The following is a 53,159-nucleotide window of genomic DNA, read 5'->3' as shown; positions in this document are numbered from 1 at the left end:
CTGTATGTACCCCGCACTCGCTACCCCTCCCCCTACCACCACCGATACCCCTATCACCAACGCACCTATCAAACCTCTTCCTTTCATCCGCTACCTCCTAATACAAGTTAAGCTATAGCTACAAAATATAAAATACAACTACTTACTAACATGTGGACAAGTACCAGATTTAGTACAAACTATCTCAAGCGGCACACCACAAGTCTCACAATCGCCAGATTTCTCAATTTGAGGTGCATACCTTCCTTTCATAGTCGTGAAACCTTTACCTGGCTCTGGATCTTCTTTACCACATTTAGAACATTTAAATAAAGCCCTTGACCAAACCTTTTTACTGGTAATATCATCACCGCATTCATCACAAGCACCAGGAGCAGGTAAACACACACCATATTTCTTACAATTGGTATTAACGCAACTGTATGCAATTTTTTGGCATGCCCAACATGTTGGTAGATCAGTATGTGTCTTATCTCCTTCAGCACGGTGCTTTGCAAAATCCCAAATATACCCTATTTCGGAACACTCATTAAACTCCCGAACATCTTTACACGCATCACACCAATATGCTTCTAAGATCTGTCTTTTATCACAGGGTTTATCCCATGCGGCAAAAACAGATTGAGTTATAGAAACAAATATACATAACATACCAGTTGCAAAATAAAGGCCTTTCTTAACCATAATTCATCCCCTTTCATAAATAACACTATCAAAAGATAAATGGACAATCACTTGAAGCGTAGCATAATCTATACCAAACAAAAATATATAAGCTGACACTACATAAACTACCCATTTTGAATATATTAGAGCGATATGTTATCTTATACTATATACTTTCTTACCCTGAGAATATGGCTGTAATCATCCAATATATTAGGGTTGATTTCTCATATTCAGTATCTAATAAAGTTCTTATTTGGAATTCTACAGTCTCAAAGAGCAGTTACCAAAATGGTTGTTATCAACCATTACTAATTTGACAAACCATACTTTTGTAATCTATACCGGAATGTTCCTCTTGTTAACCCTAATAGTTTAGCAGCTTTTGTCTTATTATTTTTACTCTTTTCAAGTGCCTGCGTTACTAATTGTTTTTCTAAAGCATCCAGAGATAAACCATGAGGAGGAATATCAAATTGAACCGTGGTATTATCTGATGTTTGGAACTTATCTTTTGCAGGGAAATATGACCCCCTAATAAGAGATGTTGGTAGATGTTCAGGCATGATTACATTACTTTTACAGAGAATCACCGCTCTTTCAATAGCATTTTGCAATTCCCTAATATTACCTTCCCATTTATGCTGAATAAGGAGTTTTTCTACTTCTTTACTTAGAGAAATTGGCGCTTTCCCCATTTTTATTGAAAAACGTCTCAAAAAGTGTTTGCTTAATGGAATAATATCTTCGGTTCTTTCTCTTAATGGTAATAGGGTAATTGGAAAGACGCTTATTCGATAATATAAATCCTCTCGAAATTTACCGAGCCGCACCAAATCCTCCAAGTTTTTATTGGTAGCGCAAATAATCCGAATATCAACTTTAATTGTTTCGGTGCCGCCAAGACGTTCTAATTCTTTAGACTCAATAATGCGTAATACTTTTGCCTGGATGGCTGCACTCATTTCCGATATTTCGTCCAAAAAGAAAGTGCCACCGGCAGCTAACTCAAAACGCCCCTTTTTAGTCTTTTCAGCGCTGGTGAATGCACCCTTCTCATATCCGAACAATTCACTCTCAAGTAAATTTTCAGGTATCGCAGCGCAATTCAGCGTAATGAGAGGTCCTCCGGCTCTGTTACTATTGTAATGAATTGCACGTGCAATTAACTCTTTTCCTGTGCCACTTTCTCCGGTAATTAATACTGTTGAATCAGTCTTGGATACTTCTCCAACCAGTCTCAAAGCATCAGTAACTGCTGGGGAATTACCAATAATATTTGAGAAATTATATTGAGACTCGAGTGCTTGACGTAAGTTTTTATTCTCAATAGCTAAACTACTCATACGTAAGGCCCTCTTTACCGCGAGCTTAAGTATCTCATTCTCAAAAGGAGTTGTAAGATAATCAAATACTCCTTCTTTCATTACATCAATTACTGATTCTACGGAACCGTATGCGGATAAAACGATGATAGGAAGGTCAGGTGTTTTGCTTTTAATTGCTCTTAAAAACTCAAGCCTTCCCACTTCTTGTACTTTCAGATCTGTAATTAATAGATGAAAACGCTCTTTATCTAAATAAGCCATGGTTGTTACATAATCACTTGAAGTAACAACTTTTACATCTCTCATTTCATCAAAGACCATGGCAAGCACTCTTCTCATACGCTCTTCGTCATCTGCAATTAAAATTCTGTAAGTCATAATTACACCCTTATAAAAGCACTTGACGTACTTTAAAAACTTATTTTAGACTTAACAGCTATAGCTTGCTATTCATACGAACTTTATGGATGTATTACTAAATCTGTAATCATAAAGCCCAAACAAGAAGCGCTGAGAACATAAGGCCTGTCACGATAAGTCCGGTAATCAAAACGGGAACTGCAAAAAGCCTGGTTAGAAAACTTACGAAAAGAGATGACGGAGCAACCTTTAAGTTCTCTAATTGCTGCTGTTTTTCAAGTCTGTTAAACTGGTTTAAACGTTCATGTTTAAATTCTTCTTCAGTTATTTTCCCGGTAAAAATAGATTCATCAACTGGCATTTTTTCAGGAAGCAAGTGAGTATGGAAAAAGTGAATAGTAAAAATAAATCCAGCAGCGAGGATAGCCTCGTATCTATGAATAATCAACGCTATACTGGGAAGGTCTATAATACTTGCAACAGAAACAGGGATAATTTTTGTGAATTGCACCGGGAACCAGAGAATTAACCCAGTAACAGCCATCACAAGCGTACCCCACATAAGCGACAGATATTCAAATTTCTCCCAGTATATCCATCTATCAAAATTCGGGCGCTTGCCAAGTCCGAGAAACCACTTTACATCTCCAATAATATCGAAGATATCTCTTGGCTGTATAAGCAAGGAGTTTGGCCCCCAAAAGAAACCTTTTTTCTTTTGGACAGAAACGTTATAAAAAAGATAGATAAAATGGATAAATGCTGCAAAAAATGTAACCAAAGCACAAATCCTATGGATGAATCCCGCTGTTGGGTATCCACCTAATAGCTCATATAGCCATCTTGCCCAATCATAGCCTCTAAACGCCAGAGGCATTCCTGTCAAAACAAGGCCAAAGAAACTAATAATAATTAAAAAATGGCAAAATCTATGTAAAAGACCAAATCGTAAATAATTAATGTTGCTCTTCATCATGCCCCTTTCTCTTGCATTCGTCCCGAACAGTTGCAAACCAAGTCAGTAAGGAATGGAGTCCGAAAGAAGAAAATGTAAACGCCAATATCCCTACGTACATCACAAACACCACACATAAAATTGTTTGTGGATTCATAAGAACTTTTTTAAAATTTTCCGGATCATTACGTGCGTTCTTTAATGCTACTATCAGTTTCGTATAATAATGTATATTTTTTATTTGAGGGTGCTCCACATGTTTGACAAAACTCGCATTTGCATTCGCATGACATTTTCCACATGTCTCTAAAATTCTATCTTTTCCAACTTTAGATTCCGGATCAGATGAATTTAATATGGTGTGTTTACCATGGCAATCAAAACATACTGGCACATCTGTTGTTGTATGTCCAAGAGCCGTAACTTGGCCATGCGCATTATTCCTATAGCTGTCAAAATATTCTTCATGGCATGAGCCGCATGATTCAATGGTTAATTTTCTATGAAGTGGATCGGTGCCTCTTGGCACATCTCTTGGCGACTTCTCGCCCAATGGTGAATAATGGTAAGATAAACCAGCATGGCAATCCTTACAAGTTGGTACATCTTTATTCTTTTGTTTCATCAATTTTACGTGACTACTTTGCAGGTATTCATCAGCCGGATCGTCATGGCAGAAGGTAATACAATCAACCGGTTTCAGATTTGGTTTGTGCCCTTCGGACAAATCTACCCCATCCAAATCCTGATGACAATCAATACAAAAGAAATCCTCGCCGCCATGTGCAGATGCCTTAAAAGTGGGTTCATCAATCAACATTGGAACCACCTTAATCTCACCCGTAATTGGGTCTATTTTTGCCTTTTCGGCTACTTTTAATTTTTCCGGCTTCGTATGACATTCAATACAAGGGCCATTATCGCCTGCAAAAAGTATTGCAGGCGATAAGGCAAAACAAAATGGGATTGTCATGAGAACCGACAATCTAAACACTCTTAAACTTGAGAAAAATTCTTTCTTCAAGTTTTTTTTTGGATAATAACCCATCTTACGGACTCCTCCCCAAGCTATTAACAGTATTTATCAACTTACGTATCTTATCGATCTAAGATAATTTAAAGTTGAAGATTGATCCATAACCCTCAATCTAAAATTTTAGTCCTTCTTTTTTACTTGTTTTAACGGTGTATTTAAAATCTCATCCTTTGGTAGTATAGCAGCCCATTTCTTTTTATCTTCCGGAGAAAGCTTTTTGATTGCTATATCAATTTCATCCTCGTCACGGTGATCATCTTTCTTAAAATAATCTTTATAATCCATCACCTTATCGGTTTTTGGACATTTATCCTTAGCATCCTTGCTCTCCCAGTGACATTTTAAACACTGCTCTTTCACGGTTGCAGGTCCATTAATCCCGGCAACAATTAAACCAGCATCATATTGTACTTTTCGAGCCATAAAGGGGTCTTTCTTCAATAACTCTTTAAATGCATCTTTACCTTTTCCCAAATAGTTCTCTTTTACTTTTTTATACTCTGAACCGGCGCCATGACAGGCTTCGCATTGAACATTCGGTAAATATTTTTTACCTGCCTCCGCAATCTTCTCTCCAAAGGCAGTTGCATGGCATTTTAAACACTCCGGATTTTCAGCATCGGGGGTTCCCTTTAACCTTTTTTCCCATGTATTTGAATGTAATCTTTCTTTATATTCTTCTCCTTCAAAGCAACCTTTACTCATATGACATTTACAGCCACTATTGCTAACATATTCTGCCCCTACAGATAAAGCAGGTAGTGAAAAAGCTAACGAGCACAAAGAAACTACAACACCCCCAAAAAAAGTTATCCTCTTACTACTTAACATTAAACTCTCCTTTCCCATATCAACGTAATAAATAACAAATACAAAACTTCACCTTCAACTTCTCAACTACAAAGAATCTCGCTCATTTATATTACTGCAACCTATCATATCGCACTATAGATAAATCAAAAACTTATTTGAATATAACGTTTTTATTGTTTAATTTATTGCGGTTAAATTATTAGGATATATTATAATTTCAGAAGAGGCTAAAACATTATCTAAAAGGCGATAAATGTTTATTTGAGATCATTTTAAAATAAGTTTGTATGGGTTAAAAAACCATCTTAACTGTTGATTTCAGAAAATGTATTGTAGCGTAATTGTAAGAAACATAACTTAGCATGCTTTTTTTATAGTGTCAAGCAAAAATTGTTTTAATAAATAGCTGAAGAATTCATCAAAGATTTATTTTTTTCATACTTAAATTACCTGAAAACGCTATATCAGGAGAAAAAAGCAAAGGCGTTGGTAAAGACACAAAATTAGGAAATTTCCAGGATACTTAGGAGGAATACTTTTGGGAATGCTTCATTGAAATGTTTATTCATGAGGAATTGAAATAAAAACTGGAACATTAGCCTTTTGACAGAAAATTCTCTACAAAGTTTGTATTGATATTTCCCGTTGCAAATTGTGGGTGGTTCATTAACTCTAAATTTAATGGAATGGTTGTCTTAATACCTTCAATAACGTATTCACTCAATGCCCTTCTCATACAAGCAATTGCCTCCTCTCTTGTCTTTTGATGGACGATCAACTTTGATATTAAAGAATCATAATACGGAGGGATTTCATACCCGGAGTGTACATGAGAGTCCACCCTTACTCCACGTCCGCCTGGGGGATTATATTTAGTAATTTTACCAGGTTGGGGTCTAAATCCATTGTAAGGATCTTCTGCATAAATGCGGCACTCGATTGAAACCCCCTGGTTCCGGATCTTCCTTTGTTTTATATTAAATCGCTCACCATGGGCAACCCTTATTTGCTGTTTAACCAAATCGATACCGGTAACCATCTCGGTAACAGGGTGTTCTACTTGTAAACGTGTATTCACTTCTATAAAATAAAAATTACCTTCATTATTATCTACTAAAAATTCAACCGTACCTGCATTTTTATAGTGTACGGCTCTTGCTATCTTAATTGCAGCTTTGCATATTTCCTCACGTAAACGTTCAGAAATTGCAGGAGAGGGGGATTCTTCCACAATCTTCTGATGTCTACGTTGTAAGGTACAGTCCCTTTCACCCAGATGAATAATATTACCGTAGTTATCGCCAAATATTTGTACTTCTACATGGCGTGTATTTTCTATGTATTTTTCTATATAAATAGATGGGTCTTTAAAAGCAGCTTCTGCTTCCCGTTGCGCAACTCCTAAAGAATTGACAAGGCTTATATCATTATGCGCAACACGCATTCCACGTCCACCTCCACCAGCAGAGGCTTTAATAATTACAGGATAGCCAATCTTATGCGCAACATCGAGAGCTTGTTGTTGGCTTTTTATAACCGACTCACTCCCCGGAACGACAGGAACTTTATTAGCAATAGCGAGTTTCCTGGCCTCGGTCTTATTCCCGAGCTTCTTTAACATTTCAGATTTAGGACCTATAAATACGATATTAGAAGATTCACATACCTCAGCAAAATGACTCACTTCTGATAAAAAACCATATCCTGGATGAATAGCCTCGATATCAGTTATCTCTGCTGCACTAATTATGCTTGGAATATTCAGATAACTCAAATCTGCTTCGGGAGGACCGACGCACACGGTAATATCCGCTTGTTTCAAGTACATTGCATGTTCATCAGCCTTAGAACATATAGCAACGGTTTCGATACCCATTTCGCGACATGCCCGAATAATTCGCAAGGCAATTTCACCCCGATTTGCAATCATTATTCTAGAAAACATATATCTTCGTATCTTTCATTAATTATCCATTGCAATTTACTATTGTAACAATTATGCCGTTCTTGTTGAGGGTTTAACGCGGAATAGAGGTTGGCCAAATTCCACGGCTTCTCCATCGTTTGCATAAACATCAACAATCTCACCAACTGTTTCTGCTTTTACCTCGTTCATTATTTTCATCGCTTCAATAATACAAACAACGGTTTCTTCGTTTACCGTATCTCCAACATTAATACAAGGATCTGCACCGGGAGAACTCGAGCGGTAAAAAGTTCCTACCATAGGAGAAATAATATCTACAAAATTCTCGCTTTCCTTTGATAATACATACGATGAATGTTCTTGTTCTATTTTTGCAGGGTGTATTGGAGACGCAGTTACTGACGAGATTGCAGGAACATACCCCCCTTCTCTTTTCTTTATCCTTATTTTGGTTACATCTTCTTGTATTTCAATTTCAGACAATTCATTCTCATTCATGATTGAAATTAATTGCTTTACCTTGTCTATAATGCTCATTCTTTATTCCTTTGTGGAGTTTGCTTTTTAATTATGAAACAGGAAAGCCCACAATTAATCTATAAATTATGTAAAAGGGTATAATCCCTTATTATGTATTGGTTGTAAAAATGAAAAGAAAAAAGATTGGAACGTAATGATGGGTTATACTGGTTAGTTTAATACATAAATTTGTGATTTTCGCAATACTATTCTGATGATCCTCATTTCTTGTTTACCGATAAACATCTGTTATTTTTTTAGGTAAATGGCTCAAAATATTACAACTATCTGCAGTTACTAAAACTATATCTTCTATACGAACACCTCCCCACTCCGGGATATAAATACCAGGTTCTACGGTAAACACCATACCCTCCTCTAATATTTCTTTACTTCTTTTATTAATAACAGGGCCTTCATGAACCTCAAGCCCAATGCCATGCCCTAATCCATGACCAAAACACTTCCCAAATCCTTTTTTTTCTATATAGCTCCTCGCTATGCTATCTATATCCTTTGCTATTCTGCCTGGTTTTACCTTATCAATTGCAAAACATTGTGCATCCAGCACAATCTGGTATATCTCCCTTAATTTTTGGGATATTTTATCTGTAAACGTAACCCTTGTCAAGTCTGAATTATAAAACTGAAAACGAGCGCCCCAATCTGTTAAAACACTATCATTATCTTGTATCTGCCTGTCTGTTGTATGAGCATGTGGCTTTGATGCGTGTGAGCCAGCAGCACAAATTATTTCAAAAGAACTTCTCTCACCGCCTTGATTCCTTATTTCAAACTCTAAAACATCTGCTAAATTCTTTTCTGAGAAACCTGCTCTTATTTTCTTTCTGATATTATTATATGCCTTTTCTGCAATATCGATAGCCTGCTGTATCTTTTTAATTTCTTCCCGTGTTTTCCGTTTTCGATATTTTTCAACAATTCCTTGTACCGGCAGAACATGAATCCCTTTTACCGTATCTTTAATCTCATAATATTGATTTACTGTAAGGTGTAAGGATTCAATATATAATTTTTTTATATGAAGCTGCTTTAGCTTACCACAAATTGTACGTATTAAGGAAACTTTTCTTTCAATAATATTAATCCAGGGAATATCTTGCTGAGCCTGTTCAACATACCTAAAATCTGTAAACAAATAATTATTATCCGGTGTAATCAAAAGGATACTTTCGGAACCGGTAAAATTCGTGAGATAATGGATGTTTATTTCATTCGTAATTAAAAAACCATCTACCCCATCCCTTGTTAATTTCCCTTTCAATTCATTCAAATTTTCCATATATGCAGCAATCCCAACAAAGATGAATCAGATGGAGATTATCTTTTTTGTTTTTTTATTCTTTCTATGAGCATCTCTACAAATAGCTTAAATTGTTTATCACTATCAATTTGTTCTTTTACCTTTTTTATAGCAAACATAACCGTAGAATGTTTCTTGCTATTAAAATAATTCCCAATTTGCTGATATGACCAATTCAGGAGTATCTTTATCAAATACATACATACCTGTCGCGGAAAAGAAATAGATTTCATTTTTTTATTCGAATGGAGTTCACTTCGTGATATGTTGAAATAGGTGAGAATTTCTTCCTCTATTTCATTCACTTTAATAACCTTTCCTTCATTATAGAAAAACTCACCTAAAACCTCGTTCGCTAATTGCAGGTCTATTTTTTTCTCATTAAATTTTGCATGTGCAGATAGTGTTGTCAGTGCGCTTTCAACTTCTCTCACATTATCATCAAATTTCTCCGCAATAAATTCCAAAACATCTTCTGAAAAATGTACGTCAAATTTTGCAGCTTTTGACCTTAAGATTAAAAGTCTCATGGCATATTCGGGTTTATCTATTTTTGTGATCATGCCGGACATAAATCGACTTGCAAGGTTCTCTTTCAACTGTGCAATCATTTTCGGGTGGGCATCACTTGCAAATATAATTTTCTTGGATAATTCATATAATGCGTTAAAAGTATGGAGAAACTCCTCTTGCACCCCTTGTTTATTAGAAAGAAAATGAACGTCATCTATGAGGAACATATCAACATTTCTAAATTTTTGCCGAAACGCTTCCATCTTTCCTTTTTGTAACGAATAAATGAATTCATTCGTCCACTTCTCTGCCGTCATATATACAGCATTTATATTTTGTTCCTCTTTTACACGGTTCCAAACCCCTTGGAGTATATGAGTTTTTCCAACGCCAACAGGACCATGGATAAAAAGAGGATTAAAAGCAGGATGTTTATCATTTACCATTTCCAGGGATGCAGTATAAGCAAGCCTGTTATTCGGGCCAACGATAAAATCCTCTAACTTCAGAACCCTATTTACTTGTAAAGGTTTCTTGTTTATTTCCGTTTTCTTATCAGGCAAAGAGATATTTGTTGTGGATAAGCCATTTTCTCTTTCATCGCTTTTTAGGATAGAGAATTTAATATTCAGGTCCTTATTATTTATTAGCTTTCCAATACCTTCTCTCAACACACTTGAAAAATTCTCTTGCAGCCACACTTGAGTAAAGACATTCGGTACTACAATATTTGCATAATCATGGTCTAAAGACTCAAGTCTCGTATTCTTAAACCACAGGTTAAATCGCAATGGTCCTACCTTTTCCCGAATATTTTGAAGAACATCATCCCAGATTTTTATATAAGATTCTACCATTACTACCCCTTCATTGAGTTGATAAGAAATTTGTTCTTGAAATGGATTAAAATTACACTTGAAGAGTGGCGATATTAGCAGAAGGAGTTACACGTGTCAAAAAAAAAAGAAATCCTTATTTGTAAAATGTTTTTGGCACATCATCATAATGTACGTAACACTCGAATGAATAATGTAATTAAAAAGATGAAAAGTCTTCAAGCGAATGATAAATAATTTTCAAAAAAATTTATTTATTAAGTAGTGTTTTTCCCTATAAAAAAGTATAACTTTTGTAATCTTATATTAAATTGAAACTTAGATACATTTAGCCTTGCTACGCCCTCCCTATCCTGCACAAATTCATTTATATAATAGAAATCTTTTCAGCCCAAATTTATTAATAGTAACGAATAGAATTGTGGATAACTTGTTGATTATTAGTTGATTAATGAAAGCAGCTATAAATGTAACATGTTCTATTCATTATATATATAATCATGTTCATTTATTCTTTATTCATTATTTTACAATGTTGATAACATACCTGCTAAATGTATCATCAAATATCTTTGTTTTCATAAAACAGAGGTGATAAAGGAGGAATTTGATTAATTTAAATTCTCGAATAAGTATATTTAATTCAGATAGGTGATAAATGGTGCTGTTATCTGGTACGGAGATGAAGATTTTCCCTCATCTTCTTTCTATAAGGCAAAGAAATAAGGCGATGGGTGTAAAATTAATGAAATTAAATACGTGTGAAGCAACGAAAAGTTTATTCGCTAATTCACAAAAAAATTCTAAAATTGAACTGTTTAACGATGAGTATAGCTTATGTATACGTAAAGCGGTACACATTAACTTACTATACAACAACTATAGCTTCTTGAGAAGGGTTTATTTTTTGATATGTTTTTTCAAATCATTGATATAATCAGGCAGATGTTTGTAAAGGTATTTTTTCTTTCTTGGTTTTTTTTCTGAGAGAGCATAGCTGGCAAGAATCGGCATAGCTATCGTAGCATCGCTATAAACTACCACATGATTTTTCACCTCTTCACTTCGTATTTTACCCCATGAAATAGCCTCTGACGGTGTTGCCCCGGAGAGCCCGCCCCATTGTGGCGCATCCGTAGTAATCTGAATGAAGTAGTCATGCCCTCCTTTATTAATATCCAGTATCTGCGCTAAGGTAGGTTGCGTTTGCATATAGAAATTTTTCGGAGAACCGCCGCCAATACTAATTACCCCGTTTTTTTTACTATTAAAGATAATGGCTGTGGATTGAAGAACATCCAGGTCCGTATCTATAATAATACCTTTCCCCATAAGTTTAAGATAAGATAAATTCATCCCAATTGAAGAATCACCTGGAGAAGAAACGAATATGGGCACATGGTGTTTCGCTGCCTGTGCAACAAAACTCATCTGAGGCGATGGTGTATCAGAAAGAACCGACTTACCGAGGAGGTAATGAAAATCTGCGGTAGAAATAGGCTCGACTACAGAGATTTTGTTTGTCACATCCTGGATATACTTATCTGTCTTAAGAAGAAGCTCATCGGTAATAAAGATATCATAAATACGCTCGATACCTGCTTCGTAAAGTTCAGTATCATTAACCCTAAAATCTCCCTGATGTATCGGCAGATTTAATGCGAAATGAAGATCGTGATAGAGATTCGCCCCCGTGGAAATAATGAAGTCTACAAAACCATTCTCAATAAGGGTTATAAGTATCCCTCCCATGCCTGTTGGTGACATGGCACCGGAGAGAGTTAAACCGACCGTGGCATTCTCATCAATCATATGACAATACAACTTACATGCTTCTGCCAGCCTTCCTGCATTGAATGCCCCTGAACGGCTATATTCATCAACAAGATCCTTAATCCTCATACCCTTCTTTAAAACTTGTGGAAATATCCGAGGCCTACACAGATATTTATGTTGTAGTTGACACGGTTTAGATTGTTTAGATTTTTTAGCCATAGGTATCTTTTCCATTCAAAGTTATTCTTCAGCGCTTATTATCCATCAAATTTTAATTATCGCAGGAAAGAAAAAAAGCAAGGTGAAAGTATATGAAACAATGATACTTCAGTCAATTGAAAAAAGATTTTTCTCGTAATTTTAAAAGATATGGTTATAAAAGCTTATAGAAAATATTTTACCTCACACATAACATCTTCAACGGTTACCGCTTCCAGGCAGGTCTGTAAAAAACAGTTTCTTCTTGTGTCAGGAAAACACGGACTACAATCTGATTTTTTATGAAGAATCTTTACCCATTCTCCCCGTGGCCCCCATACATTGGGGTCAGTAGATCCAAAGATAGCTATTGTATGAACACCAACAGCAGCCGCTAAATGCGTGATGCCTGAATCGTTCCCGATAAAAACATTACACTGTTTTATTATAGCAGCCAAGTTGGGCAAAGGAAGCTGATCGACACGGATAAAATCCTTTACTTTTACTCTTAACTTTTCAACAATTTCACAATCTGCAGGACCTGAAACAACAAGAATCTGTACATTCATTTCCTTTCTCATCCAAAGTATTAATTCGGCAAACCGCTCTAACGGCCAGCATTTTTGCCGGCTCCCACTGCCAGGATGAATGGCAATTAATTTCTTGTTTGAATCATCAATTTTATTCCTTATAAAGTCATTACCAAAAAGTATATCCTTCTCATGTAAAAATATTTTAGGAATTTTACCCGAATCGGGTATCCCTAATACATCCAGAAATTTGATGAAATAATCTGTTATATGGATAGACTCGCCAGAGGGAGGAAAGGGGTCATAATGAACAATAGCTCGCGCGCCAATAGATTCAAGATTTTTCGTTAAAACCTGTTCCTTATCAAAAACAAAAGGAATGATCATATCCATACAGCCAAACCTCTTCATTAGATGCTCAGATAGTTGAGCATTTTTCGTAAAGAGCGTAGCAATATCCGCATGGTCAAATCTACTAACAGTATCCGCATAGAAACGTTCTTTTACAATCTCCAGAAAAGCTGGATAACCCATAATTTCAATATGAGCGCCAGAGAAATAATTACGAATGGCTTCAAGTGCGGGTAAGGAAACAATGAGATCGCCAAGGGCGCTGGGACGAACGATTAGAATATGTCCTTGTAATGATTCTTTTAAATTTGAGCAGAATGCCGGTAAATAAACGCTGGCGGGTTTATAACGAAGATGTGTTTCTTCCACAAAATAATTTTACTCTATTAATCATAAACTTGAGCATAAATTATTCATTGCCTTTTTTCTTTTTAATCATATCAGAAACCTTCTCAAAGAACTTCGGATCTCCGTCAGCTTCAGCCCGCTTTTTTGCTTCTGCCTGAATCTTTTTAACATCAAGAATATCACCCATGCATTCCTCTGCCGATTTACACCATTCAACACAGGTAGGAACTTTATCCTTGAAAATAGTCGTACCGCATTTATGACATTCTGCCTTTTCTTCATCACTCCACATCTCCACAATAACCCCACAGTTATGGCATTTGCGTTCAATTGGTGTGGGTGTTGCATTTCGTATGCTGCCAGGGCATTTTGCCTTACCCATATTACAATCTCCTTAAGTTACTCGTTAAATTATTTCATTCCTTATGAAAAAAGCACTCATAAAATTCTAAGCAAATTTACTTTCCGGGTCAAGCGTTTTCTCAACACGAATTATTGGTTAAAAAAATTGTTTTGAGTAAAACTTTTTTAGGCAGGATAAATAAGATTTGCGTACCCGATTCACACATTCTTGCGCCTTTTTTTAAGCAAATATCCAGCAAAAATAGTTATCCCAAACACAATACATACACCAATAACAGCCGCGTATCGTTCAATATCGAATTTGTTTTTTAGACCTGGCGCTCTATAATCCGGCATAGGCTCATGCGGCTGAGATTTAACATCATTTCTTTTAAGAAAACCTACGGTATTCTCAGAAACTTTCTCAAGTCCATCTGGCATATCAGAGGTAAATGGCACAACAAGAAATACTAATCCTATAATGAAAGATAACCCAAACACTATAAACATTGCCATATTTTTTTTATCTAACAACTTCATAAAATATATAGTCCTTGTTTTTGTATCCAGAAACCCGCCAGGAATATGCATGTAGCCGCCTTTTGTTTGCCATTTTAAAATTATATAACATATTAGCAGGAGCACAATAATTTTTTATTATTTAATAATTAAGAATCCAAATTATAAGAAGATTGTTCAGCAACTATCAGGTAATACTGTAAATAATTTTTCAGGTATTTTTCGATATGCATATGATATAGTATATTTATGAAAACAGAAGTAATACAATTCCTTTCAATTATACCGTTTGGCTTAATCCAAAAAAAGGTTTTAAATTTCCTGCAATTTAGGTTAGCTAACATAGTTGGTTCTCAAGTAAGAATATTTAACGCACAACCCATACCACAATATGCGTTCGACCCAAAAAGGAACCAGTACCATTCTACAAGAATTCTGGAAAGCCTGAAACAAATAAAAGCAAGAGGGGAATTGATTCTTGGTATCGTGGACGTAGACTTATACGCGCCGGAATTAAACTTTGTTTTCGGCGAAGCTAACATATTAGACAGTGTCTGTATCATATCGATAATGAGACTTCGCCAGGAATATTATGGTTTGCCTAAAAATAATAAGCTCTTTCTGGAACGTATCCTAAAAGAAGCAATTCACGAGATTGGTCATACTTACGGCTTAGCTCATTGTGATAACCCAAAGTGCATCATGCATTTCTCAAATTCTCTCAAAGATACCGATACAAAGGAACCTGGCTTCTGCTTCAGATGTAATATGAAAATCAAGTAAAATTATACAATATTCATGTATACTTACCCAACAACGCAGATACAGAGAAAATACTCTGGTTATTTTAAAAACTACAAAAACAAAGAATTCCCTCCAGTTAAAGAAAATAGATTTTGACTCAAAGGTTTTTTCTTGGAATAATTTAAACATATAAAATATAATCAAAAAGAAGTGAATTTTCATACTATAAAAACGATAAAGAGTAAATTTGATGAATGATAACAATAAACAAAAAGAGCAAGAGGAAATAGAAATCCGTAAGGTACTGAATAACTATGCAACTCATAGTCCTTACAGATTAAATCCAGACACGAAAATTGTGGATAGGGTAGTAAAAGGATTAGCAATGCGTAAAATGAAATATGGGTATGCATATTGTCCTTGCCGATTAGTTATGGGAGACGCAGAAAAAGATAAAAAAATCATTTGTCCGTGCGTTTATCATGTTGAAGAAATTGCGCGTGACGAAGAATGTCATTGCAATCTTTTTGTAAGCGCAAGGTATCAAATAAAAGATACTTGATGTATAAAGAAAGAAAAGGCCTTTAATTTGCTGTAATAAACAGAAACCATATTGGAACAAACGATTGTTCACTTTATATTACTCATTTATGTATGCTATCTTCGTTATTTTGTGTTAAATAATACGAAAAGACCCAGACCAGAAAGGAGAATCGTTATGTCTGAAGACGTAGTTGTGCTTACCGATGCAAATTTTGAGGCAGAAGTGTTGAAGTCAAATATCCCTGTATTAGTGGATTTTTGGGCAGCGTGGTGTGGCCCATGCAGACAATTAGCTCCTGTAATAGATGAATTAGCAAAAGAATATAAAGGGAAGGCTAAAGTCGGAAAATTTGATACGGAAGAAAACAATAGCATCCCTGCTAAATTTGGGATCACAGCAATACCTACCATTATCGTGTTTAAAGATGGAAATACGGTGAATAAGATGGTAGGGGTAAAATCGAAGAAAGACTTAAAAGCAGCTCTGGATGCGCAATTAACATAATTGCAATCATTCGCCCTAACAATTACTAAAGTCGCAAAGATAAAAGCAGAGATAAATCGGAATAACCCATCTTACAAAGGATAAGGATAAAGATTATATCCTCTCAATTATAAACACTGTTAGCTGGAGTATTCCTTTACGTTCTCTGCATCTTTGCGATTAACTATGACCCCAAGAGATCCCGAAGCTTAGCTGCTATATCACTACTCTTCATCAATGTCTCGCCAATTAAAACAGCATTAACTCCATTCTTGAATAATTTTATTATTTCAGCGCGCGATGTAATGCCACTCTCGCTCACAACAATCTTTTCGCTGGAAATCATAGATCGTAGTTGAAAGGTAATCTCCAGGTCAGTCGTAAATGTCGCAAGATTTCGGTTATTTATACCAATAATATCAGCATTCGTTTGTAAGACCTTTTTTAATTCTGGTTCTGAATGCACTTCTACCAGGCAATCCATGCTGAGTTCTTTCGCCAGTTCTAAAAAATGCTGAATTTTTTCTCGAGAAAGAAGTGCGGCAATAAGCAGTATGGCATCCGCTCCTGCAGATCGAGCTTCGTAAATTTGGTATGGATCAATAATGAAATCCTTTCTGAGAATTGGTAAATTTGTGGTTTCTTTTACTCCGGTTAAATATGATAAGCTTCCCTGAAAAAACCTTTCATCGGTAAGTACGGAAATAGCTGCAGCGCCATGGACCTCATACATATGAGCAATTTCTATTGGATTAAAATTTTCTCTGATAATACCTAAAGACGGAGAAGCCTTTTTAATTTCCGCGATAATACAAATATTGGCATCAGATTTTAGGGCAGCACCAAATGGTCTTGTCCTTTGCCCTTTTCTACTATTCTCTTTTAAAACTTCGATGGGGATACGCTTTTTGTTTTCAGCGACTTCATATAATTTATATTTGTAAATCTCATCTAAAATTGTCATGATTGTTTTCGCCTCATTAAAAGACTTATAAAACGGTTATTTCTATCAGGAAATGCATCTGTTGCAATAAGCATTTGCAGAGAGGAAACAGATTGAACGAGGCGAAAAGAAACCCATGAGCATAATACTAATCGCATGATAAGATACACCGTATGGTATATAAAAAGTTTGAGAAGGAAGCTGCATGATAAAGTCACAAATAATGCTACTGCTGCATAGAGACAATATTTATACCGGTAACGGATACCGTATCCAAGGCCCATCATGAGTAACCCAATTACAATGGAGCCAAACCCATATCCCCGTAAAGCAAGGCCTTGACTAATAGTCAGTGCCAAAATGCTGAGGATAATGCCCAATATACCCAGGAATATCACCAGATTTGCCACTTTTCCTACACGTTGTGCGTGATTCATAAGATATTTTTCATTTGTTTTAAATTTTACCCAATAGAATAAGAATACCGATAATAATAAAAGCGATAGCTGCTCCCACTTTAATAAAATTAAGAGGCACAAATTTCGTTATAACTGAACCTACAGCAACACCAATAACCGTAACCAGAGCAAACGCAAGCATAGTACCAATAAAAACAAGCACAGGTTTATTTGTCTTACTGGTCATAAGGATAGAAGCAAGCTGTGTCTTATCCCCCAGCTCAGCTAAAAATATGGTAATAAAGGTGCTTGCAATAATCTTCCAATCCATATCAGTATATCTCCTTTATATTATATTGCTTTATTTTTACATTTGAATCTAAAAATTAAAATAAAACTCTTATCAGAATGCTGCTGCTAAAGAATCAACTTCAATGTCGTTAAATTTTCAAAATAAAAAGACCTCCTGCACTTTCTTAAGTGCAGAAGGTCTTCGGTAAAGAATTATTTCATAAGAACGCTTAGTGATGTTCTTCTTCTACGATAAACTCTACAGCATCCTCATAGGACTGCCTTCGGTAACCGAATAATGATACAACGGTTCCCGCAGCAAGTCCCGTAATCCACGCAATAATAAAGGTAATAATCACAGCCTTTATCTGTAACCCGGGAATTACGTTTTTAGCAATGAAGATAGCAGCCAATCCCCCCAACACACCAGGCATACCGTGAAGATTATGAACGCCGCAGGTATCAATACCTTTTATGATCCTTTGCACACGTGGCTGAATAAGCGCAAAACCAATCACACTTAAAATGCCGGCAATAAAACCTAATATCAGAGATGATTTGGGAGTAGTATGAGCACAAGAAGAACCGATAGCCACGCCACCGGCAAGAGCTGCATTAGCCATATCTTCAATAGCGATCTTTTTTCTGATCATTGTGCTTGCAATATAGGTAGATACGGTTGCGCCACACAATGAAAGGATTGTGTTCACTGCAGCAAGAGGCATCTTCGATATTTCGGCAGGCGCAGCACAAAAAGACGGCCAGAATATCCAGAGGACCATACTCCCTAACATCGAAAATTGATTACTGATTTTATCAGATTCAATTTTCTTGTTGAAATCTTCTCTGGTAGTCATCCTTACAATTACACCTAACCCGAAATAAGCACCAAATTGGTGAATAACAATCGAACCGCCCGTATCAATCAACAACCCCTTTGGTATAAGCCCCATACCATTGTCTAACATAATCCATTCATTCAACATATAGGATGGAACAAACATGAATGCCATAATCATATATTGAGACATCTTTAACCTACCCAGGAAAGCGCCAGTGGCAATCAATATACTCGCCGCACAGAACTCAGCAAGGATAAGCCGGTCCATTTTCAATTCAGCTGGTTCTCCAAAAATTCCTTGTGTCTTCAAAAACATATAGTAAGGAATTACGATGCTTACCGCAATGTAAGTGGCTGTAACAGCGCCATAACCATATCTCTTAACAAAAACCATTAAAAAACCGAAACCAACCATTAACATCGCCATAACATGTATAGCTTTACCATATTTTGTTAATTCAAGAAAATCCTCAAGAACTGAAGCCATTCCTTCACCACCTGCACCGATTTTGAAAAAATCAAAATCGGCATCGACGGTAGTATTTAATTGAGCATTAAAACCAACAAGCCCAACCTTGGGGTGCTCTAATTTTGCACCTGATACAACATCCACTGTAGTCCAGGAGTTTCCATCGCCACTAAATGAACCAGTAACATTTTCTCCTGATTTTGTTAATTTCAGGTATAGTGTGGTTAATGTTGTTGGCACAGATTTACTACCGGACATCCTTGATAGTTCTCTGCTCATTTCCACATTGTCAACATCATCCATCTGGCGGGTGAGCATAACATAGTTGTCATCGCTCTCATACATAATCACTCCAGCCTGCTGGAATTTTTGTTTTGGATTATAGGTAACCTTGGTAACGACCTCAAAATCGCCAAGAGGCGCTCCTCTTAGAAGCTTTATTTTATTGTTCACATTAATTTGCCACAGGTTTTCTGACTTGGTAGTAATCCTTAGATACCCGGGATGAACCAATAAATTCCAATCACTTTGATTTTCACGAATTATAAGCCACGAAGGATCCAGCGCCTGACTCTCAAATTCATCCTCATATAACTCGGCTGCACAGCTTGCTTTCTGTATTCCTAACAAAGGGATGCAGAAAAGAATTATACATACAACACTATATAACTTAAAAATAGCTCTTATTGCCATCCGGTTGCCCTCCTTTCCAAATTAATTATAAAATTCCAATACAATGCTTACACACTCTCAAAATAGGTATTTTCAGACTTGAACATAATTTTAATTTAGAGAATTATTAAATCTCTTATTCATGAAAATGGATGATTTCCGCCAGCTAATTGTAACTATTTTTACCCTTGCATACATAACATTTATAGAAATTGCCTTTCTAATTATATATATTCCGCTCATATATAAATAATAATTTAAACTGCAGTTTCAGTCACTTTATCTTGATATTCCCGGAGATATATATATTTCATTTGATAATAAATATCAAGCGAAAACTATTACAATAAAGCTATATTTCCCTTCCCAAGATATAGAATAAAGAATTTAAAGATATTTAGCAGAGCGAAATATATGCCAGAAAGAGCCTGGTTGGGTTGACTATTGTATTAAATCGGTCAAGAATACATTAATGGTAGGTATGGAAGTTATGAGGGCAGTATATCCAAATTTATTGGTAAAAAACTCCCATTTTCATAAATAGGGCTGGGTGGTATTCAGAGTAATATGATACCGCACTATTGACTTTATCCGTATTCATCTGTGGTTAATTTTATGGATAAAACCTGACGGCATAGAGTTTACTTTCCTAGCAATTGTGATTTTTTAAACTCATAATCCTCTTCAGATATGAGACCTTGCTCTTTTAATTCATTTAGCTCCGATAGTTTTTCGTTTTGAATTTCGTCTTGAATAGGAGAAATATCATGAGGAGTATCTTTTTGTGTACTGGTAAGTTCCTTAAGCTTGTATTCGTAGTCGTCTTTTGTTATAAGTCCTTCATGGTAGAGATCATTAAGTTCTTTAACTTTTTCCTCATTGCTAGTATTTTTGGATGGTATTGATATCTTCTTTTCCTCATCTACGCTGACAATTTCTTTTCTTTTATTCTTGTAATCTTCTTCTGTAATGAGTCCTTCTTCATACAATTCTTTAAGCTCTTTGATCTTTTCGTCTCTACTAACACTTTCTTCTGGTTTTGAGATTGTTTTCTCTTCATTTGCAGCAATTTCATTTCTCTTATGCTCGTAATCACCCTCTGTAATCAAACCCTCCTGCATCATCTCATCCAATGTTTGTAATTTATCCTCAGAGGACTCCCCTGGCTCATCTTCTTCATGCATGATTGGTTCGTTCTGCGTTGGCTCATTTTCATTTGATAAATCCGGGTCATTCTTTGTATAGGGATCTTCATCAGAAAAATCATCCTGTGGGATTACCTGATCTTCCGCATTTTCTGAAATAAGCTCATCGTCCTCCAACGGTATTTGATTTCTTGCAGAGCCTTTGAGTTGTGGCAGCTCACCGATATCCTTACCTTTCACAATTGCATCTTTCTTTTCCTCGTATTCCTCCTCAGAAAGAGTCCCCTCTTCTTTCAGTTTAAGTAACTGTGTAAGTTTTTCATGCAAGTCCTTAATATTTACAATGGGTTCTTCTGCAAGTGTGGCGTCTTGTGATCTCTTTTTCTCTTCCGATACAGGGTGTTGTAAAGGAGGAACTGATTTATCACTATCCATGTCCCATTCTTCATGTACTGGTTTATGTAAATTATTTTCTGCCAGATTTTCAGATGTAACTTTAGCTGGTTGAATTTCTTCCTCGTTTGGCTCATTTACAGAAGATATCTTATCTTCTTCAACAACTCTCTCTGGTTTTTTTGCAACGATTCTTTTTTCTGTCTTTGCGCCCCTATCAGCTTTTTTCTTTCTTTTAATCTTTTTCTCATCCCTTCCATCAAATGGGGGAGAAAAAATAGATACAGCTACAAATAATTCATCACCGGTATTAAGAAATTTATGAACAGTTTTACTGGGAATTTGTAAGATAGAGCCTGGTTTTATGAGATATCGGGAACCATCGAGTGTGGCAATACCACTTCCTTTTTTTACATAGATAACCTCATCGTGTCGCTTATGATAATGAGGATACAACTCCCCGTTCTTACGGACTTGAATAAGGTGCATGCTCGAATTTTTATTTTCACCCACACTGGTAATTTTTATCTCTTCGTCTTCTTCGAGCGGATTTTTATCGGCAATCTCTTCTATATTTTTAACAGTGACTGCATAGACTTCAGGAAATTTTGTAGGATGCTTTAAAGATTCTACAAAATTAGCGGGATAATACTTTACCGTTGTACACCCAGTGATAGATAATGCTACGGGAATAAGGGCGGTTAGAAAGAGGGTTTTTTTATCACTCATTATTTATTTAGTCTTATAGTTAGTGACCCTTTTCAAGACCCTTCTTTGAAGGGTCTAAATAAGGAGCATCACTTTATTTGCTGGAGTACTACATACATTAATAGGTTTGTAATTAGGAAGATTTTTAAAATATCAATTTAACACAAACAATTAAAACAAAATGGAGAAACTATTTCAAGTACGTATTTAAAATGCTTCCATCTTTACCGAAATTCCTATGCGAGTATAAATAGAGCTTGAAAGTTCATTGATTTCTTGTATTATTCAATGAAGAGACTCTTACTGCCAGCAATCGACCTACGTGGCAATTTTATTTAGTTATCCGGCTTTTAAACACCCTGATATTGCCTTCCAGGCATCTTATAGATATTCCTAGAATATTTTATAGCAAAATTAGGATAATAATATGGAACAGCATTTAGAAGATTTACAGGAAAGATTTGTTAAAACTGCAAATAAGATTCAGATTGGCAATGAATACTATATCAGAGCGTCTGCCGTTGCAGTAAACCTCGAAAAGTTGGTTTTAAAGAAGAATGAGACATTTCTGGTTTGTGATAATAGAACAGATCTTCCGGGACGTGTCTCAGGGGAGATGGGTTTTTATTTTGAAGGAACTCGCTTTTTAAACGAGCTTGACGTCCGAATAGCCGGAGAATATCCGATTTTACTTAAGTCTTTTGCCAACGAAGACCTCATGGCAGATCTTACCAATTCCGATATCTGCCAGGATGGAGTAGTCCTTATTCCCAGAGACTCTATCATTATAAACCGAAAAGTCTCTGTAGAAAATGCACTCCTTGTGTCAGAGTTTACTCTAAAAAATTTCCATATTGCGCCTATCCGCTTCTCAATAGAGGTATCATTCGGAGGAGACTTTATGGATATCTTTGAGGTTCGTGGAGCAATGCGCCCATCCAGAGGTAAGCTCTTTCCACCAGAATGGCAAGATGGGGAGCTCTTTTTGAGTTACCAGGGTTTGGACAATATCGACCGGACGACTTCTATCACTTTGGACCCAAAGCCTGATGAGATTGAGGGAAGAGAGGTAAGATACTGGATTGAATTGAATCCCAGAGAAGAGAAGAAAATACGTCTTACCGTAAAAGCAAAAGCGGAAGAAGAAAAAAAATCTTTTGTACTGCTCATGCCGTCTTTTAAAAATACAACACACAATAATTTTGATCAATGGGTACAATCTGGCTGCTCCATTACATCGAGCAACGAGCTTTTTAATAAATGGATTAACCGTTCATTGCGGGATATTTATATATTGAATACTCATACACCATGGGGACTCATGCCCTATGCAGGTATTCCATGGTACGTAGCCCCGTTTGGACGGGACAGTTGTATTACTGCTCTGGAACTCCTTCCGTTCAGACCCGAGCTGGCAGAAGGCACCTTAAACTTCCTGGCTCATTATCAGGGAAAAACCTTTAATACCTTTAAAGATGAACAACCGGGAAAAATACTCCATGAACTGCGAAGGGGAGAAATGGCAAATTTACAGGAAATCCCTTTTGTCCCTTATTACGGCACTATTGATGCTTCTCCTTTGTTTCTTATTTTACTCTATCAATATGCCACATGGTCAGGAAATTTATCCAAGGTTAAAAAATGGTGGCCAAAGGCACTAAAGACCTTAGATTGGATAGATCAATATGGAGATATCGACGGAGATGGATATTTAGAATACTATAAAGAATCCCCGAAGGGTTTAATAAACCAGGGGTGGAAGGATTCATGGGACTCTGTCTTTCACAAAAATGGAGGGCTTGCTCAGGCGCCTATAGCCTTAGCGGAGGTGCAGGGTTACACTTACATGGCTAAATTGGGAATGTCTTCTCTTGCTGAACTGTTTTCTGACTTTGACTTAGCAAAAAGACTTCAAAACGAAGCAAAGAAATTGAAAGAAAAATTCCACAATGACTTCTGGATGGAGGAAGAAAAATTTTTTGGCATTGCTACAGATAAAAAGAAAGAACTTTGCCGGATCATTTCTTCAAATCCAGGCCATTGCTTATGGGCCGGCCTTATCGATAGCAAAATAGCGGAACAGGTTGCACAAAGGCTTTTCCGTGACGATATGTTCAGCGGTTGGGGAATCAGAACTGTGGCTGAGAAAGAGGCCCGATTTAATCCTATGAGCTATCATAACGGTTCTGTTTGGCCTCATGATAATGCATTGATTCTTTCCGGCTTAAAGAAATATGGTTTGAACAGCTATGTAGACAAACTCGCAACAGCTTTATCTGATGTTTCTACATTCTTTTCAGATTGCAGACTCCCTGAACTCTTTTGCGGCTTCAGAAGAACATCCACTCACGGCCCTACCCCCTATCCCACATCTTGTTCTCCGCAAGCCTGGTCCACCGGTGTTGTTTTTGAGGTATTAAAGGCTTTTATTGGTCTCGAAGGGGATGCCATAAATAACAGGGTTTATTTTATTCGTCCTCAACTGCCGGAGTGGTTAAACTGGATTGAGATAACTAATCTGAAGATTAGCGGCAAATATCTTGATTTTTATGTAATCCGTGGACCATATACGACTACCATAGAAATCCAGAGGAAAAGTGAAGATCTGGAGGTAGTTATTAAAGGATAACCCTTTATTGCTGTACCTCAAAATCAAATAAAGGATGCTACAAGGCTTTTTGCCGTTCATCATTCGAGTTCAAAACTTTGAGATTAAGATGGGTTTCGCATCGTTCTAACCAATATACATTTCTTTCCTACTCGCCCTATGAGAATGCATTGTCCTCTATTTATACGCTTGTTTTTCAAAAGTAATCCCTTTCTGTATTTCCTGATTATTTTGGCCTTATTCCTGATACCTGCTTTTCCTCCTAAAGAATCACACAGGGTAAATCTTTGAGGTGTCTTCATAGATTTGGCATGATCCTTGCATTCTTACCATATTGCTAACTTACGTAATTTAAGCAGTCAGCAAAGAATGATGATAGACAGTTATTAACTACGTGATATAGCTTTTTGTAAGACATAAGAATGAAATACAGAACATCCCTATGCAAATTTATCTTTCTATAAAAATAGTTTCCAGATTTCAAATTTATTTACAGAAGGATAAAAGGGCTATTTTTAATATTAATTTATATACGGTAAACAATCGATATTCATGTTTATTAAGTAGCTTTTAAGCTAATTGTACTGCGGGGAAACAGACCTTTTACTCTTCCACAAATTCAGGTCGGTATGATAAACCGTTCATTCTTCTAGATTACAAAAGCATATCTCATTCCTTTTTCTCTTGAAAGAATACATAGCGTTAGTAAGAGAAATAATCTTACTATTACTCCGGTTAAGTATACCCACGGAGTATTTTTGCTCTTCAAAATAATCTAAAAACTGAAAGAGTAAGTATAACTAAGAAAGAATTTCCTTGATTCAGCAGGTAATTCGAAAGGAGATCGATTTATGAGAATTGCCCAAGTTGCTCCATTAATAGAGCGGGTCCCACCGGAAATGTACGGTGGAACTGAAAGGGTTGTTTATTATCTTACAGAAGAGTTGGTTAAGAGGGGACATGAGGTAACCCTGTTTGCCAGCGGAGATTCCATTACATCCGCTAAATTGATTCCAATGCATGGGAAGGCTTTACGGTTTGATCCGGATATTGAGAATTGCTATCCTTATCATATGCTCGAATTAGGAATGGTGTATGATAAAGCCAGAGAATTTGATTTGATCCATTCTCACATGGACTTTATGACATTCCCCTTCACTACCCTGGTTTCTACACCTACCATCCATACCCTCCATGGGCGGCTTGATATTCATGATATTCAAAAGATTTACAAACATTACCGGAATTGTAATTTTATTTCTATCAGCAATGCACAGAGGAAATTTATTCCTGATTTGAATTGGATAGACACTATCTATCATGGGTATCCTCTTGAGAAATTCCCTTTCAACCAGAAACCTGAGGATTATTTAGTTTTTGTAGGAAGAATATCTCCGGAGAAAGGCCCTATTGAGGCAATTCAAGTCGCGAAAAGAGTACAGATGAAATTAATTATTGTCGCAAAAGTAGATTCTGTTGACAGAGATTATTACGAAGAAAAGGTTAAACCGCTCATAACTCCTCCGCTTATTGAATATATTGGAGAAAAGACAGAAGAGGAACGCAACGAGGTTATGAAAAAGGCAAAGGCCCTTATCTTTCCCCTTGATTGGCCTGAACCTTTTGGGTTAGTCATTATTGAATCATTAGCATGCGGAACTCCTGTAATTACGAGAAATCGGGGCTCAATTCCAGAGCTTATGATTCATGGGAAAACTGGCTTTATTTGTGAAACCTGGGAAGAAATGGCCGATGCTGTTCAAAATCTCAAGGATATTGACAGGAGGGCATGCAGACGGCATATAGAGGATAATTTCTCTATTTCTCATATGGTAAGCAGGTATGAGAAAGCTTATGAGCAAATAACGAGTAATAATCGGCCCAAAATCTTGCCCTTGCGGCTTGGCCGAGGATCAGTAAAGTCTCAGGTAACCTCATAAAATTTAATTTCACACTTTACTCTTATTTCATCAGGCAACGTGACATGTCACAGTTTCGTGACGGCACACTTTTGTGATATGTCACGATCTTCCCGTTTCTATTTTCAGGTTTCTCCTTTTTTCTCCTGACATACTATTATTTTTTGTTATGAAAAATATAATTAGGATAATTTTTTCTCTCATGGTACATTTTTTGATACACAATCTTAAGATTAAAGTTGAAACGATTCTTACAATTAAAATTATTTACATCCTGGTTTTCATTCAAAATTATTTTATCTGATAGCAATTTTAAGTAGGAGATAAGGCATTATAATAATGGGAAAATACATTGCTTGCCGGGTAATGCAAGTATCGGTTTAGATAGTTCAGATTTTCTCCCTTCTTGTATAGTTAGTTGTCCGCATTATTACAACGCTGTGCTTCCTATCTTTTTGTAAAAGTCTTAAACATCTCCTTTATCAATAGTAAGAAACTTTCTTTCGCATAATGATTACCTGTGGGATTTAAGATACATAGATTGAGAAAGATTCTTGCCGGTTAGAGAAATATATTTCCAGGAGGCTCAATATGAAAACATCCTTCATAGAAACAGAACCTACAATAACATCAGGCGTGACAGACTCTTTTTGGGTTTCAAACACATCTCCCATGGTGTTTTCTCCACTCTCAAGAGATATTACCGTTGATGTTGCTATCATTGGCGGGGGTATTGCAGGAATGTCTGTCGCATATTTTTTATCCCGACAAGGAAAGAAGGTTGCCGTAATTGATGATGGTGTGATTGGCAGCGGTGAATCAGGACGTACTACTGCACATCTTACCTATGCCCTTGATGAACGCTATTATGAGCTTGAAAATCTCCATGGAAGAGATGGAGCGAAGCTTATTGCTGAAAGCCATAATGCCGCAATAGATCATATTGAGTCTATTGTAAGAAAAGAAAATATTTCATGCGATTTTGAAAGGGTAGACGGCTATTTGTTCCGCTCCGGAGAGGATTCTGAGGAAGAACCCTTGAATAAAGAGCTTGATACCTTAAGCCGTATTGGCAGGAAGGAAGTTAGACTTGTAAAGGAATCGCCAGCACCATTTCATACAGGAATATGCCTTCACTTTCCCCTTCAGGGACAATTCCATCCCTTAAAATATCTTTCCGGCCTTGCTCAGGCAATTATACAAAGAGGGGGGAAAATCTTTACCGGGACTCATGCAAAAGATTTCAATGCATCAGGTATAACCACCGATACCAATTATACGATAAACGCACATGATATTGTCGTAACTACTAACACACCGGTGAATGATCGTCTCCAAATGCATACAAAGCAAGCGCCGTATCGGACATATGTAATTGGCGCCAGAATACCGAAAGATTCTGTGACAAAAGCACTTTACTGGGATACCGGCAAAAATATGGGAGGAGTTGCAAACCCTTACCATTATGTGAGGATACAGCCAGTAGATGAAACGAATGATCTCTTGATTGTCGGTGGAGAAGACCATAAGGTAGGACAAGCATACAATAATGCGTACGAGAAAATTGAACAATGGACTAAAGAGCGGTTCCCAATGATAAAGAACATTCCTTACCGGTGGTCCGGACATATCATTGAGCCAATGGACAGTACCGGCTTTATTGGCCGCAATCCTCTGGATAAAACTGTTTACATTGCAACGGGTTTTTCTGGCAATGGTATGACACATGGCACTATCGCCGGCATACTCATTAGTGATCTTATTCTTGAAAAGAAAAATCCATGGGCAGACATCTATGATCCGGCCCGTAAATCATTTTTTGCTGTGAAAGAATACTTTGAAGAAAACCTTAATGTTGTGAAACAATACACGGAATGGTTAAAAAAAGGCGATATATCGTCTACCGATGAACTTGCATCCGGACAGGGTGCGGTAATGCGAAAGAAACTATCTAAAGTAGCTGTTTATCGGGATGAGCAGGGAATAGTACACGAGTTCTCCGCAGTTTGCCCACATCTGGGTTGTATTATACGGTGGAATCCGAAAGAAAAGACGTTTGATTGTCCTTGTCATGGCTCACGATTTACCAATTACGGTAAGGTTATTACCGGTCCTTCAAATCGTGACCTTAATAAACTCGTATAAACGTGCATTGATTGGATATTCTCTCTATGGTTCGTCTTGGTAAATCACTCCCAAAAAAGATTGCTGTTTTTCGCGCGCTTCAGTTAGGAGATTTATTATGCGCTGTACCTGCCTTCCGGGCATTAAGAAGAGCTCTTCCAAATTCAAAAATTACCCTGATTGGTCTTCCATGGGCAAAGTCTTTTGTGGACCGTTTCCCCAATTACTTTGATGATTTTTTAGAGTTTCCCGGTTATCCTGGTTTATCCGAGATCGTTCCTCAAGTAAAAAGGATTCCAGCTTTTTTCATGACCGCGCAGGAAAGGCGCTTCGACTTAGCCATTCAGATGCATGGGAGTGGTATCTTTGCAAATCCGATTACCGTCCTGCTTGGTGCAAACGTAAATGCCGGATTTTTTCTTTACCGGGAGTATTGTCCTGATACAGACCGTTTCATGCCCTATCCTACCGGTGAACATGAAATTTGGCGATATTTGCGATTGATAGAGTTTCTTGGAATTCCACTCCAGGGAGATCATTTGGAATTTCCCTTATTTCAGAAAGACGAAAGAGATTTTTCATCACTGGATGAGACTGCACACTTACAAGCTCATGAGTATATTTGTATCCATCCCGGTGCACGCCTACCTTCAAGACGATGGCTTATTGAGCGGTTTGCCGGAGTAGCAGATGCATTGGCAACAAGCGGATTGAAGATAGTATTAACGGGATCTGCGGATGAAATTCAACTGAACGAGACCGTAGGGGCAAACATGAAAGCGCCTTTTATAAATTTAGCAGGACAGACGAACCTTGGTGCACTCGCAATCCTTTTGAAAAAAGCGCGGTTACTTATTTGCAATGATACCGGAGTTTCTCATATTGCTGCAGCGCTCCGTGTACCAAGTATTGTTATTGTGGCAGGCTCCGATCCTTCACGATGGGCGCCGCTTGATTATCAACGTCATCGAATCGTATATCATCACATTGATTGCAGACCTTGTTTTGTATCAACCTGCCCCGTTGGATATCCATGTGCAAATGGGGTGAGCGCCGAAACGGTTATTTCTCAGGCAAAAAAATTACTTCAGCAGAATCTCCATGTAAAAAAAGAAGGAGTGTTGAATGCGCCCGTTACGGATATTAATTTGGCATGTACACGGTAGTTATCTTTATTATTTAACCCAGGCATTTCATCATACGTTTTATCTTCCTTCAAAACCTGACCGTTCTCAAGGTTATGTCGGGCGCTGGGGGCACATACCCTGGTCAGATAATGTTCATGATATCCCCGTGGAGAATATTCACTCACTCGATCTGGATTGTATTGTTTTCCAATCTCCAGAACACTATTTCCAGGATCAATATGAGATTCTCTCGGAAGAACAGAGGAAGCTTCCACAAATTTATTTGGAACACGATCCACCCCGGGAACACCCCACAGATACCTCACATCCTATCGACAACCCGAATATTCTTTTAGTCCATGTTACTTCTTTTAATAATTTAATGTGGAACAACAACCGAACCCCAACGTGCGTGATCGAGCATGGAGTAATCATTCCGGAGAATATATCCTATAGAGGAGAAATTGAACGCGGTTTGGTCGTGGTTAATCATTTACAAAAACGAGGCCGCCGATTGGGTCACGATATATTTAAGAGTGTTCGGAAAAAGATTCCCTTAGATTTAGTTGGCATGGAAGCAGAGAAAGTGCCTGGCGGATTAGGAGAAGTACGCCATGATTTATTGCCAGCTTTTGAATCCCGTTACCGGTTTTTTTTTCATCCGATTCGTTATACGAGTTTCGGCTTGGCAGTATGTGAGGCCATGATGATTGGTATGCCAATCGTTGGATTAGCTACAACAGAAATGGCTGCCGTTATCAAGAATGATGTTTCTGGTTATATCGATACGAATATTCATACCTTGATTGATCGAATGAAAGAGCTATTACATGATCCTTCAAAAGCACGTCATCTCGGGAAAATGGCCCGTCAATATGCAGAAGAACATTTTAATATCCATCGATTTATTCATGATTGGGATAAGGCTTTTCAACGAGTTACCGGATTTTCTTCCCGGTAATTACTCAATGTTGATTTAATTTTTGGAAATCGGGAAATAGAAATTTTATGATAAATACCGTGAAACGCATTGCTATTATTAGTGAACATGCCTCTCCCATTGCCTTATTCGGCGGTGTGGATAGTGGCGGACAAAATGTTTATGTTGGACAACTCGCAAAAAATCTTGCATTGCTCGGCTATGAAGTTGATGTCTTTACACGTCGCGATAATAATCGCTTTCCCAAAATCTTTCCCTGGATAAAAGGAGTACGGATTATTCACGTCCCGGCCGGCCCTTCCGAGTTCATACCAAAAGAGGATTTATTTCCTTACATGACTCAATTTACTGAGTACACAGCCCGGTTTTTAAAAAATAATAAAAAATATGATATCATTCATGCAAATTTTTGGATGTCTGGTTTTGTAGCTATGAATCTGAAGCGTTCCCTGGGAATTCCTTTTGTCATTACATTCCATGCGCTGGGTCATGTTCGTCGCCTGCATCAGCGCGAAGCAGACAAATTTCCTGAGATTCGCTCTATGATTGAGGATAGTATTATGAAAGAGGCTGATCACATTATTGCTGAATGCCCGCAAGACAAAGAGGATATGATTCATTTTTATACTCATGCAAAACCAGAAAAAATTACCATTATTCCTTGTGGTTTTGACCCTTCTGAACTTTGGCCTATGAAAAAAAATTCCGCGCGTACCGCTCTTTGGTTTAAATCTGATGAAAAATTGATCCTTCATCTCGGCCGTATGGTCCCCCGGAAAGGAGTTGACAACGTTATTTATGGTTTTGCGCTATGTATAAAAAATTATCATATTAATGCCCGGCTTATTATCGGCGGAGGTGAAACTTCAATCCCTGAATTATTTATTCTGTCTCCGGAAATCTCCCGCCTCCAACGTATCGCATCTGAAGAAGGGATTTCAGATAAAATTTATTTTACCGGCCAGTTGAGCCGGAGTGAACTTAAATATTATTACAGCGCTGCAGATATGTTTGTGACAACACCCTGGTATGAGCCATTTGGAATTACACCGATTGAAGCAATGGCATGTGGTACTACGGTTATCGGTTCCAATGTTGGGGGAATTAAATATACGGTGGTAGATGGAGAAACAGGCTTTTTAGTTTCTACTCATTGTCCGAAAGAACTTTCTGAGCGCATGGCCTATTTATACAAACGTCCTGCAGTAAGAAATATATTCCAAAAACAGGCAATCAAACGTGCGAATGATTTTTTTACCTGGGAAAGGGTCGTTGCTGATATTGCAACTCTTTATAAAAAAGTCTTACATACCCGTTCTGTGAGATTGGAAGAAGAAGTTTTTTCCCTGGGAGACCGAAAACTTTTCCTTTGACATACATCCGTATTGATCCATTCAAAAGATATTCACAAAAAGAAAACAGGCTAAAGAACAAAGGTAGTTTTCATGAAAATAAAAAGTAAAGAAGGGTCAGACCCATCGTTAGCCGTAAAAATTAGCGAAAGTCTTCACTATTGCTGGATAGAAGGAATTACTACATCCATCACGATGGGGATTTTAGATTATTATCTCGTTCCGTATGCCCTTTTTTTAGGGGCTACTACCCAGCAGGTAGGTTTTCTTGCTGCAACTCCTCCCCTGTTTTCCTCCATTGCCCTCCTATTTGCAGTAAAGGCTGTTCATCTGGCAGGCAATAGCCGGTTACGATTATTACTTTCCGGAATAGGAATTCAATGTATCATTTTAATGCTCATCTCGACACTCTCTTTGTTTCATCTCGCAGGAAGACCGGTAATTCTTATCTCTTTAATTTCTATTTTTGGGGTATTGGGCACGATCATTGGACCCGCATGGGGAAGCCTTGTAAGCGATTATCTTCCACCAAATCAGCGTGGACTTTATTTTGGAGACAGGTCGCGCGCAATTGGAGTTGCGGGAGTTTTAGGCCTATGCCTGTGGGGCGCTGTGCTTGCCCTCATGAAGAAAATATCTATCTCAACAGGATTTTTTCTTGTTTTCCTGGGGGCAACGCTTTTTCGTTTTGTATCCCTTTACTATATGTCCAAAATGATTGATTTGCCGCTTCATAAATCAACAGAGAGCGATTTCACTTTTACAAAATTTCTTTTCCGTTTCAAAGAAAGTAATTTTGTAAAATTCATCTTTTACGTTGCGAGTATTAGTTTTTCTGTACAACTTGCAACCCCCTATTTTAATATTTACCTGCTCCGGGAACTTCATTTTAATTACCTCACCTACATGATGATACATCTTGGTAGTGTAATAGCCGGTCTTATTGCATTTCCTATTTGGGGAAGGCATGCAGATCTTGTAGGTAATGCGAGAATTTTAAAAATTACCAGTTTTATCATTCCTGTAGTTCCTGTCTTATGGCTTTTTTCTGCAAATCCATTTTATTTAGGTGTTGTTAATGCACTTGCTGGTTTTGTATGGAGTGGCTTTAATTTATGCACAACAAATTTTATCTATGATGCAGTAAGCGCTCAAAAGCGGTTGAGGTGTCTGGGATACTTCAATTTAATTAATGGAGGCGCCATTTTTGCCGGGGCTTCACTGGGTGGTTTCCTGGCTGAACGGGTTTCACCTCTTTGGGGTTCCCGGTTATTAACAATATTTTTGATTTCTGCGATTCTTCGTTTCCTTGCGGATTTTTTTCTCTCAAGGCATTTTACTGAAGTTCGTGCATCTACAAAAAAGGTATCCAGTACCGAACTTTTCTTTAGTGTCGTTGGTGTAAGACCATTGGAAGGAATAAATACCGAATTCGAAATCTTTCCCTCATTCCGGCAACTCGTGAAACTGCGAAAAAAATCAAAAAAAACAAAGAAAACACGGAAAACGATGAAAAAGCAGAAACAATCTCATTGATTGGCACTTAAAAATTGCGGTTGGACACAGATGAACACGGATAAACACGGATTTTTTAGCAGGAGAGAAGCATGATTAATTACCTATTGGATGAGGTAAAATATCTCCATCATTATTTTTATCTGTACTTATCTGTGTCCCATTGAAGAATTTAGATAACATAAATTATGAGACATGCAATAAGCAGGGAAAAGGATTACGGCTATCTTTTGTGCCGTAATCCATTCCCTTTTGAATCAATAAAACTTAATAAACTTTACGGTATGGTATTTGTGCAGGTGTTAACAACTGTCCAGGTATAGGAAGTTCCATTTTTCGTTAGATTACCAATATGCCAGTATCTATTCGTTCCGCAGCTTACGGGCGGACTGTACAACGTTCCAATGGAGGTTGCACCGTTATAGATCTGGGCAGACATTTGCGAGCCAGTCCATGATGGACTAAAGTATGTCGAATAAGGATACTTATCGACAAATACCTTATAAACTCCGTTCGATGCCGAGTTCCCAATGACAATCGTTTCCAGAGGCTCCAAATCCTCAAAAGAATCACGAGGCCATCCAACAAACGGTGAAGTCATGAAATCGCCCGGGTTACCCCAATAGACATACGATCCATTTGGCAATCTCACCCAAAGATCAAATTCCCAACCGTTGCAGCCATCGATACAACCCGTAGTATCCACTATAGGCTGCACGGTCGACCAGTCAATGGTAATGGTAGCATTCCCGGTTGTCCTTGATTTGGGGAGGGCATCTGTGTATGGTCCTGCTACCGAAGCAATAGTAATATTGTTCCTTACCGCTGCATTTACATATCCGGCCTTATCTCCTCTCAGTATTCTGCTCGTGCCTGTTCCAAGCCCTGTCATCTCATAGGAACCACCACTGTTCGTTAAATCAAGCGCCAGCGGTGTAACTCCTGAGAATAATCTGGCATTTGCGGGAGCAAGAGGCGAACTAGGCGCCTTGCCGGTAACCGGGTCAAGTATCCTTCCCACGATAGCTCTCTCAGTAGTACCGAGTAACGCCTGACGCACATCGACCCTTCGGGTTCTAACGGGAAAACCCTTGCCTATCAATTTTCCGTTTGTTACAAGCCGCGCAACTAAGCCATCCCGCGTAAGGGCTGGCAACTGTCCCCACACAAGGGCGGCTGCCCCGGCCACTACCGGTGATGCCATAGAAGTACCTGACATAGGCGCATATCCTGCCGCAGGAGTCGTCGATAATATTTCCCATCCAGGCGCCGCAATATTATATTGGCCTGGGGTCGCAGATGGGCTGAAGTTTGAAAACCATGCCCTGGCATCGTTCTCTTCCGTAGCCATAACCCGAAGGGCAGTATTCACATCACCTCCAGGATATGAAGGGGTGGTAGTGTTAGAATTACCGGCAGCCGCTACAAGCACCTTTCCTGCATTTTTGATAGCAAGCACCTCAGCAGCAACGAGCGCGCTGGCAGGACCTCCAAGGCTCATATTTATCACTTTTGTAGGAGGTGTTGTAACCGCTGTTCTTGCGTATTTCATACCTTCTGCAACATCGAAAAAGGTACCAGATCCGCTGGCTGAAAGAACCTTCACGGCTAATATTTTAGAATTCGGACTTACTCCTTCTCCATACTGACCGTTACCTGCCTTTGCTGCAATAATCCCCGCAACATGAGTACCATGCCCATTATCATCGTAAGGGTCGAAATTATTTGCAACACAGTTTTTCCCTAAATAGACCTTACCGGAAAGATCAGGATGGGTGTAATCCACACCGGTATCAATTACTGCAACTGTTGGCGGTGTAGCAGAGAGCGCCCCAAGCGCAGCTGTCTTTCTTATTACGGTAAGATGCCACTGGTATCCGGTTCCCGCATCGGCAGATACGGATTGAGCATTCATATCGCCAGGGGTAGAATTTTTATTCTGTAACCCTTTATTCTTCTGCCCTCTTATATCAGGAAGAAGCGGCTTGGGCGGAATACTCATAAAACCGTTTCTTTCAACAAACGATACATTGGGAAGTTTAATAAGAGAATGAGCAGCATCCTTTACTGCTTCTTCGGATGAAAACTGCAGCAGAACAGCAGTATTCCCCATTTTCTTTACCAGTTTGCCCCCTGATGCATTAGCTACCTTGAAAATAGCAAGCGTACTCATGCCTTCTTTGATCCCAACGATCAACTGACCTGCAACATAATCTTTCCCGGCAACCAGCCCAGGCTCAAAACCGTATCCGAGTTTTTTATTCTGTGTTTCATCTGCCATTGCACCTATCGAATTGGACAATACCATAGATAGGACAAACATAACGGACAAAAAAACCTTTCCTCTCATACAACCCCTCCTTTTCTCTATTGTTTTCATGATAAACATCATTACAACCACAGAACTCTATTCGCTTATACGTATGTTATTCTTCTCTTACCTCCTTTCTTGCCTCTAACTCATACATAAGCCCTTCTGCCTTGCTACGCACTAATTCATCACTATCATGGAGAACTACTCTTGCTGCTTCAAGGGCAAATTCTTCGCCTTTGGATGTCATTGCCTCTATTGCCATTATCCTTATTTCAGGATCAGGATGGGTTAATCTCGCCCTTAAAATAGGTAATCCATCCTGAGCAGACAAATGAGATAGCTGGCTGAATGCCATATGCCGTATATCAGTATTATCATCTTCCGTTGCATCTTTTAATATCTCCATTGCATCTGAGCCAAATAATTCACCTGAACCAAACAGCTCTCCCAGTAACGAAATAGCTGTTTTGCGAATATCAGTGTTTGTACTTCGGCTATCGTTGAGAAGTAAACCGGCAACGCTTCTATAGCCCCTTTCATGAAGTTGTTTATATGCAATCTCTCTGATTAAGGGGTCTGAATCTCTCGTTGCTGAGTAAAGAATATCCTCTATATACGGATGATTTATTTCTAAGAGTTCTTGAATCTTTACAAGACGCATGTTGAGGTCGAGACCTTGAAGATTATTATAGAAAAACTCACCTTCCGTTTTCTCATCCTCCTGAAAAACGACAGACTCTAAGGATGAAACAGGCCGGCGTCCTATGATCAGCAGGCGGGGTAATATTTCACCATGAGAAGCCGCTTTCATAAAAATAGCGTAATTTACATGGGCCAGAAGTTTTTTTAAGCTCTCATGGAGGGTAAGTCCGGAAAAGCAGATACTCACTGGCTCTTGAAGACGCTCTGAACCATGAATCTCTATTCGTGTCTGGCAAGAGATCTGGTAAAGTATGTCTGAGAGCGGAGCCTTCTCTGCGATTACACTAAGACGCTGCTCTTTCCATGCAACTTTCAATGGTATAACCCCTTGCTGAGCTTGTGCTGAATACGGGTAAAAAAATAAGCTAATGTAAAGTAACAGGAGGAATATCGTAAAAGGTATTTTATGACTCTCTATATGCATCAAATTCTATGTAAAGCTTTTCTCTGGTTTCAGGACTTTTAAATATTTGTAATCGTTAGCAAGGTGAAGTTTGGTAGTCATTCGGAGCGGAGTGAAGAATCTCCCGCCCGTGAAAAAGCGATACTCTTCGTTCCACGGATGATAAAGATGGATGCGATCTTTTTGCAACTATCAGGAAAATAAAAAACCTTACTTCTGAAAACATTTTCTGAAGTAAGGCTATATTTCCTCATGTTAAATTTGTAAGACATTTTCGGTAGCAAGGCCATCTTATTTCTATCGTGCCAGTTATGAACGAGAGTGTCTGTTACGTATACTGACACTGTTCACGAACACTGTCCACTGTTACAAGATCCTTTACTTTGCGTCCCCTGATCACTCAGGGTTTGCCTTTGTCACAATGTTTTCTCTACTTTAAGCAGCTGCTTTATAACATGTACAATATTTTATGTCAATTAAAATTTTTAATTCTGATGTTAAACCTTTACAACGAAAAAGAGAAAAGTTCCTGTCCTGACAAATGATAAGACAATGACTAAAATTTATTGAATCGTAAAATATTGTCTGCTATAATCAGATATTAAATTTCTCGTAATTGTAGTATGACCAATGAGTATTCGGTCATTATTCTCTCAGAATAATGAGATAATAACCCTAATAGTATCTTGAACAAAATGAAGATTCTTGCAGAAGTTAAGGTCATGCCCCTGTGCATGACCTTTTTTATGGGAAAAATTACATTGCAACGAGGAACAAATTTCGTATATAACTATCCATAATGCATAGGAAGAATACAATGTCATCGCCATTTACAGAAGAACAGATAAAGCGTTACTCACGTCACATTATCCTCCCTGAAGTTGGAGGAAAGGGCCAGTTGAAACTTTTAAAGGCGAAGGTATTTCTCGTAGGCGCGGGGGGTCTTGGCTCTCCGGCTGCATTTTATCTTGCTGCTGCAGGAGTCGGAAAGATCGGTATCGCAGATAGTGACTGTGTAGACCATTCAAATTTGCAGCGGCAAATTTTACATGCTACCAAAGATGTCGGCCGTTCAAAAGCTATCTCTGCCAAAGAAACCCTTGAGGCGCTAAATCCCGACATAGAGGTAATCCCTTATACAGATCGTTTGAATTCAGAAAATATCCTTGATATTATCAAAGATTACGATGTAATTCTCGATGGCGCCGATAACTTCCCTACAAGATATCTTGTGAATGATGCCTGCGTTTTTCTTAAAAAACCGCTTTCCCACGGTTCTATCTTCCGGTTTGAGGGGCAGGTTACAACAATCATACCTTTTGATGGGCCTTGCTATCGCTGTTTATATGAAATGCCCCCTCCCCCCGGATTGGTACCCTCCTGTCAGGAGGCTGGGGTATTAGGCGTGCTGCCAGGAGTAATAGGTTCTATTCAGGCTACAGAAGTTGTGAAATTAATTCTTGGCAAAGGGCAGATTTTAAAGGGAAAATTGCTTATGTATGATTCATTAAATATGGAATTTAAAAAGGTCAAGATACACAGGAATCCTAACTGTCCGGTATGCAGCGATAAAGCTACCATCAAAGAGCTTATTGATTATGAAGAATTCTGCCAGACTCATGGTTAAATAAGACCGGCAGGAGAATGTATCTATCATGTATAAGTTTTATTTACAATTCGATAGTAATCCCTCAAACTCACCTGTGGGTATAAACTGTCGGGAGAAATTTCAGAGGAGGAAACCATATGGCTATAAAACGATATATACGAGTAACAGGCTTGCTTGTAGGTATGATCTTATTCTTAAATACTATCATGGGCATCCTTATCTTTAAAAAGCTCCATGCAGACAAAGAGGATACAAAAACAGAAGTAAAAAATATAACACCTAAACAGGCAAAGGAATTGATAGATCATGAAAAGGATATATTTATATTAGATGTGCGAACTGAGGAAGAATATGATAAGGTACACTTAAAAAGCGCTAATCTTATTCCTATTCAGGAACTTGAGCAAAATATCGAAAGAATACCAAAAGATAAGCAAGTAATTGTTCATTGTGCCGCCGGAGTACGTAGTGCAAAGGCATGTAAGCTATTAAAAGATAAAGGATTAAAAGAATTGTACAACATGGAAGGAGGCATTAACAAGTGGCAGGAGGAAGGCTATCCTGTAGAAAAGCATTAATCGATAGTATTAAGTATTATGGTATATCTTCCTCGAAATCATGGAGATGACTATAGGCAGGAAGTGTTGAGATACGAGGGTCATCGACCCTTTTCCCAACAGTGAAATGGTATATTACCTGTTGTTCTGCTGGTGTCTTCAGAAAGGTATGTACATCATCATCAAGAAATGCACCGATACCAGTAGCATCATATCCCATTGCTGTAGCACCTAAATATAAAACCTGTCCCAGAAATCCTGCTTCATAATGGATATAGCGATATCCTCGGTCACCATAAGCTAGTAACGCATACTCAAAGTTACTCATAAAGCTGATGGCAAAAGCCGAGTCACCGGCAATGTCTTGATCTAAACTTAGTTCCTTTGCACTGTGTTGCACATCACCTCTGGACACTAATAGTAGCCGCTTTTGTACTCTATCAAGGTAATACACACCTCTTTCCAAGCCCTCGATACGGTGAATATATAGGTAGGGAACGACTAGTGGTGGCCCCTCTCGGATCAAGAAATCAGCTTTATATGAGGAGCATAAAAGTTGCATAAGAAAATGAAACTCCGGCAAAGACAACGGTGTTTTACCATCAAAATCAAGTGCACTTCTCCTGTGTCTGATAGTCCATTTTAATGAATATTCGACAGCCGGTATTATTGTATTAATTTCCCCACATTGTTTATCTCTTGTATACGGCAAATAATTTACAAATGATTTATCTTGTTGTGGAATACGTATGTGATACGTTCTACCAGTAAGTGCGTGTCCCATACGGATACGTGGATAATCTACTTCTCTGCTCGAAAGCCTGTTTGTATACCTTGAGGCACCTATATCGACCTTTTGAAATTCCTTCCGATTCGCACCAATAACAGGTTGATCACTACTTAGAACCAAAAATAAAAGCAATTGCTCGTCCGTCTTATCAAAACAAAGATATTGGCGCATACTATCATCATTGAACGCTCCAACGGACAGCACAAAAAATCCCAGCGCATGTGCCGCTACCATAATCGATGCCATTGCATGTCCCACATCAAGATAGCAGTACCGTAAAGCTCTGGACTGATATTTCCATGCCTCGCGCCAAAAGATGCTATGTAACCCGATAATAATTGGAGGCGTTTTAGAAATACCGTCAAATCTTTCCCACAAAACAGGGATTATATCCCCGATAACTCTTTGCTCGATCTGATGGTCTTTCACAAAATAATGATATGCACCTGATGGAATATCTTTCACGTTATGAATATAAAGATGTGTCTCTGTAGGATGCAAATCTCCACTGCTTGGGTTTACCCTCAGCGACCATGGCTCTACACCCGGATAAGATTTCCATGCACTGATAGACATTGAATAATACAGGAGTGTGGATAAGGTATTTAACGTAACAGGGTTATTCCTTGGTTTATTATGAGTAAAAGACCAAACATACGATAATGGGCTATGCATCTTTTCAAAGCTATTTCCCAAATCTATTTTTGGGCAACCTACATAGGTACGAAAAGGATTCGGTTGATTTGACCAGTCAAGAACATGCTGATTCTGATAAAGTTTCTCCCAACTATGTTTTGTTGTCTCATGGTATTCACGAATAGATTTCATTCAGGCATTGTATAAGAATTGTGCCGTGTATGCAATACCTGTGTGGAAACATTTTTGAGTATAAACATGAATATTTCTTTTGACTTTTTTCTTACAACTTACAAGATTTATATGGTAAAATCTTTTTTTATAATCCAGGTAATAGCACACAGCTACATAAAAATCTGAAAATAAAGAAGAGATTTTAATGCAGGGAGGAAAGATTTTTACCAGCACCATCCTTACCCATTCCATCGAGACTGCATTTACTCAGAAATTTCATGGTCTTTACCCGACAATGATTGTTGCCCAATCATTACGGCGTTTTGGCGAAGGAGTTAAGGTCTGTTGTGAGATTGTAATGGAAGCATGTGATGGAGGACCTTATCCCGGAATTTGAAGAAGTTGTTGCCGTAGCAGGAACCGGCAGAGGAGCTGATACGGTATGTATAGTAAAATCGGCAACATCAAAGAGGTTCTTAGATCTTAAAGTACTTGAAATACTAGCAAAACCCCGAGGGTAAAAAGAGGCTTCACTATGATTATAGTAAACAAATCCCCTTTCATAGAGGATTTGTTTACGTATTATCATGTATTATAAAAACCAGACCATAGAACAGCGTAGTACAAAAAACAACTATAAATTAACTTCTGCTAATATCTCTGCCATATCAATTACAGGAAGTTTTATGGATTTCTCACCAAGAAGCGTATCTACGATATCCTGTGGTGCGCTCCGATAGTGTAAAACGGCTTTTACCTTCAATGGAGATTTAGCATCACCTGGAATTAAACAAACAAAATGTTCCTCTTTTTGACCTTTTGGAGGAATACGATTATCTGAAATAATATGTGTGGCAGTCCACACGTGAAGTGTCTGTTTGCCGTTTTCATCTCCAAATACGGTATGATAGATGGTAGCATTAGGATCGACGTTCCCTTTTTCATCTACTTTTCCGCTTTGATAAATAATTTTGTCTTCTGCATCTGTCACAGAAGTTTCTAACCACATCTGGCGCAGCTCGGTAAGCCCTGTAGGTAAGTAATGCCCTGCGCCGGTATTTTTTATGTTTACCTGGAATTTCAGGATATCGCCTTTTTTTGCGTTTGGATTCGCCACAACTTCGAGAGTTGCAGCGTTCTTCAATCTGTCAATGGCCATTTGGGGCTGTACTTCTGAGTTAGGCGGTAAAGAAATCTGAGAAACGCTTCCGCCAACAAAGTAATGTGTCCATATATGAGGACGCTTCTTACCTCCCATAATTTCGGGCGATGCCAGACCAGGGTTGTCAGGCCTGTCAGTGCTGCCAGTGCTGGGAAAACCGGGACGCTGTCTCATATGACAATCCTGACAATGCACGGTCGTCTCCGGATCATTTGTATTATATGGACCTTGCCTCCATTCCGTATAGGTTTGTTCTATAGGGAGATCATTTCCGGCGTGTGATACATCATGACACCCCCCACAGAATTCCGAGCGTGTATGCAACTCAGAGTACTGACTTCCATGAATGGTTTCAGGAGAATCCTTAAAAGGACCATATTTAATGCCCCCTTCCATTGCAGCTGCGTTACCAGGACTTAGTATGTAGGGCGCATTTCCAATACCCGTAGTTGCCCTGACAGAATGACAAAAATCACAGATAACACCTCCTTTTTCATCATCGACAGGAAGATTGGCATCTCCGGCGCTATGACCAATAGGAAAGTGGCAACGAACGCAAGATTCTATATTTCGTTTTTGTGATTCTCCTTCTGCTGTTTTTTTACCCAAGTTATAAAGAGCCTGAAAAAGTGGATTCTTCCATGCATTAGCATGCGTGGAACCACTCCACATCTTAAAAATTTCAGGATGACAGGAACCGCAAGAAATCGGACTGAAGAATTGACTTATTCTTACATCGCCTGGCACCGTAATGGGTAAATCAACAATATTTTCTGGCCTCTTCCCCGGAGGAAGTTTCCAGGTAGGTGACCACTCCTTAGGATCACTTGCAAAAGATGCATTTAAAGACAGAAGGGATAAACTGCACATTACATAAAACATTGATTTAAAATATAAACGCATACGAGATTATTATCCTTTCTTTAAATAATGTTATACTATAGTACTTCAATGATGAAACCGAACATATCCTCAACAGAGGAAAGACTACCCCGCCAGTCATTGCTTCGGAAAAAACCCTCGCAATGACATGTTGAGAGATTCCGTAACGTTCCCTATACCAGCATACAACCAAAGACTCATGCACCACATTTTGTTCGGTTTCATCTCTTGGATGCTATAGCTTTAAGAATTTAACCTAAATTCTGCAACGGGATATAGAGTAGGCCTTCGGCGACTTTTAATGTTAAATTAGTACAAAACAACGATTATACAAAAAATTTATCTGTTTAAAACAAAAAATTTCCATCACACTATCAGGATATATTTTATCTAGAGATCATCCCAAAACTTTAATTTAGTATCTAGAATGATTTGGAAAATAGTATGTATAAGGAGAGAATTTTTCATACTCTGTAAGCCAGTTCCTGGGGTGGCACTGACAAACTCTGTTTGTCAGTGTTTTGTAATCCATATCCATGCACGTATGGAAATAAGCACGGACAAACCCATTTGTCAGTGCCACTCGGTAAGGTAGAGAGAGGTTTCCGTACAGAAATAGGTTTTGGGGATAGCTTCTATACATAAAATTATTAATGTAATAACATGATAAAAAAAGGGGATAGACTAAAAGTCTATCCCCTTTGTGGAAATATATGAATATAATGAATATATTTTTTGTATTATTTTTCCTACTTTGGTTCTTTAACCTTTACAACTTTGGTTGATTTTACCGTAGTATCTCCTTCTACTGCAACAAAATTTTTAATCTTTTCAAATTTCTTATCGCCGACACCTTTAACTTTTTTCATATCTTCTATAGTCTGAAAATTACCATTATTCTTCCTATAGTTTACCACTTCAATAGCAATCTTAGGTCCTATCCCGGGTAATAACGCAATTTGATCCTCTGTAGCAGTATTAATATTTACCTTTCCCTCGACCCCTTCGTCAGACATACAAATCGTTTGACAAACAAAGGCAATTGCAAACACCAGCACAATTACACTGCAAAATTTACGTAGTATGTGCATAGTAATCTCCTATAAAAATAAACATTCCTAATAAAGTTCTCAAAGGCCTTTGAATAGAAACAAACACGTGTTTTACGAAAACATTCAGCAAAGTATAAACCGGAAATCATAAAAGTTAAAAAAAAGAAAAAATTATCCCTAAATAAGGAAGCTTTCAGTAGTAATAATTTTTATAATTTTATAGAAAATTCAGAAAAAAGGGTAAAGTATGTATGCATAATACAAAAAAGATCATAAAAGGATTTTAAATAGTACAAAATTGTTGATTATAACAATCAACAAAAAAGGACACGCATAATTGCATGTCCTTTTTCACTTTTAAAAAATACCTTTACTTTAATAGATGTTTAGTTCTTTTTATCCCGTAAGGATTCTATAACTTCATCTATCAAGCCATATGCTTTTGCCTCATGAGAAGACATATAGAAGTCTCGGTCAACATCTGCTTCGACACGTTCTATTGGTTGCCCTGCATGTTTCACAAGGATTTCATTTAAATACTTCTTCATTCTCAGGATCTCTTCCGCCTGAATACTAATATCCGTTGCTGTACCTCTCATACCACCCCATGGCTGATGAAGCATGATACGGGTATGGGGCAGGCCATATCTTTTCCCTTTTGTTCCAGCAGCAAGGAGGATAGCAGCCATGCTGAACGCCTGGCCTATACAAAAAGTTGCAACATCGCATTGTACGAATTGCATCGTATCGTAAATGGCCAAACCAGCGGTAATCGATCCACCTGGAGAATTAATATAAATATTGATGTCCTGGTTTTTATTCTCATTCTGAAGAAATAATATCTGTGCTATAACCAAATTTGATAAGGTATCTTCTATCGCAGAACCAATAAAAATGATACGATCCTTTAACAGCCTTGAGAATATGTCGTAATGTCTCTCACCATAGCCGGTCTTTTCAATAACGTAAGGAACAAAAAGGTTATGAGAACCCCCTTTAGACCCTACAGCAGGAAATTCGCCATTTTCTAAATATGATACATACTCTTTATACACAAAAACTTCCTTTCGTTTATTTTTACTTCACGTTTAACAGTAATTCTTCTGGTTTTATCCTTCTGTATGAGCTTCTTTAAGGATGAGATTTACTACTTTATTCTCACGCATATCGTTCCGCAAATAGGATAAGCTCCCCTGACGTTCTAATTGTTTACGAACCCTGGCCGTATCGGTATTGTATGCACGTGCAATATCAGCAATCCGCTGTTCTACTTCGTTTTCTGTAACGAATATCTTCTCCTTCTCGGCTATCTTATCTAAGATAAGAGATGCCTTTAACTCACGCATTACTGATTCGGCAGATGCATTTTTGATATTTTCCGTTTGTTTTTGAATTTCTTCTAAGGGCATGCCCCTGTTCAGCAAATCCAACTGATGCTTATATACCCTTTTTCCCGTATGGTAACTCACAAAATCTTCAGGTAATTCGAATTTTGTCTGGTCTAAAAGAATATCAAGTACCTGGTTCCTCAAATCATCTTCTGCCCATTTCCTTTTCTCAATCTCAACCTGTTTTTGTATCTTTGACTTTAAATCTTCCAAGGATTCAAAACCTAAGGTTTTGGCAAAATTCTCATTAACTTCAGGAACAGCAAGCCGTTTTATTTCTTTCACGGTAAGTTGTAATTTCGCATTCTTTCCCCGATGCTCTTCTTTTACGAAGGCATCTGGCAGTTTCACATCAATACTGCGTATTTCACCCGATTTTGTGCCTTCTAGTTTTGTGACTAAGTCTGGTATCCCTGTATTAAAGACTGCAAAGCCGTCTGCAACAAGAATTTCTATATCGTTGTCTTCCAATACGGTACTCCCATCCACTTCTACTTTACCATCACAAATAATTTGATCTCCCTTTGCTGCATTTCCGTCTTTTACAACGGTTAATTGCGCTTTACGGAGGCTCATATTGTGTAATGCTTTTTGTATATCTTCATCCGTTACCGTAGTTGATTTTTTCTTTAACTTTAAATCCTTGTACTGACCTACATCAAATGTTGGCCATACTTCCAGGGTTACATCAAAATTAAAGGGTTGTCCAATATCAAATTTTATATCGCCAAATTTTGGATTCCCCACCGGATTCAGTTTATGCTCTTCAATTACCTTTTGGTAACAATCACTAACCACAGATTGTCTCACCTCATCCTTAATTTGGTCAGCAAACCGCTTTTCCACTAACTTGCGAGGCGCATGCCCCTTTCGAAAACCAGGTAGCTCTATCGTATCACAAACCTCTACGGTCTTTTTCTCAAATTCGCTCTCGATTGTTTCCTTTGGTATTTCAAATTTTAAAACTTTTTTACAAGGGCCTGCATCTTCAATTGTTACATTCATCGTATTAGTATCCTACAATACCTTCCATTTAAGATAAAAAATGGAGCGGGTGATGGGGTTCGAACCCACGACATTCACGTTGGCAACGTGACGCTCTACCACTGAGCTACACCCGCCTTTACAGAAAAAAAATGCGAGGGGGGGGAATTGAACCCCCACGCCGTAAGGCACAAGATCCTAAATCTTGCGCGTCTGCCAGTTCCGCCACCCTCGCCTGATAGAGCAATTACGTTTGCCTTACAGTAAATATGCTTCATCCGGAAAGTGTTTCCTCAATATCCGCCCTATCACTTGTCACTAACCAGATATGCTATAGCTTATCAAGTCTCTTCATACTCTAACTAATCCTTTAGAGTACATAACCTTGGTGCGCCCTGAAGGATTCGAACCTTCGACCCACTGATTAAGAGTCAGTTGCTCTACCAACTGAGCTAAGGGCGCATCTGATACATTATCAATCCTGTTTAGGCTTATGGATGGCGCGCCCGGCAGGACTTGAACCTGCAACCGTTGGATTCGAAGTCCACCACTCTATCCAATTGAGCTACGAGCGCAAAATTTACAGCTCAACAACGATTTAAAATTCTATTTTCATTACCATAGAATAAAAATAATTCAACAAAGACTAAATTATAATTAATTTTTAAAAAAAGTCAACTGCATTTATGATTGTGGAAATTTAAATACTCAGGAGGTTGGTTACTGTTCTCTCACGTGACCGAGATTTGCATCTTGCCGCAAAAGTTCTTTCTGAATATCCGATACAGGTGTATCCCTTAACGCTTTGCTTTTAAGAGACGCAAATGCAGCACATACTCCAGCTGCTTGTCCGGTTGCTATGGAGGCAGGCATAACACGGTATGAAGAGTGGGCTTCATGGGTACCGGAAATGCAACGGCCGGCAACAATAATTCCTTCAATACCCTCCGGTAAGAGACAGCGCAGGGGAATATCATAAGCCTCGCCCGGAGGCAGGCGCTTAAATTCCGTGCCTTTCCCTTCGGGATTGTGGATGTCTATGGGATATGCGCAACGTGCAATTACATCAGGAAATTTGCGGGCGCTCAATACATCATTCTCGGTAAGTTGATAATCTCCCACGATTCTTCTCGTCTCACGCACCCCTATATGTACCCCGCTTTGAGCAATATAAGCCTTTTCAAAACCCGGTACATACCGGCGCAGGAACGCTGTAATCTGGCGCATCTGCCAACGGCTTTCCCATTCTGCATATGTCAAATCCCATACATCAATGCCAAGCACCTTCGTCACACGTGTACTATTAAAACAGACCTCCCGTTCATGCGGAGTTGCGAAAAATAAGATATCTTCGCGTTTTAATTCGAGTTCGCCTGCATCAGTAGCCTTACGAATAAGGTCCCAAAGTCCATGAACACCATACCATTGGTCAGGATGTTCTCTTATATATGCATGAAAAGCTGCACGCTCGAACTCTGCCATCCGAAACATTAATGTCATAGGCTGCACCAATCCATCATGATCCCGTCCTATTTCATATCGCGCCCCGGTTCGTGCCGCCAAATCACCATCACCGGTGCAGTCAATAATAACCTGAGCCTTAATTACGATAGGACCTGATTTTGTCTCAAAAACAACCCCCCTTTTCCCCTGGTCATCAACAACATCGCTTGCTAATGCATGCAACAAAATATGTACACCGGCCTCATCTATCAGTTGCAGCATAACGAGTTTGAATATCTCAGGATCAAAAGGTATCGTATAACCTGTTTTCAAAGAAGGAGGGATAATTCCGCCCGACTTTACTAAACAGGTAATCAGCTTCCTGTATACACCGGCTATCACAGGCTCGCCAGATCCATGGTCAGTAGGAAATAGCGTTGTGGCGGCAGGCCGTTTCTGAACCGGGTGCTCTGTATAAGATGATGCAAAAGGCATAACCAAAGCTGCCGTTGCATTACCGCCAAGAAAGCCATAGCGTTCGGCTAAAATGACCTTTGCGCCTGCCCATGCTGCGCCCATAGCTGCGCCGAATCCTGCCGGACCACCACCAACGACAAGGACATTTGTTTCCGCAGCAACTATCGCTGAACGCGCCGGTAAATTAAGAGAAACGGATTGTATCGGGCGGGAAAGTGCTGGCATTCCCTTACCCTCCTACAGGAAATTTATCAGATGGTATTCTTATGGGGCCCTCTTTTCGCTTGCGGCCTTCCTTGAGCAGGCGCACCGCAATAGTGTTATTCTCCAGAGCGCGCTTTTTTAACCGCGGGAGAATACGGCTGATTTGCTTCTGCAACAAGCGCTGCTTATCCCACGACCGATCTATATAGGCTATAAGCCGGCCAGCATTTACCAATTTTAGAGGAGGTGTTGCCATGTGTAATTCATCAATAAATCCGCTGACTTTTGATGCATAGGGCAATGCTACAAAAGGGACTCCCTGGATCGCTGAAAAGATGAGAAAGTGCAGTCGCATGCCTACGGTGAATGCAAAATGTCCAATGATAGAGAGCACTTGCCCGGAAGTATATTCACCTTTCAGCACAGTAGCCTGTGATGCGCGGAGCATGCGGGCAACTACTGCATGAGATTGCTGCACATCCTTCACAAGACGCTCCATAGGAATGAATACCACATCGGCATCAAAACGATCTACCATATAGTCAGCTGCATCTGCCAAAAGCGCATGGTAATGATCTTCGCTAATGTCCGGAGCAGCCGACCCTGGTTCACGGACAGATATACCTATTTTGCAGCGTTGCCCGTCGAGATGCTCCCTTTCCAGTGTGCCAGGCGGCAATGGTTCGGGTCTGAGAAGCAATGCGGGATCAGCTGTCACTAGTATCTCGCGATTTACCCCTATTTCCTCCAGTGTCTGCTGAGCATCCCGCTCACGAACGGTTATTACGGTTGCCTGGTTCAAGCAATCTCGCATTAATTCCTTGCTAGCCGGATCGTTGAGTGGCCCTACACCTACGGAATAGACCATTACCGGCACGCCTTTTTCCTGCGCCAGCACTACTTCCCGTAAGAATATTTTCACCTCCGGGTCGAATAAAATTCCTCCTCCTCCGAGAATCATAAGATCAAGCCGTTCAATCTCCGGGATAACCTCGTTACGGTTAATTTTACGAACGGGCACCACCCGCTCAACCTGGTGTCGCTGCAAAGTATCTTCAGGATTCCGTGTGAATACCGTAATCTCTACTGGCAAAGACCGGCGCAACTCTGTAATAATGCTTTGCAATATTGCCTCATCACCTAAATTTAAACCCCCGTAGGAGCCTGATATACCCACCTTAAAAATATTCTTGTTATCTTTATCCTTTGTTTTCATAAGAAATTCCTGACAACCGATATGTAATAGTGGTAATAAAATAAGATATCACTTACGCCTGTTTTTCACTTTTGTTTACCGTTGCGCTCTATTTTATCTTTATCGTGTCAAATTTTCCCTTTAACCAATCCAACTCAGATGCAATTGAATCTATGATAGGGAGTTTAACGCCTGGCAGGACCATATAGGAGTACGTTTCTATTTCTATGTGTCTTTTTCCCATAATCATTATCTGCCTGAAAAAATTATCTTCTATAAGATCTGTCGTTGAAGAAATCCCATACCCTGACCATAGTAAAGGAACGTGGAAATGTACCCTCCATTCCCCCTGGAAGGCCTGGCTTAGGGCATCTGGTAAATCTTTAAACCGCAGGATGCCTTCTTTTGAGAGAATACGTACCTGATGAAGATATTCTGTATCAGTAAAGGGCATAAATATCCGTTGCGGGTCACCGGGAGCTACTGCTCTGATAGCAGAAGATATCTGAATTTTAGCAACTAATATGCCAAATTGCATAAGCTTCTCCAGCCAGAATAAAGGCGATTCAAATTCAACCACGACATGGCAACAATCTAAGCAGACCCCTAAATACCTTCGGGCAGAGTCTTCTGTCTTAAAGATTTTCTCAAAAAACTCAATAGCAGACCCCAGCAAGTCGAGGTAACAATCGGGTTCCGGCTCCAGGCATAAGATGATATGCCTGCCTGTTTTTTCCTCCAGTTCTTTCAGGAAAATTACGAATTTCAGCAGATTCGAAGCTGCTGAAGCTTTTTCTTTTTTCCCATAATGGAATGGAACTGTGGATATTGTACCTATTTCACCTTCTGGCAAAATATCTGCAAGGATTTTAGCAAGATTGATGGTATACTCTACGCGCATCTCAGACGACCAATCCGGCAGGTAAACATTTTCTTTTATTCGTGTTCCGTGGAAAGGACCAAAAGGAAAACCGTTTATGGTAACTACATATAATTTATTATCGTAAAGAAATGTACGGAACTCTTCCAGCCTCATAAGAAGTTCATGCGCTGCTTTCTGAGAGAGTCTCAGTCCTAATCCAAAATCCTTATCAGGACAAACCTTTGCCTTTACCCTCAGGGCATAATTTTTTATTGCCGCAAGGATTTCATCCAGATGCTCAGCAGAATGAATATTGAGGCCGTACATGACATGATTACCGTTTCCTAATTTCATACAAAAATTTTTTATTTCACAGATTTTTTATTTGGTAAAGGAATAGTCAAGATTTTCGCAAATACATAGCCAAATTTCTGATGTTTTTACAAAATAGATTGACATCTAGCAAAGTCTATAGTTGATGTACAGGAATTTCAAAGTTTTTCATTATGCCATGAACACACCCTTAGCCCCTCTCAAGAGAGGAATCGGGGAAGTCCCCTCTTGAGAGGAGATTGAGAGGTGGGTAAAAAGCCGTTGTGTTTTGCCTTTTAAAAACCGAACCTGATTTATACTTTTCCAGAAAAATCTCTTATTTAGTAAAAATTAGGTATTTAACTTGCGCAAAGGAACTACAATAAAAAGGAGCAATGGAGAGAGCATCAGTTAATTTTTCAGATTGGACAGAAAATAATTAACGTTTTCATGGAGATAAAGTATGGATTTATTAACAAAAAATGATTTAAGGGCATTAATAGAAAAGCCCAAAGGGCCAAAGGGACTCTGTATATCAATTTTTATGCCTACGCATCGAATGTGGCCGGAAACACAGCAGGATCCGATTAGACTAAAAAATCTTCTTCGGATAGCAGAAGAAAACCTTATACGAAACGGACTCCGGTCACCGGAGGCGAAAAAATTGCTAGAACCCTCTCAAGTATTCTTAATAGATACGTCTTTTTGGAGATATCAAAGTGACGGTCTGGCAATATTTCTTTCTTCCGATGTATTTCAATACTACCGCCTTCCTTTGAAATTTGGAGAATTTGCGGTTGTAACTCACCGTTTTAACATCAAGCCGCTTCTCCCATTATTCAATAGCGATGGTCACTTTTTTGTTCTGGCGCTTAGCCAAAATAAAATCAGATTATTTCAGAGTACCCGTTACAGCATCAGTGAGATGGACTTGGAAAAAACACATGTTCCGACAAGTATAAGTGAAGCTCTCAGGTATACCGAATTTGAAAAACAACCGCATTTTCGTACCCGTATAACACCCTTTACCGGTGGATCAACTCCCGTGGGTGAAAAAGCAGGTACATTTTATAGTAGCAGGGAAGATATTGATGAAGCAAGAAAAAACATCCTGGAGTACTTTAATAGGGTTGATAAGGGTTTGCATGAACTATTGCATGATGAAAAAGCGCCTTTGGTGTTGGCAGGAGTTGAATATCTTTTACCAATATACAGAGAGACAAACTCATATCCTTATCTAATGGAGAGGGGAATTACAGGAAGTCCTAAAGAGACAAACGAAAAAGAACTCTGTGAACAGGCATGGACCATTGTACAGCCATATTTCCAGAAAGAACAGGAAGACGCAGCCAGGAAATATAAGCAATTTGCCGATACAGACCGTACCTCTCATGATATTAAAGAAATCGTTGTAGCAGCTTACCACGGACGTGTTGAATCGCTTTTTGTAGCTGTCGGCGCCAGGCAATGGGGTGCTTTTAATCCAGAGACTCAGGTGGTTCATGCCCATGAGAAAGAAGAAGTTGGAGATGAAGATTTATTGGATCTTGCAGCCATTCATGCTTTTTTAAAAGGAGGATCCGTTTATGCTGTTGAGCCGGAGAAAGTACCTGATACCTCATTATCGGCTGCTGTATTTCGATATTAGTTAGCAATGAAACACACTCCTAAATATTTTCTCGCAGATTTCCCATAATGGCATGATGCTGTTGATATTGTACCAGTTTCCCCGTCTGGTAAAATATCTGGTAAGGATTCTGATAAGATCGTGGGTATAGAATACCCTCGATGGAGAAGACCAATCTGGCAGATATCCCATGTCACCCCTTCGGGGTTGAAGGGTTTTTTCAGCTTTTTCTATAATCATGACATCCCTACGGGATTAGGCAGGAAGATCATAAATAGGTCTTTCGGCAACTTTTATATAATATCAAAACGTAGGGCAAGGCTTTACAGGCTGTCCGAGAATGCTTTCATATGACAAATCCTATACTATATGTTGACAAAATATTAGCACGACAACAATATTTAGTATGGTATTTGTGAGTCGATTGAATTCTCGGACAGCCTGTTTAGCCTTGCTTCCCCGCATGAACGTGCCACGGAGAGAGCAACTCTAAAGGGTTGCCCTATGTAATTAAAATTCCTATATATGGAATTAGATTGGGTTTTAAAAGGCAAAATATCCAATAACTTTTCTTTTTACCCACCCCTCAAGCCCCTCCGAGACTGTGTCGTAATTATCAAAATTTTTTATAAAAAAGCGGACTCTCGGAGAGATAAAGAATGCGGGATGTGATAGAATATACCCGAGTGTCTTGCAAGGGGGGCAGAAAAAGATCCGTGTAGAGAATCCATAGGATAATTTTCAAAAAGCCGGAGACCCGGAATCCGGACAGGAAGATATGGAAAGGAAGAGAAATAGGCAAAAGTAGGCAAAACAGGGAAAATATATC

Annotated in this window: 44 protein-coding genes, 4 tRNA genes and 1 riboswitch; of the genes, 15 read left to right on the top strand and 33 right to left on the bottom strand. The window is 38.6% G+C overall.

Annotated elements, in window-relative coordinates; all coding sequences use genetic code 11:
* Positions 1-138 precede the first annotated feature (138 nt).
* The 13 genes from FBQ94_RS07590 to FBQ94_RS07530 form a co-directional block, all read right to left on the bottom strand.
* Positions 139-684 (bottom strand): hypothetical protein, encoded by a 546-nt coding sequence (locus tag FBQ94_RS07590; RefSeq protein WP_007222836.1) that lies wholly within the window; start codon positions 682-684, stop codon positions 139-141.
* A gap of 293 nt (positions 685-977) precedes the next feature.
* Positions 978-2,372: a sigma-54-dependent transcriptional regulator gene (locus FBQ94_RS07585; RefSeq protein WP_007222837.1), complete on the bottom strand. Its 1,395-nt coding sequence runs from the start codon at positions 2,370-2,372 to the stop codon at positions 978-980.
* A 109-nt stretch (positions 2,373-2,481) separates the two neighbouring features.
* Positions 2,482-3,330, bottom strand: a complete 849-nt coding sequence (locus FBQ94_RS07580; RefSeq protein WP_051006224.1) for a formate dehydrogenase subunit gamma — start codon at positions 3,328-3,330, stop codon at positions 2,482-2,484.
* On the bottom strand, positions 3,311-4,357 hold the full coding sequence (locus FBQ94_RS07575) for a hypothetical protein (protein WP_007222839.1): 1,047 nt from the start codon (positions 4,355-4,357) through the stop codon (positions 3,311-3,313). The genes FBQ94_RS07580 and FBQ94_RS07575 overlap by 20 nt, the downstream gene beginning before the upstream one ends.
* 108 nt (positions 4,358-4,465) lie before the next feature.
* Positions 4,466-5,176 carry a multiheme c-type cytochrome gene (locus tag FBQ94_RS07570; protein WP_007222840.1) on the bottom strand — a complete coding sequence of 237 codons (711 nt, stop codon included), beginning with the start codon at positions 5,174-5,176 and terminating at the stop codon, positions 4,466-4,468.
* Positions 5,177-5,753: 577 nt separating this feature from the next.
* Positions 5,754-7,103, bottom strand: a complete 1,350-nt coding sequence (gene accC / locus FBQ94_RS07565; RefSeq protein ID WP_040544496.1) for an acetyl-CoA carboxylase biotin carboxylase subunit — start codon at positions 7,101-7,103, stop codon at positions 5,754-5,756.
* A 51-nt stretch (positions 7,104-7,154) separates the two neighbouring features.
* A complete protein-coding gene (gene accB, locus FBQ94_RS07560; protein ID WP_007222842.1) occupies positions 7,155-7,622 on the bottom strand; it encodes an acetyl-CoA carboxylase biotin carboxyl carrier protein in 468 nt (155 codons plus the stop codon).
* Positions 7,623-7,836: 214 nt separating this feature from the next.
* A complete protein-coding gene (locus FBQ94_RS07555; protein WP_007222843.1) occupies positions 7,837-8,907 on the bottom strand; it encodes a M24 family metallopeptidase in 1,071 nt (356 codons plus the stop codon).
* A gap of 38 nt (positions 8,908-8,945) precedes the next feature.
* Positions 8,946-10,298 (bottom strand): chromosomal replication initiator protein DnaA, encoded by a 1,353-nt coding sequence (gene dnaA, locus FBQ94_RS07550; protein ID WP_007222844.1) that lies wholly within the window; start codon positions 10,296-10,298, stop codon positions 8,946-8,948.
* Between the two features lie 879 nt (positions 10,299-11,177).
* A complete protein-coding gene (locus tag FBQ94_RS07545) occupies positions 11,178-12,272 on the bottom strand; it encodes a homospermidine biosynthesis protein (protein ID WP_083849347.1) in 1,095 nt (364 codons plus the stop codon).
* A gap of 164 nt (positions 12,273-12,436) precedes the next feature.
* Positions 12,437-13,501 carry a glycosyltransferase family 9 protein gene (locus tag FBQ94_RS07540; RefSeq protein WP_007222846.1) on the bottom strand — a complete coding sequence of 355 codons (1,065 nt, stop codon included), beginning with the start codon at positions 13,499-13,501 and terminating at the stop codon, positions 12,437-12,439.
* 40 nt (positions 13,502-13,541) lie between these two features.
* The gene (locus FBQ94_RS07535; protein WP_007222847.1) at positions 13,542-13,862 is read right to left on the bottom strand and encodes a hypothetical protein; all 321 of its coding nucleotides are present in this window, start codon (positions 13,860-13,862) and stop codon (positions 13,542-13,544) included.
* A gap of 179 nt (positions 13,863-14,041) precedes the next feature.
* The gene (locus tag FBQ94_RS07530) at positions 14,042-14,362 is read right to left on the bottom strand and encodes a PDGLE domain-containing protein (protein ID WP_285442077.1); all 321 of its coding nucleotides are present in this window, start codon (positions 14,360-14,362) and stop codon (positions 14,042-14,044) included.
* A 228-nt stretch (positions 14,363-14,590) separates the two neighbouring features.
* On the opposite strand from FBQ94_RS07530, the gene FBQ94_RS07525 reads away from it, so the two are divergent.
* The 3 genes from FBQ94_RS07525 (at position 14,591) to trxA (ending at position 16,133) form a co-directional block, all read left to right on the top strand.
* Complete coding sequence (locus FBQ94_RS07525) at positions 14,591-15,124, top strand: archaemetzincin family Zn-dependent metalloprotease (protein WP_040544499.1); 534 nt, start codon at positions 14,591-14,593, stop codon at positions 15,122-15,124.
* Positions 15,125-15,335: 211 nt separating this feature from the next.
* Positions 15,336-15,647 carry a ferredoxin-thioredoxin reductase catalytic domain-containing protein gene (locus FBQ94_RS07520; RefSeq protein ID WP_007222850.1) on the top strand — a complete coding sequence of 104 codons (312 nt, stop codon included), beginning with the start codon at positions 15,336-15,338 and terminating at the stop codon, positions 15,645-15,647.
* 156 nt (positions 15,648-15,803) lie between these two features.
* A complete protein-coding gene (trxA, locus tag FBQ94_RS07515) occupies positions 15,804-16,133 on the top strand; it encodes a thioredoxin (RefSeq protein WP_007222851.1) in 330 nt (109 codons plus the stop codon).
* Positions 16,134-16,296: 163 nt separating this feature from the next.
* Here trxA and trpC read toward each other — a convergent pair whose 3' ends face one another.
* From trpC to FBQ94_RS07490, 5 genes are all read right to left on the bottom strand, one after another.
* Positions 16,297-17,076, bottom strand: a complete 780-nt coding sequence (trpC, locus tag FBQ94_RS07510; protein WP_007222852.1) for an indole-3-glycerol phosphate synthase TrpC — start codon at positions 17,074-17,076, stop codon at positions 16,297-16,299.
* A complete protein-coding gene (locus FBQ94_RS07505; protein WP_007222853.1) occupies positions 17,073-17,492 on the bottom strand; it encodes a hypothetical protein in 420 nt (139 codons plus the stop codon). Before FBQ94_RS07505 ends, trpC begins: the two co-directional genes overlap by 4 nt.
* Positions 17,493-17,511: 19 nt before the next feature.
* The gene (locus tag FBQ94_RS07500; RefSeq protein ID WP_007222854.1) at positions 17,512-17,784 is read right to left on the bottom strand and encodes a TMEM165/GDT1 family protein; all 273 of its coding nucleotides are present in this window, start codon (positions 17,782-17,784) and stop codon (positions 17,512-17,514) included.
* A 190-nt stretch (positions 17,785-17,974) separates the two neighbouring features.
* The gene (locus FBQ94_RS07495) at positions 17,975-19,747 is read right to left on the bottom strand and encodes a beta-xylosidase family glycoside hydrolase (protein WP_007222855.1); all 1,773 of its coding nucleotides are present in this window, start codon (positions 19,745-19,747) and stop codon (positions 17,975-17,977) included.
* 620 nt (positions 19,748-20,367) lie between these two features.
* Entirely contained in the window at positions 20,368-21,993 is a 1,626-nt protein-coding gene (locus FBQ94_RS07490; RefSeq protein WP_007222856.1) for a cupin domain-containing protein, read from the bottom strand.
* A 406-nt stretch (positions 21,994-22,399) separates the two neighbouring features.
* Between FBQ94_RS07490 and FBQ94_RS07485 the strand changes: the two genes are divergently transcribed.
* The 7 genes from FBQ94_RS07485 (at position 22,400) to FBQ94_RS07455 (ending at position 33,578) form a co-directional block, all read left to right on the top strand.
* Positions 22,400-24,601, top strand: a complete 2,202-nt coding sequence (locus FBQ94_RS07485; RefSeq protein ID WP_007222857.1) for an amylo-alpha-1,6-glucosidase — start codon at positions 22,400-22,402, stop codon at positions 24,599-24,601.
* 830 nt (positions 24,602-25,431) lie between these two features.
* Entirely contained in the window at positions 25,432-26,520 is a 1,089-nt protein-coding gene (locus tag FBQ94_RS07480) for a glycosyltransferase family 4 protein (protein ID WP_007222859.1), read from the top strand.
* A gap of 570 nt (positions 26,521-27,090) precedes the next feature.
* Positions 27,091-28,644 (top strand): FAD-dependent oxidoreductase, encoded by a 1,554-nt coding sequence (locus FBQ94_RS07475; RefSeq protein WP_051006225.1) that lies wholly within the window; start codon positions 27,091-27,093, stop codon positions 28,642-28,644.
* Between the two features lie 26 nt (positions 28,645-28,670).
* Positions 28,671-29,789: a glycosyltransferase family 9 protein gene (locus FBQ94_RS07470; RefSeq protein ID WP_007222861.1), complete on the top strand. Its 1,119-nt coding sequence runs from the start codon at positions 28,671-28,673 to the stop codon at positions 29,787-29,789.
* Positions 29,749-30,711 (top strand): glycosyltransferase, encoded by a 963-nt coding sequence (locus tag FBQ94_RS07465; RefSeq protein WP_007222862.1) that lies wholly within the window; start codon positions 29,749-29,751, stop codon positions 30,709-30,711. Before FBQ94_RS07470 ends, FBQ94_RS07465 begins: the two co-directional genes overlap by 41 nt.
* Before the next feature lie 47 nt (positions 30,712-30,758).
* Entirely contained in the window at positions 30,759-32,063 is a 1,305-nt protein-coding gene (locus tag FBQ94_RS07460; RefSeq protein ID WP_007222863.1) for a glycosyltransferase, read from the top strand.
* 72 nt (positions 32,064-32,135) lie between these two features.
* Positions 32,136-33,578, top strand: a complete 1,443-nt coding sequence (locus FBQ94_RS07455; protein WP_007222864.1) for an MFS transporter — start codon at positions 32,136-32,138, stop codon at positions 33,576-33,578.
* A 256-nt stretch (positions 33,579-33,834) separates the two neighbouring features.
* On the opposite strand, the gene FBQ94_RS07450 is transcribed toward FBQ94_RS07455, so the two are convergent.
* The gene (locus FBQ94_RS07450; protein ID WP_007222865.1) at positions 33,835-35,907 is read right to left on the bottom strand and encodes a S8 family serine peptidase; all 2,073 of its coding nucleotides are present in this window, start codon (positions 35,905-35,907) and stop codon (positions 33,835-33,837) included.
* Positions 35,908-35,983: 76 nt separating this feature from the next.
* Positions 35,984-36,889 (bottom strand): HEAT repeat domain-containing protein, encoded by a 906-nt coding sequence (locus FBQ94_RS07445; RefSeq protein WP_285442076.1) that lies wholly within the window; start codon positions 36,887-36,889, stop codon positions 35,984-35,986.
* A gap of 360 nt (positions 36,890-37,249) precedes the next feature.
* A riboswitch (cyclic di-GMP riboswitch) is annotated at positions 37,250-37,398 on the bottom strand.
* Between the two features lie 395 nt (positions 37,399-37,793).
* Here FBQ94_RS07445 and moeB point away from each other — a divergent pair.
* Both moeB and FBQ94_RS07435 read left to right on the top strand, forming a co-directional pair.
* On the top strand, positions 37,794-38,603 hold the full coding sequence (gene moeB / locus FBQ94_RS07440; RefSeq protein ID WP_007222867.1) for a molybdopterin-synthase adenylyltransferase MoeB: 810 nt from the start codon (positions 37,794-37,796) through the stop codon (positions 38,601-38,603).
* 119 nt (positions 38,604-38,722) lie between these two features.
* Positions 38,723-39,163 carry a rhodanese-like domain-containing protein gene (locus FBQ94_RS07435; protein WP_007222868.1) on the top strand — a complete coding sequence of 147 codons (441 nt, stop codon included), beginning with the start codon at positions 38,723-38,725 and terminating at the stop codon, positions 39,161-39,163.
* A gap of 16 nt (positions 39,164-39,179) precedes the next feature.
* Here the strand turns inward: FBQ94_RS07435 and FBQ94_RS07430 are convergent, their stop codons facing one another.
* Complete coding sequence (locus FBQ94_RS07430) at positions 39,180-40,760, bottom strand: SagB/ThcOx family dehydrogenase (protein WP_007222869.1); 1,581 nt, start codon at positions 40,758-40,760, stop codon at positions 39,180-39,182.
* Positions 40,761-40,947: 187 nt separating this feature from the next.
* Between FBQ94_RS07430 and FBQ94_RS07425 the strand changes: the two genes are divergently transcribed.
* Positions 40,948-41,139, top strand: coding sequence for a hypothetical protein (locus FBQ94_RS07425; RefSeq protein WP_007222871.1), 192 nt, complete (start codon positions 40,948-40,950; stop codon positions 41,137-41,139).
* A complete protein-coding gene (locus tag FBQ94_RS07420; RefSeq protein WP_285442075.1) occupies positions 41,114-41,263 on the top strand; it encodes a hypothetical protein in 150 nt (49 codons plus the stop codon). Before FBQ94_RS07425 ends, FBQ94_RS07420 begins: the two co-directional genes overlap by 26 nt.
* Before the next feature lie 113 nt (positions 41,264-41,376).
* On the opposite strand, the gene FBQ94_RS07415 is transcribed toward FBQ94_RS07420, so the two are convergent.
* The 11 genes from FBQ94_RS07415 to eboE all read right to left on the bottom strand — a co-directional run bounded on the left by FBQ94_RS07415 (position 41,377) and on the right by eboE (position 50,745).
* Positions 41,377-42,807, bottom strand: a complete 1,431-nt coding sequence (locus FBQ94_RS07415; protein WP_007222872.1) for a multiheme c-type cytochrome — start codon at positions 42,805-42,807, stop codon at positions 41,377-41,379.
* A 728-nt stretch (positions 42,808-43,535) separates the two neighbouring features.
* Positions 43,536-43,877 (bottom strand): ComEA family DNA-binding protein, encoded by a 342-nt coding sequence (locus FBQ94_RS07410; RefSeq protein WP_007222873.1) that lies wholly within the window; start codon positions 43,875-43,877, stop codon positions 43,536-43,538.
* 347 nt (positions 43,878-44,224) lie between these two features.
* Positions 44,225-44,893 (bottom strand): ATP-dependent Clp protease proteolytic subunit, encoded by a 669-nt coding sequence (locus tag FBQ94_RS07405; protein ID WP_007222874.1) that lies wholly within the window; start codon positions 44,891-44,893, stop codon positions 44,225-44,227.
* 54 nt (positions 44,894-44,947) lie between these two features.
* The gene (gene tig, locus FBQ94_RS07400) at positions 44,948-46,231 is read right to left on the bottom strand and encodes a trigger factor (protein ID WP_007222875.1); all 1,284 of its coding nucleotides are present in this window, start codon (positions 46,229-46,231) and stop codon (positions 44,948-44,950) included.
* 41 nt (positions 46,232-46,272) lie between these two features.
* A tRNA-Gly gene (locus FBQ94_RS07395) sits at positions 46,273-46,347 on the bottom strand.
* A gap of 16 nt (positions 46,348-46,363) precedes the next feature.
* Positions 46,364-46,445 (bottom strand) — tRNA-Leu (locus FBQ94_RS07390).
* Between the two features lie 151 nt (positions 46,446-46,596).
* A tRNA-Lys gene (locus tag FBQ94_RS07385) sits at positions 46,597-46,672 on the bottom strand.
* A 36-nt stretch (positions 46,673-46,708) separates the two neighbouring features.
* Positions 46,709-46,785, bottom strand: a tRNA-Arg gene (locus tag FBQ94_RS07380).
* A 145-nt stretch (positions 46,786-46,930) separates the two neighbouring features.
* Positions 46,931-48,355 carry an FAD-dependent oxidoreductase gene (locus FBQ94_RS07375; RefSeq protein WP_007222876.1) on the bottom strand — a complete coding sequence of 475 codons (1,425 nt, stop codon included), beginning with the start codon at positions 48,353-48,355 and terminating at the stop codon, positions 46,931-46,933.
* Positions 48,356-48,359: 4 nt separating this feature from the next.
* Positions 48,360-49,550 carry a polysaccharide pyruvyl transferase family protein gene (locus tag FBQ94_RS07370; protein ID WP_007222877.1) on the bottom strand — a complete coding sequence of 397 codons (1,191 nt, stop codon included), beginning with the start codon at positions 49,548-49,550 and terminating at the stop codon, positions 48,360-48,362.
* Between the two features lie 88 nt (positions 49,551-49,638).
* Positions 49,639-50,745, bottom strand: a complete 1,107-nt coding sequence (eboE, locus tag FBQ94_RS07365; protein WP_007222878.1) for a metabolite traffic protein EboE — start codon at positions 50,743-50,745, stop codon at positions 49,639-49,641.
* A gap of 421 nt (positions 50,746-51,166) precedes the next feature.
* Between eboE and FBQ94_RS07360 the strand changes: the two genes are divergently transcribed.
* Entirely contained in the window at positions 51,167-52,351 is a 1,185-nt protein-coding gene (locus FBQ94_RS07360; RefSeq protein WP_007222879.1) for a baeRF3 domain-containing protein, read from the top strand.
* Here FBQ94_RS07360 and FBQ94_RS07355 read toward each other — a convergent pair whose 3' ends face one another.
* Positions 52,352-52,570, bottom strand: a complete 219-nt coding sequence (locus FBQ94_RS07355) for a hypothetical protein (RefSeq protein ID WP_007222880.1) — start codon at positions 52,568-52,570, stop codon at positions 52,352-52,354.
* Positions 52,571-53,159: the final 589 nt, after the last annotated feature.

Source organism: Candidatus Jettenia sp. AMX1, assembly GCF_030263775.1.
Classification (GTDB): Bacteria; Planctomycetota; Brocadiia; order Brocadiales; family Brocadiaceae; genus Jettenia; species Jettenia caeni.
This window is presented reverse-complemented; position numbering and strand designations above follow the sequence as displayed.

What these genes read in the sequence shown, in the direction of transcription:
- FBQ94_RS07590 (WP_007222836.1), bottom strand. Translation starts at nt 684, where the DNA reads ATGGTTAAGAAAGGCCTTTATTTTGCAACTGGTATGTTATGTATATTT.
- FBQ94_RS07585 (WP_007222837.1), bottom strand. Translation starts at nt 2,372, where the DNA reads ATGACTTACAGAATTTTAATTGCAGATGACGAAGAGCGTATGAGAAGA.
- FBQ94_RS07580 (WP_051006224.1), bottom strand. Translation starts at nt 3,330, where the DNA reads ATGATGAAGAGCAACATTAATTATTTACGATTTGGTCTTTTACATAGA.
- FBQ94_RS07575 (WP_007222839.1), bottom strand. Translation starts at nt 4,357, where the DNA reads ATGGGTTATTATCCAAAAAAAAACTTGAAGAAAGAATTTTTCTCAAGT.
- FBQ94_RS07570 (WP_007222840.1), bottom strand. Translation starts at nt 5,176, where the DNA reads ATGTTAAGTAGTAAGAGGATAACTTTTTTTGGGGGTGTTGTAGTTTCT.
- accC (WP_040544496.1), bottom strand. Translation starts at nt 7,103, where the DNA reads ATGTTTTCTAGAATAATGATTGCAAATCGGGGTGAAATTGCCTTGCGA.
- accB (WP_007222842.1), bottom strand. Translation starts at nt 7,622, where the DNA reads ATGAGCATTATAGACAAGGTAAAGCAATTAATTTCAATCATGAATGAG.
- FBQ94_RS07555 (WP_007222843.1), bottom strand. Translation starts at nt 8,907, where the DNA reads ATGGAAAATTTGAATGAATTGAAAGGGAAATTAACAAGGGATGGGGTA.
- dnaA (WP_007222844.1), bottom strand. Translation starts at nt 10,298, where the DNA reads ATGGTAGAATCTTATATAAAAATCTGGGATGATGTTCTTCAAAATATT.
- FBQ94_RS07545 (WP_083849347.1), bottom strand. Translation starts at nt 12,272, where the DNA reads ATGGCTAAAAAATCTAAACAATCTAAACCGTGTCAACTACAACATAAA.
- FBQ94_RS07535 (WP_007222847.1), bottom strand. Translation starts at nt 13,862, where the DNA reads ATGGGTAAGGCAAAATGCCCTGGCAGCATACGAAATGCAACACCCACA.
- FBQ94_RS07530 (WP_285442077.1), bottom strand. Translation starts at nt 14,362, where the DNA reads ATGAAGTTGTTAGATAAAAAAAATATGGCAATGTTTATAGTGTTTGGG.
- FBQ94_RS07525 (WP_040544499.1), top strand. Translation starts at nt 14,591, where the DNA reads ATGAAAACAGAAGTAATACAATTCCTTTCAATTATACCGTTTGGCTTA.
- FBQ94_RS07520 (WP_007222850.1), top strand. Translation starts at nt 15,336, where the DNA reads ATGAATGATAACAATAAACAAAAAGAGCAAGAGGAAATAGAAATCCGT.
- trxA (WP_007222851.1), top strand. Translation starts at nt 15,804, where the DNA reads ATGTCTGAAGACGTAGTTGTGCTTACCGATGCAAATTTTGAGGCAGAA.
- trpC (WP_007222852.1), bottom strand. Translation starts at nt 17,076, where the DNA reads ATGACAATTTTAGATGAGATTTACAAATATAAATTATATGAAGTCGCT.
- FBQ94_RS07505 (WP_007222853.1), bottom strand. Translation starts at nt 17,492, where the DNA reads ATGAATCACGCACAACGTGTAGGAAAAGTGGCAAATCTGGTGATATTC.
- FBQ94_RS07500 (WP_007222854.1), bottom strand. Translation starts at nt 17,784, where the DNA reads ATGGATTGGAAGATTATTGCAAGCACCTTTATTACCATATTTTTAGCT.
- FBQ94_RS07495 (WP_007222855.1), bottom strand. Translation starts at nt 19,747, where the DNA reads ATGGCAATAAGAGCTATTTTTAAGTTATATAGTGTTGTATGTATAATT.
- FBQ94_RS07490 (WP_007222856.1), bottom strand. Translation starts at nt 21,993, where the DNA reads ATGAGTGATAAAAAAACCCTCTTTCTAACCGCCCTTATTCCCGTAGCA.
- FBQ94_RS07485 (WP_007222857.1), top strand. Translation starts at nt 22,400, where the DNA reads ATGGAACAGCATTTAGAAGATTTACAGGAAAGATTTGTTAAAACTGCA.
- FBQ94_RS07480 (WP_007222859.1), top strand. Translation starts at nt 25,432, where the DNA reads ATGAGAATTGCCCAAGTTGCTCCATTAATAGAGCGGGTCCCACCGGAA.
- FBQ94_RS07475 (WP_051006225.1), top strand. Translation starts at nt 27,091, where the DNA reads ATGAAAACATCCTTCATAGAAACAGAACCTACAATAACATCAGGCGTG.
- FBQ94_RS07470 (WP_007222861.1), top strand. Translation starts at nt 28,671, where the DNA reads ATGGTTCGTCTTGGTAAATCACTCCCAAAAAAGATTGCTGTTTTTCGC.
- FBQ94_RS07465 (WP_007222862.1), top strand. Translation starts at nt 29,749, where the DNA reads ATGCGCCCGTTACGGATATTAATTTGGCATGTACACGGTAGTTATCTT.
- FBQ94_RS07460 (WP_007222863.1), top strand. Translation starts at nt 30,759, where the DNA reads ATGATAAATACCGTGAAACGCATTGCTATTATTAGTGAACATGCCTCT.
- FBQ94_RS07455 (WP_007222864.1), top strand. Translation starts at nt 32,136, where the DNA reads ATGAAAATAAAAAGTAAAGAAGGGTCAGACCCATCGTTAGCCGTAAAA.
- FBQ94_RS07450 (WP_007222865.1), bottom strand. Translation starts at nt 35,907, where the DNA reads ATGAGAGGAAAGGTTTTTTTGTCCGTTATGTTTGTCCTATCTATGGTA.
- moeB (WP_007222867.1), top strand. Translation starts at nt 37,794, where the DNA reads ATGTCATCGCCATTTACAGAAGAACAGATAAAGCGTTACTCACGTCAC.
- FBQ94_RS07435 (WP_007222868.1), top strand. Translation starts at nt 38,723, where the DNA reads ATGGCTATAAAACGATATATACGAGTAACAGGCTTGCTTGTAGGTATG.
- FBQ94_RS07430 (WP_007222869.1), bottom strand. Translation starts at nt 40,760, where the DNA reads ATGAAATCTATTCGTGAATACCATGAGACAACAAAACATAGTTGGGAG.
- FBQ94_RS07425 (WP_007222871.1), top strand. Translation starts at nt 40,948, where the DNA reads ATGCAGGGAGGAAAGATTTTTACCAGCACCATCCTTACCCATTCCATC.
- FBQ94_RS07420 (WP_285442075.1), top strand. Translation starts at nt 41,114, where the DNA reads ATGGAGGACCTTATCCCGGAATTTGAAGAAGTTGTTGCCGTAGCAGGA.
- FBQ94_RS07415 (WP_007222872.1), bottom strand. Translation starts at nt 42,807, where the DNA reads ATGCGTTTATATTTTAAATCAATGTTTTATGTAATGTGCAGTTTATCC.
- FBQ94_RS07410 (WP_007222873.1), bottom strand. Translation starts at nt 43,877, where the DNA reads ATGCACATACTACGTAAATTTTGCAGTGTAATTGTGCTGGTGTTTGCA.
- tig (WP_007222875.1), bottom strand. Translation starts at nt 46,231, where the DNA reads ATGAATGTAACAATTGAAGATGCAGGCCCTTGTAAAAAAGTTTTAAAA.
- FBQ94_RS07375 (WP_007222876.1), bottom strand. Translation starts at nt 48,355, where the DNA reads ATGCCAGCACTTTCCCGCCCGATACAATCCGTTTCTCTTAATTTACCG.
- FBQ94_RS07370 (WP_007222877.1), bottom strand. Translation starts at nt 49,550, where the DNA reads ATGAAAACAAAGGATAAAGATAACAAGAATATTTTTAAGGTGGGTATA.
- eboE (WP_007222878.1), bottom strand. Translation starts at nt 50,745, where the DNA reads ATGAAATTAGGAAACGGTAATCATGTCATGTACGGCCTCAATATTCAT.
- FBQ94_RS07360 (WP_007222879.1), top strand. Translation starts at nt 51,167, where the DNA reads ATGGATTTATTAACAAAAAATGATTTAAGGGCATTAATAGAAAAGCCC.
- FBQ94_RS07355 (WP_007222880.1), bottom strand. Translation starts at nt 52,570, where the DNA reads ATGATTATAGAAAAAGCTGAAAAAACCCTTCAACCCCGAAGGGGTGAC.